At 25.3% G+C, this 57,671-nt stretch carries 58 protein-coding genes, 1 pseudogene, 1 CRISPR repeat array and 1 riboswitch (1 of these 61 cut by a window edge); of the genes and pseudogenes, 51 read left to right on the forward strand and 8 right to left on the reverse strand.

Annotation, left to right across the window (positions count from 1 at the left end; genetic code table 11):
* The first annotated feature begins 24 nt into the window (after nucleotides 1–24).
* A CRISPR array of direct repeats spans nucleotides 25–846; the repeat unit is 30 nt; unit sequence GTTATAGCTTTGATATATTGAAGTGTAAAG.
* A 251-nt stretch (nucleotides 847–1,097) separates the two neighbouring features.
* Nucleotides 1,098–1,787, forward strand: coding sequence for a hypothetical protein (locus QZ321_RS01095; protein ID WP_291749861.1), 690 nt, complete (start codon nucleotides 1,098–1,100; stop codon nucleotides 1,785–1,787).
* A gap of 45 nt (nucleotides 1,788–1,832) precedes the next feature.
* Here the strand turns inward: QZ321_RS01095 and QZ321_RS01100 are convergent, their stop codons facing one another.
* On the reverse strand, nucleotides 1,833–2,168 hold the full coding sequence (locus QZ321_RS01100; RefSeq protein WP_291749863.1) for a DUF1622 domain-containing protein: 336 nt from the start codon (nucleotides 2,166–2,168) through the stop codon (nucleotides 1,833–1,835).
* A 148-nt stretch (nucleotides 2,169–2,316) separates the two neighbouring features.
* On the opposite strand from QZ321_RS01100, the gene QZ321_RS01105 reads away from it, so the two are divergent.
* The 16 genes from QZ321_RS01105 to scpB all read left to right on the forward strand — a co-directional run bounded on the left by QZ321_RS01105 (nucleotide 2,317) and on the right by scpB (nucleotide 16,474).
* Nucleotides 2,317–2,985 carry an HD domain-containing protein gene (locus QZ321_RS01105; protein WP_291749866.1) on the forward strand — a complete coding sequence of 223 codons (669 nt, stop codon included), beginning with the start codon at nucleotides 2,317–2,319 and terminating at the stop codon, nucleotides 2,983–2,985.
* An 87-nt stretch (nucleotides 2,986–3,072) separates the two neighbouring features.
* Nucleotides 3,073–3,708, forward strand: a complete 636-nt coding sequence (gene spoIIM / locus QZ321_RS01110) for a stage II sporulation protein M (protein WP_291749868.1) — start codon at nucleotides 3,073–3,075, stop codon at nucleotides 3,706–3,708.
* 74 nt (nucleotides 3,709–3,782) lie between these two features.
* Nucleotides 3,783–4,661 (forward strand): tyrosine-type recombinase/integrase, encoded by an 879-nt coding sequence (locus tag QZ321_RS01115; RefSeq protein ID WP_291741432.1) that lies wholly within the window; start codon nucleotides 3,783–3,785, stop codon nucleotides 4,659–4,661.
* Between the two features lie 41 nt (nucleotides 4,662–4,702).
* Entirely contained in the window at nucleotides 4,703–5,875 is a 1,173-nt protein-coding gene (locus QZ321_RS01120; RefSeq protein WP_291749871.1) for a phosphopentomutase, read from the forward strand.
* Nucleotides 5,876–5,893: 18 nt separating this feature from the next.
* A complete protein-coding gene (locus tag QZ321_RS01125) occupies nucleotides 5,894–7,198 on the forward strand; it encodes a pyrimidine-nucleoside phosphorylase (protein WP_291741438.1) in 1,305 nt (434 codons plus the stop codon).
* A 91-nt stretch (nucleotides 7,199–7,289) separates the two neighbouring features.
* Nucleotides 7,290–8,501 (forward strand): D-alanyl-D-alanine carboxypeptidase family protein, encoded by a 1,212-nt coding sequence (locus tag QZ321_RS01130; protein ID WP_291741441.1) that lies wholly within the window; start codon nucleotides 7,290–7,292, stop codon nucleotides 8,499–8,501.
* Nucleotides 8,502–8,671: 170 nt separating this feature from the next.
* A complete protein-coding gene (locus QZ321_RS01135) occupies nucleotides 8,672–9,385 on the forward strand; it encodes a PspA/IM30 family protein (protein WP_291741444.1) in 714 nt (237 codons plus the stop codon).
* Nucleotides 9,386–9,422: 37 nt separating this feature from the next.
* On the forward strand, nucleotides 9,423–10,472 hold the full coding sequence (locus tag QZ321_RS01140) for an SPFH domain-containing protein (protein WP_291749874.1): 1,050 nt from the start codon (nucleotides 9,423–9,425) through the stop codon (nucleotides 10,470–10,472).
* Nucleotides 10,473–10,546: 74 nt separating this feature from the next.
* Nucleotides 10,547–11,158: a DNA-3-methyladenine glycosylase gene (locus QZ321_RS01145; RefSeq protein WP_291741449.1), complete on the forward strand. Its 612-nt coding sequence runs from the start codon at nucleotides 10,547–10,549 to the stop codon at nucleotides 11,156–11,158.
* A 35-nt stretch (nucleotides 11,159–11,193) separates the two neighbouring features.
* Nucleotides 11,194–11,559, forward strand: coding sequence for a methylglyoxal synthase (mgsA, locus tag QZ321_RS01150; protein ID WP_291741452.1), 366 nt, complete (start codon nucleotides 11,194–11,196; stop codon nucleotides 11,557–11,559).
* Nucleotides 11,560–11,758: 199 nt separating this feature from the next.
* Nucleotides 11,759–12,706 carry a GTP-binding protein gene (locus QZ321_RS01155; RefSeq protein WP_291749877.1) on the forward strand — a complete coding sequence of 316 codons (948 nt, stop codon included), beginning with the start codon at nucleotides 11,759–11,761 and terminating at the stop codon, nucleotides 12,704–12,706.
* A 12-nt stretch (nucleotides 12,707–12,718) separates the two neighbouring features.
* Nucleotides 12,719–13,354, forward strand: a complete 636-nt coding sequence (locus QZ321_RS01160; RefSeq protein ID WP_291749880.1) for a GTP-binding protein — start codon at nucleotides 12,719–12,721, stop codon at nucleotides 13,352–13,354.
* A 16-nt stretch (nucleotides 13,355–13,370) separates the two neighbouring features.
* Nucleotides 13,371–14,279, forward strand: coding sequence for a permease (locus tag QZ321_RS01165; RefSeq protein WP_291741459.1), 909 nt, complete (start codon nucleotides 13,371–13,373; stop codon nucleotides 14,277–14,279).
* Between the two features lie 13 nt (nucleotides 14,280–14,292).
* Entirely contained in the window at nucleotides 14,293–14,961 is a 669-nt protein-coding gene (locus tag QZ321_RS01170; RefSeq protein ID WP_291749884.1) for a hypothetical protein, read from the forward strand.
* Nucleotides 14,962–15,051: 90 nt separating this feature from the next.
* Nucleotides 15,052–15,804, forward strand: a complete 753-nt coding sequence (locus tag QZ321_RS01175) for a segregation/condensation protein A (RefSeq protein WP_291741462.1) — start codon at nucleotides 15,052–15,054, stop codon at nucleotides 15,802–15,804.
* A complete protein-coding gene (gene scpB, locus QZ321_RS01180; RefSeq protein WP_291741463.1) occupies nucleotides 15,797–16,474 on the forward strand; it encodes an SMC-Scp complex subunit ScpB in 678 nt (225 codons plus the stop codon). Before QZ321_RS01175 ends, scpB begins: the two co-directional genes overlap by 8 nt.
* 55 nt (nucleotides 16,475–16,529) lie before the next feature.
* Here scpB and ytfJ read toward each other — a convergent pair whose 3' ends face one another.
* A complete protein-coding gene (gene ytfJ / locus QZ321_RS01185; RefSeq protein WP_291749888.1) occupies nucleotides 16,530–16,955 on the reverse strand; it encodes a GerW family sporulation protein in 426 nt (141 codons plus the stop codon).
* 886 nt (nucleotides 16,956–17,841) lie between these two features.
* On the opposite strand from ytfJ, the gene QZ321_RS01190 reads away from it, so the two are divergent.
* The 19 genes and pseudogenes from QZ321_RS01190 (at nucleotide 17,842) to QZ321_RS01280 (ending at nucleotide 36,679) form a co-directional block, all read left to right on the forward strand.
* Nucleotides 17,842–18,861 carry a D-alanyl-D-alanine carboxypeptidase family protein gene (locus tag QZ321_RS01190; protein WP_291749912.1) on the forward strand — a complete coding sequence of 340 codons (1,020 nt, stop codon included), beginning with the start codon at nucleotides 17,842–17,844 and terminating at the stop codon, nucleotides 18,859–18,861.
* Between the two features lie 96 nt (nucleotides 18,862–18,957).
* Complete coding sequence (locus QZ321_RS01195; protein ID WP_291749894.1) at nucleotides 18,958–19,563, forward strand: NUDIX hydrolase; 606 nt, start codon at nucleotides 18,958–18,960, stop codon at nucleotides 19,561–19,563.
* Between the two features lie 252 nt (nucleotides 19,564–19,815).
* Complete coding sequence (locus QZ321_RS01200) at nucleotides 19,816–20,808, forward strand: sulfide/dihydroorotate dehydrogenase-like FAD/NAD-binding protein (RefSeq protein WP_291749896.1); 993 nt, start codon at nucleotides 19,816–19,818, stop codon at nucleotides 20,806–20,808.
* Nucleotides 20,805–22,082, forward strand: coding sequence for an FAD-dependent oxidoreductase (locus QZ321_RS01205; protein ID WP_291749899.1), 1,278 nt, complete (start codon nucleotides 20,805–20,807; stop codon nucleotides 22,080–22,082). The genes QZ321_RS01200 and QZ321_RS01205 overlap by 4 nt, the downstream gene beginning before the upstream one ends.
* Nucleotides 22,083–22,268: 186 nt before the next feature.
* The gene (locus QZ321_RS01210) at nucleotides 22,269–23,264 is read left to right on the forward strand and encodes an FUSC family protein (RefSeq protein WP_291749902.1); all 996 of its coding nucleotides are present in this window, start codon (nucleotides 22,269–22,271) and stop codon (nucleotides 23,262–23,264) included.
* Nucleotides 23,265–23,480: 216 nt separating this feature from the next.
* A complete protein-coding gene (locus tag QZ321_RS01215; RefSeq protein ID WP_291749905.1) occupies nucleotides 23,481–24,623 on the forward strand; it encodes an AI-2E family transporter in 1,143 nt (380 codons plus the stop codon).
* A gap of 157 nt (nucleotides 24,624–24,780) precedes the next feature.
* Nucleotides 24,781–25,263, forward strand: coding sequence for an LURP-one-related family protein (locus QZ321_RS01220; protein WP_291749909.1), 483 nt, complete (start codon nucleotides 24,781–24,783; stop codon nucleotides 25,261–25,263).
* Nucleotides 25,264–25,348: 85 nt separating this feature from the next.
* Nucleotides 25,349–26,110, forward strand: a complete 762-nt coding sequence (locus QZ321_RS01225) for a hypothetical protein (protein ID WP_294195998.1) — start codon at nucleotides 25,349–25,351, stop codon at nucleotides 26,108–26,110.
* A 132-nt stretch (nucleotides 26,111–26,242) separates the two neighbouring features.
* On the forward strand, nucleotides 26,243–27,547 hold the full coding sequence (locus QZ321_RS01230; RefSeq protein ID WP_291750377.1) for an MATE family efflux transporter: 1,305 nt from the start codon (nucleotides 26,243–26,245) through the stop codon (nucleotides 27,545–27,547).
* A gap of 20 nt (nucleotides 27,548–27,567) precedes the next feature.
* Entirely contained in the window at nucleotides 27,568–28,383 is an 816-nt protein-coding gene (locus QZ321_RS01235; protein WP_291750380.1) for a MerR family transcriptional regulator, read from the forward strand.
* Nucleotides 28,384–28,500: 117 nt separating this feature from the next.
* Nucleotides 28,501–28,545, forward strand: a riboswitch (PreQ1 riboswitch).
* Between the two features lie 185 nt (nucleotides 28,546–28,730).
* Entirely contained in the window at nucleotides 28,731–29,705 is a 975-nt protein-coding gene (locus tag QZ321_RS01240; protein WP_291750382.1) for a nucleoside hydrolase, read from the forward strand.
* 32 nt (nucleotides 29,706–29,737) lie between these two features.
* Complete coding sequence (locus QZ321_RS01245; protein WP_291750384.1) at nucleotides 29,738–30,292, forward strand: ECF transporter S component; 555 nt, start codon at nucleotides 29,738–29,740, stop codon at nucleotides 30,290–30,292.
* 176 nt (nucleotides 30,293–30,468) lie between these two features.
* Nucleotides 30,469–31,071, forward strand: a pseudogene (locus QZ321_RS01250) (flavodoxin family protein); the annotation flags it as partial.
* A 292-nt stretch (nucleotides 31,072–31,363) separates the two neighbouring features.
* Nucleotides 31,364–32,878 carry a DUF4118 domain-containing protein gene (locus tag QZ321_RS01255; RefSeq protein ID WP_294196000.1) on the forward strand — a complete coding sequence of 505 codons (1,515 nt, stop codon included), beginning with the start codon at nucleotides 31,364–31,366 and terminating at the stop codon, nucleotides 32,876–32,878.
* A gap of 1 nt (nucleotide 32,879) precedes the next feature.
* On the forward strand, nucleotides 32,880–33,572 hold the full coding sequence (locus QZ321_RS01260) for a response regulator transcription factor (RefSeq protein ID WP_291748869.1): 693 nt from the start codon (nucleotides 32,880–32,882) through the stop codon (nucleotides 33,570–33,572).
* A 144-nt stretch (nucleotides 33,573–33,716) separates the two neighbouring features.
* Nucleotides 33,717–34,055, forward strand: a complete 339-nt coding sequence (locus QZ321_RS01265; RefSeq protein WP_291748867.1) for a hypothetical protein — start codon at nucleotides 33,717–33,719, stop codon at nucleotides 34,053–34,055.
* A 43-nt stretch (nucleotides 34,056–34,098) separates the two neighbouring features.
* Nucleotides 34,099–34,524 carry an NAD-binding protein gene (locus tag QZ321_RS01270; protein ID WP_291748864.1) on the forward strand — a complete coding sequence of 142 codons (426 nt, stop codon included), beginning with the start codon at nucleotides 34,099–34,101 and terminating at the stop codon, nucleotides 34,522–34,524.
* A gap of 13 nt (nucleotides 34,525–34,537) precedes the next feature.
* Nucleotides 34,538–35,203, forward strand: a complete 666-nt coding sequence (locus tag QZ321_RS01275) for an NAD-binding protein (protein ID WP_291743505.1) — start codon at nucleotides 34,538–34,540, stop codon at nucleotides 35,201–35,203.
* 6 nt (nucleotides 35,204–35,209) lie between these two features.
* Nucleotides 35,210–36,679 (forward strand): TrkH family potassium uptake protein, encoded by a 1,470-nt coding sequence (locus QZ321_RS01280; protein WP_291748862.1) that lies wholly within the window; start codon nucleotides 35,210–35,212, stop codon nucleotides 36,677–36,679.
* A gap of 77 nt (nucleotides 36,680–36,756) precedes the next feature.
* Here the strand turns inward: QZ321_RS01280 and QZ321_RS01285 are convergent, their stop codons facing one another.
* The gene (locus QZ321_RS01285; RefSeq protein WP_291748860.1) at nucleotides 36,757–37,557 is read right to left on the reverse strand and encodes a biotin--[acetyl-CoA-carboxylase] ligase; all 801 of its coding nucleotides are present in this window, start codon (nucleotides 37,555–37,557) and stop codon (nucleotides 36,757–36,759) included.
* 228 nt (nucleotides 37,558–37,785) lie between these two features.
* Between QZ321_RS01285 and QZ321_RS01290 the strand changes: the two genes are divergently transcribed.
* The 6 genes from QZ321_RS01290 to hydF all read left to right on the forward strand — a co-directional run bounded on the left by QZ321_RS01290 (nucleotide 37,786) and on the right by hydF (nucleotide 46,305).
* Nucleotides 37,786–37,986 carry a hypothetical protein gene (locus tag QZ321_RS01290; protein WP_291748857.1) on the forward strand — a complete coding sequence of 67 codons (201 nt, stop codon included), beginning with the start codon at nucleotides 37,786–37,788 and terminating at the stop codon, nucleotides 37,984–37,986.
* A gap of 225 nt (nucleotides 37,987–38,211) precedes the next feature.
* Nucleotides 38,212–38,529, forward strand: a complete 318-nt coding sequence (locus tag QZ321_RS01295) for a nucleotide pyrophosphohydrolase (RefSeq protein ID WP_291748854.1) — start codon at nucleotides 38,212–38,214, stop codon at nucleotides 38,527–38,529.
* A gap of 61 nt (nucleotides 38,530–38,590) precedes the next feature.
* Nucleotides 38,591–42,250, forward strand: a complete 3,660-nt coding sequence (gene metH, locus QZ321_RS01300; protein WP_291748850.1) for a methionine synthase — start codon at nucleotides 38,591–38,593, stop codon at nucleotides 42,248–42,250.
* 333 nt (nucleotides 42,251–42,583) lie between these two features.
* On the forward strand, nucleotides 42,584–43,624 hold the full coding sequence (hydE, locus tag QZ321_RS01305; protein ID WP_291748848.1) for a [FeFe] hydrogenase H-cluster radical SAM maturase HydE: 1,041 nt from the start codon (nucleotides 42,584–42,586) through the stop codon (nucleotides 43,622–43,624).
* Between the two features lie 53 nt (nucleotides 43,625–43,677).
* A complete protein-coding gene (gene hydG, locus QZ321_RS01310; protein WP_291748875.1) occupies nucleotides 43,678–45,093 on the forward strand; it encodes a [FeFe] hydrogenase H-cluster radical SAM maturase HydG in 1,416 nt (471 codons plus the stop codon).
* 9 nt (nucleotides 45,094–45,102) lie between these two features.
* A complete protein-coding gene (hydF, locus tag QZ321_RS01315) occupies nucleotides 45,103–46,305 on the forward strand; it encodes a [FeFe] hydrogenase H-cluster maturation GTPase HydF (RefSeq protein ID WP_291748845.1) in 1,203 nt (400 codons plus the stop codon).
* Nucleotides 46,306–46,377: 72 nt separating this feature from the next.
* On the opposite strand, the gene QZ321_RS01320 is transcribed toward hydF, so the two are convergent.
* Nucleotides 46,378–46,998 carry a hypothetical protein gene (locus QZ321_RS01320; protein WP_291748842.1) on the reverse strand — a complete coding sequence of 207 codons (621 nt, stop codon included), beginning with the start codon at nucleotides 46,996–46,998 and terminating at the stop codon, nucleotides 46,378–46,380.
* A gap of 207 nt (nucleotides 46,999–47,205) precedes the next feature.
* Here QZ321_RS01320 and QZ321_RS01325 point away from each other — a divergent pair, with 207 nt between their 5' ends.
* A complete protein-coding gene (locus QZ321_RS01325) occupies nucleotides 47,206–47,445 on the forward strand; it encodes a hypothetical protein (RefSeq protein WP_291748839.1) in 240 nt (79 codons plus the stop codon).
* 70 nt (nucleotides 47,446–47,515) lie between these two features.
* Here QZ321_RS01325 and QZ321_RS01330 read toward each other — a convergent pair whose 3' ends face one another.
* Nucleotides 47,516–48,241 (reverse strand): gamma-glutamyl-gamma-aminobutyrate hydrolase family protein, encoded by a 726-nt coding sequence (locus tag QZ321_RS01330; protein WP_291748837.1) that lies wholly within the window; start codon nucleotides 48,239–48,241, stop codon nucleotides 47,516–47,518.
* 160 nt (nucleotides 48,242–48,401) lie between these two features.
* On the opposite strand from QZ321_RS01330, the gene QZ321_RS01335 reads away from it, so the two are divergent.
* The gene (locus tag QZ321_RS01335) at nucleotides 48,402–49,358 is read left to right on the forward strand and encodes a M14 family metallocarboxypeptidase (protein ID WP_291748834.1); all 957 of its coding nucleotides are present in this window, start codon (nucleotides 48,402–48,404) and stop codon (nucleotides 49,356–49,358) included.
* Nucleotides 49,359–49,472: 114 nt separating this feature from the next.
* Here the strand turns inward: QZ321_RS01335 and QZ321_RS01340 are convergent, their stop codons facing one another.
* Nucleotides 49,473–49,922, reverse strand: coding sequence for a GNAT family N-acetyltransferase (locus QZ321_RS01340; RefSeq protein WP_291748832.1), 450 nt, complete (start codon nucleotides 49,920–49,922; stop codon nucleotides 49,473–49,475).
* 214 nt (nucleotides 49,923–50,136) lie between these two features.
* Here QZ321_RS01340 and QZ321_RS01345 point away from each other — a divergent pair, with 214 nt between their 5' ends.
* The 3 genes from QZ321_RS01345 to QZ321_RS01355 are packed head-to-tail and all read left to right on the forward strand — an operon-like array spanning nucleotide 50,137 to nucleotide 53,010.
* A complete protein-coding gene (locus QZ321_RS01345; protein WP_291748830.1) occupies nucleotides 50,137–50,970 on the forward strand; it encodes an aldo/keto reductase in 834 nt (277 codons plus the stop codon).
* 53 nt (nucleotides 50,971–51,023) lie between these two features.
* Entirely contained in the window at nucleotides 51,024–51,581 is a 558-nt protein-coding gene (locus QZ321_RS01350) for a hypothetical protein (protein WP_291748827.1), read from the forward strand.
* 34 nt (nucleotides 51,582–51,615) lie between these two features.
* Nucleotides 51,616–53,010, forward strand: a complete 1,395-nt coding sequence (locus QZ321_RS01355) for an MATE family efflux transporter (protein ID WP_291748825.1) — start codon at nucleotides 51,616–51,618, stop codon at nucleotides 53,008–53,010.
* Nucleotides 53,011–53,081: 71 nt separating this feature from the next.
* On the opposite strand, the gene greA is transcribed toward QZ321_RS01355, so the two are convergent.
* Together greA and QZ321_RS01365 are read right to left on the reverse strand one after the other, a co-directional pair.
* Nucleotides 53,082–53,546: a transcription elongation factor GreA gene (gene greA, locus QZ321_RS01360; RefSeq protein ID WP_291744325.1), complete on the reverse strand. Its 465-nt coding sequence runs from the start codon at nucleotides 53,544–53,546 to the stop codon at nucleotides 53,082–53,084.
* A 131-nt stretch (nucleotides 53,547–53,677) separates the two neighbouring features.
* Complete coding sequence (locus tag QZ321_RS01365) at nucleotides 53,678–54,721, reverse strand: nitronate monooxygenase family protein (RefSeq protein ID WP_291748823.1); 1,044 nt, start codon at nucleotides 54,719–54,721, stop codon at nucleotides 53,678–53,680.
* A 336-nt stretch (nucleotides 54,722–55,057) separates the two neighbouring features.
* Here QZ321_RS01365 and QZ321_RS01370 point away from each other — a divergent pair, with 336 nt between their 5' ends.
* The 4 genes in view from QZ321_RS01370 to fabD are tightly spaced (at most 58 nt apart) and all read left to right on the forward strand, a layout consistent with a single transcriptional unit that may run on beyond the window.
* Complete coding sequence (locus QZ321_RS01370) at nucleotides 55,058–56,035, forward strand: beta-ketoacyl-ACP synthase III (RefSeq protein WP_291748872.1); 978 nt, start codon at nucleotides 55,058–55,060, stop codon at nucleotides 56,033–56,035.
* A 58-nt stretch (nucleotides 56,036–56,093) separates the two neighbouring features.
* Nucleotides 56,094–56,321, forward strand: a complete 228-nt coding sequence (gene acpP / locus QZ321_RS01375; RefSeq protein WP_291748820.1) for an acyl carrier protein — start codon at nucleotides 56,094–56,096, stop codon at nucleotides 56,319–56,321.
* 16 nt (nucleotides 56,322–56,337) lie between these two features.
* On the forward strand, nucleotides 56,338–57,264 hold the full coding sequence (gene fabK, locus QZ321_RS01380) for an enoyl-[acyl-carrier-protein] reductase FabK (RefSeq protein ID WP_291748817.1): 927 nt from the start codon (nucleotides 56,338–56,340) through the stop codon (nucleotides 57,262–57,264).
* Nucleotides 57,265–57,285: 21 nt separating this feature from the next.
* Nucleotides 57,286–57,671 carry the start of an ACP S-malonyltransferase gene (gene fabD / locus QZ321_RS01385; protein WP_291748814.1) on the forward strand. It continues 565 nt past the right edge of the window, so the window shows 386 of its 951 coding nt (coding positions 1–386); it begins with the start codon at nucleotides 57,286–57,288; the stop codon falls past the right edge of the window.

Below are 57,671 nucleotides of genomic sequence, written 5' to 3' on the forward strand. Positions count from 1 at the left end.
AATGTATTTCGACTACATTTAAAGGTTATAGCTTTGATATATTGAAGTGTAAAGGAAATAGGTTACTTTTTTTATTGGAATTTTTAAATGTTATAGCTTTGATATATTGAAGTGTAAAGCTTGTACAGTCAAAATGTATTTCGACTACATTTAAAGGTTATAGCTTTGATATATTGAAGTGTAAAGGGGTTAGCTCAAAAGATCAGAATATTGATAGACAAGTTATAGCTTTGATATATTGAAGTGTAAAGTAAAAAAGGGAGGCTAAATTATGGAAACTAAAAAAGGGTTATAGCTTTGATATATTGAAGTGTAAAGTTCATTAACATTAAAATCTATTGTTTCAATGTCCTTCGTTATAGCTTTGATATATTGAAGTGTAAAGCCATCCGAATTAAAGAAATAATACCATCTTTCTTCGTTATAGCTTTGATATATTGAAGTGTAAAGACTTAAAATTGCTCCTTAACCATTCCAATACTCTTGGTTATAGCTTTGATATATTGAAGTGTAAAGTCAGTATGGATTGGTGTAGATTATTTTAGTTTTGAGTTATAGCTTTGATATATTGAAGTGTAAAGATAATTTCAATGGCAAGTTTAAATTCAAATTTAAATGTTATAGCTTTGATATATTGAAGTGTAAAGAAATATGAAGATTATATTGATGTTACTTATGCTGGAGTTATAGCTTTGATATATTGAAGTGTAAATAAATGAAATGGTTAAATTAAGTGGAGTTTGTAAAAGTGTTATAGCTTTGATATATTGAAGTGTAAATTTTTTTATTTAATATTGATTAAAATACACATTATTGGTTATAGCTTTGATATTTGCAACTATTAGTTAGTCATATCTACATAATAACAAAACTTAGATATAAAAAAGAAGTTTCACTTAGGAACTTCTTTTTTATATTAATTTTAAAAGAGTTATTTAATAAGCAAATTTAAATAATACTTTTAATTAAAATACTCGTAAATGATGTATATTTTTTTAAATAAATATATTATTCTAAACAAATTTCAACAAAATATGACAAATAAAATGTGTATAATATTTAAGAATGAATATATTATAAAAACGGGGAACAATAAAATGAATAAGCAAAAGATATTAAGCTTTATAAAAAACAAAATATTTATAGGAGTTGTATGTTTTATAATTGGGGGTGCTGTTATGTCTGATTCAAACGCTATTACTGAATTAAATGCTTCAATAGAAACGTTAAATCAGGAAATAACAGAAAAAGATTCTACAATTAAAGAGTTACAAAATAAGGTAGAGGAGGCAAAGCCTTGGTTTGAGATGAAAGATGAAGAACGTAAGGCTGAAGAAGAAAGAATTGCTAAGGAGAAGGCTGAAAGAGAAGCAGCAGAAGAAATAGCTAAAAGAGAAGCTGAAGCAAAACAGCAAAGCAAGATTGGTGAAAAAATTATATTTACATATGGATCAAAGGGAGAATTTGCATTAACTATAGATAGTGTAAATTTAACTAGTGAGAGAAATAGATTTGCTGATCCAGTAAAAAATGTAGTTGAAATATCATATACAGTAGAAAATATAAGTATGGATGAATTAGATTTCTTTATGGACAATCAAGCCGAATTTTACGATGCTGACGGTTTTAAATGTAATTCTTACCCTAATTCTAGTGGAGCTGGTACATATGATATAGCAAAAGGTAAAAAAGCTAGTGGTAAGGAGTTTGTAGGAATAACAAATAGTAATGAGGCATATTTAGAAATGAATCTAGGTGGCACTGAGTATAAGTGGTTATTGAAATAAATTTTAAAGAATAGATATTATAAAAAAGACACTAAATCTTAATTATTAAGATTTAGTGTCTTTTTTACCTTCTTCTATTTTCATTTCTTTTTCTAATACAAATGTCATAATTATTCTTATAATAAATACAGAAGCTAATATTATAAGTTCATCTATATTTTTTATAATTACAGTTTTTAATATTTCTGCAGCTAGTTTAAAATCTAAGGTTGTAGTCATTACATCAGCAAATTCATATTTAATATTAACATTCCTTTTAAAAAATCTTTTTTGGATATAATGATAAAAAGCTGTAAAAACACCTACAGTTAGTATTAAAATTCCCATTAATTCAAATAAATGAATAAGTATAGGTAAATATTTATTAAATAATTCTTCCAAATTAATCACACCTTAGTCAAATAATATATTTAATTTTCCCTAAAATCTTAGATATTATTATAAATTAATAATAAAAATTAATTGTTTTAAAAATATAGAATATAGGAAAACTAAGCTTGAAATAAAAAAATAAAAAAAAGGAGGAAAAGTGAGTAAAAATATATTAAAAGAAATCCAAGCAAATTTACTTATTTATGATAAGCCATCTATTTATTTAGAAAAAATAAAGCCTTCTTTAAAAAATACTAAATTAGAACCTTTAATATATTTAGAAAGTATAGAACAAAATAAAAAGTATCACCCTGAAGGAAATGTATGGAATCATGTGAAGGAAGTTATAGATATTGCAGCAAAAATAAAAGAATTTGCAAATGATAAAAAAACTTTTATGTTAGGAGCTTTGTTGCATGATTTGGGCAAAGGAACGACCACTAAATTAAATAAGAAAGGAAAATTAACTTCTTATAACCATGATGTGGAAGGAGAAAAAATAGCAAGTAAAATATTAACTTTTTATGATTATAAAAATGATGAAAAAGAAAGAATTTTAAATTTAGTAAAATATCATATGCATCATCTTTATATAATTAAAAATTTGCCTTTTGCTAGGACTTCAGAGTTAATAAAAAATGTAGATTTAAATGATATGATTTTAATATTTGTAAGTGATAGATTAGGCAGGGGACAAAGTAAAAGAGAAGAAAAGTTAGAGGAAATTAAGGATATTTTACAAGTTATAAAGATTTTAGAAGAAAATTATAGCTTAGATTTAAATAAAATAAGAGAAAAAATTGAAAAAATCAAAAAAATTATTTAAAAATTATAATTTACATATATTCAATTATGAATATAATTTAAAATTCCAACATAGTATTAATATATAACAATGTGGGGGTGTTTTAAGTTGGAGATAATAAGTAAATTAAATTTAAATAAAAAGGAAAATAAGTTTCTTTATTTTATGGTTTTTATATTTTTTTGTGTAGGAATAGCATTAGGTACATATATAGTTAAATATATGAATTTAAATGATGCAAATGATCTTACAAGTTATTTTTCTACATTTACAGCAAGTATAGCTAAAGATTCCGTAAATAGTGGAGCTTTATTAATGAGTGTACTTAAGAAAAATTTGATACTTATTGCAATAATAGTGATATTGTCATTTACTGTGTTTGGGAGTCCTGTAATTTTACTTGTAGATCTTATTAAGGGCTTTACATTAGGATATACTTTTAGTTTTTTAATTTCAACTTTTGAAGGAAAGGGTTTATGGCTTGCATTAGCTTCTACAATACCACAAAATATTATTTATATACCTTGTTTTATAGCATTAAGTATAGTTGGAATCGAATTTTCTTCAATAAAACTTAAAGATAGGTTCTTTAATAAAGGTAAAGTAAATACAATAGTAGAGAGGGAACTAATTTTAAAGATAGGGGTATTTGCATGTGTATTTATTATCGGTACTTTTATTGAAGCATATATTTGTCCAAGTATCATTAAATTCATAGTAACAAATGTTTATAAAGTTGTTTAATAAATAGATAATTATTAAAGGAAATTAAAGCTTAGTGTCGAATAATAATAAATAAGGTGGGAATGGGGAGAGTTATGAAAGAGATAGTAAATGAATATAGAGAGTCATTGCTTGAAAGTCATAAAAGTGATAATACTGTTTATGCTTATGTAACTGATGTTAATTTATATATTAAATATTTAAATAGTAAAGATATATATTTAGATGAAACTGACAATGAAACGGTTAAGAATTATATAGATTATCTTTTAGAAGAAGGAAAATCTGAAAGGTCTATAAGTAGAATTGTTATTAGTTTAAGAAGTTTTTATAATTATTTAAAAGATCAAAAAATAATTAGAGATATACCAAAAATATATTATAAAAGTACTGATCAATCTAAAAAGCTTCCAGAGATATTAACTGTAGAAGAAGTAGATAAGATAATTAAGATAGTTGATAAGGATTGTAATAAGGGCATAAGAGACAATGCTTTATTAGAGTTAATGTATGCAACGGGTATGAAGGTTTCAGAAATTATTAATTTATCTGTTGAAGATGTAAATCTTGATTTACTTTATGTTAGATGTCATGATAATAAAAATTATGAAAGACTTATACCAATAGGTAGAAGTGCTGAGTCTGCATTGAAGGATTACTTAGCCATAAGAGACATAATTGCTTCTGCTGGAGTACCAAATTTGTTTGTAAATTTAAATGGTAATCAATTAACTAGACAAGGTGTTTGGAGAATAGTAAAAGAGTATTCTCATAAAGCAGGAATAAATAAGGATGTTAATTTAAATACATTTAGGCATTCTTTTGCTGTGCATTTACTACAAAATGGAGCAAATGTAAGAGCAGTACAAAAACTTTTAGGAAATCAAGTATTAACTTATATGGATACTTACTATGAGATAATAAATAATGATAAAATAAACTTAGTTTATAAAAACTCCCATCCAAGAGCATAAATGCTTTTAAAAGGGATTTGTATACGAAAGGAGAAAACAATATGAAAAGAGCTATATTGGTAGTATTAGATAGTGTTGGAGTTGGAGAATTAAAAGATGCAAAGGTTTATGGTGATGAGGGAAGTCATACTTTAGACAATGTGTATAAATCATGTAAAGGTCTTAAAATAGATGAATTAGAAAAGCTTGGGATAGGTAATATAGAAGGGGTAACTGCTCCTAAAAAATGTGATAATCCAATAGGCGCATTTGGTAGATGTGAAGAAGCATCAAAAGGAAAGGATACAGTTACAGGACATTGGGAAATAAGTGGAGTTATATTAAAAGAACCTTTAAATACTTATCCACAAGGATTTTCAGAGGATATAATAAATGAATTTAAGAAAAGGGCAAATGTTGAAGGTATATTAGGAAATGTAGTAGCTTCAGGAACTCAAATAATTGAAGATTTAGGAGAAGAGCATGTTAAAACTGGATATCCTATAATATATACTTCTGCAGATAGTGTATTTCAAATTGCAGCACATGAAGAGGTTATTTCTGTTGAAAGATTATATGAAATGTGTGAGATAGCAAGAAATATGCTTGTTGATAAATGGGCAGTAGGAAGAGTTATTGCAAGACCTTTTATTGGAGAAGCTCCAAACTTTAAAAGAACTTCTAACAGAAGGGATTATGCCTTAGACCCATTTGATAAAACTATGCTTGAATATTTAAAAGATGCAAATTATGAAGTTGCAGCTGTTGGTAAAATAGAAGATATTTATAATAAAAAGGGTATTACAAAGGCAGTTCATACTAAAAGCAATATGGATGGTGTAGATAAGACTTTAGAATATATGGATAATGTAAAAGAAGGACTTATCTTTACAAATTTAGTTGATTTTGATATGTTGTATGGACATAGAAATGATCCAGCTGGATATGGAAAGGCACTTGAGGATTTTGATAATAGATTAAATGAAATTTATAGTAAAATGAGTGATGATGATATTCTTATAATAACAGCAGATCATGGTTGTGATCCAACTACTAGCAGTACAGATCATTCAAGAGAGCATATACCAGTTCTTGTATATGGTAAAAATGTTAAACCAGGAGTTAATATTGGTACAAGAGAAACCTTTGCAGATATAGGAAAAACTATATTAGATTTCTTTAATGTAGAAAATGAGTTAGTAGGTAAAAGTTTCTTAGATGATATAGCAAAGTAGCTAGTGGAGGATAGACTTATGAGAATGTATGATCTAATTATGAAGAAAAGAAAAGGCGAAGAATTAAATACTGAAGAAATAAATTTTTTTGTTGATGGATTTACTAAAGGGGAAATACCAGATTATCAAGCATCAGCAATGCTTATGGCAATTTTCTTCAATAAGATGAATAAGAGAGAAACAGCAGATTTAACTAATGCTATGGTTGAGTCAGGAGATAAAATAGATTTAAGTAATATAAAAGGTATTAAGGTAGATAAACATTCTACAGGTGGAGTGGGAGATAAAACTTCCATTTGTTTAACTCCTTTAGTAGCATCACTTGGAATCCCAGTAGCTAAGATGTCAGGGAGGGGTCTTGGGCATACAGGAGGAACAATTGATAAGCTAGAAACCTTTAAAGGATTTTCTGTTGAATTAACAGAAAATCAATTTATGGAAAATGTTAATAAAATAAATATTGCTATAATGGGGCAAAGTGGAAACTTAGTTCCAGCAGATAAAAAATTATATGCTTTAAGAGATGTTACAGCAACAGTTGATAATATGTCTTTAATTGCATCTAGTATAATGAGTAAAAAATTAGCTTCAGGTGCAGATGCAATAGTTTTAGATGTTAAAGTTGGTGATGGTGCATTTATGAAAACACCAGAAGCAGCTAAAGAATTAGCACAAGAAATGGTTGATATAGGAAAGCATTTAGGAAGAGAAACTATTGGAGTTATTTCTGATATGGATCAACCATTAGGATATGCTATTGGAAATAGCCTAGAAGTTATAGAGGCTATAGAGCTATTAAAAGGGAATGGGCCTAAGGATCTTTTAGAACTAACACTTACAATTGGTTCAAATATGTTACTTTGTGCTAAAGTTGCACAAAGTGAAGAGGAAGCAAGAAAAATGCTTATTGAAAATATAGAAAATGGAAAAGGATTAGAAAAGCTTAAGGATTTTGTTAAGTCTCAAGGTGGGGATATTAGTCCAATTGATGATTATAGCAAATTCCCTCAAGCTAAATATATAGAAAAGGTTATTTCACCAGTAGATGGATTTATAACAAAAATTCATGCAGAAGCTTTTGGTCTTATAGCAATGGAATTAGGTGCAGGTCGTGCAACTAAAGAAAGTGAGATTGATTTAGCTGTAGGAATTGTTTTAAATAAAAAAAGAGGCGAAAAGGTTAATAAGGGAGATGTTTTAGCATACATACATTCAAATAGTTATGAAAAGATTGAAAAAGCTAAAAAGAGCATCTTAGAAAATATAGTTATTGAAAATAGCTATAATTTAAATATACCATTAATATATGATATAGTAAGATAATTTCAAAAAATATGATAAATAGAATTTAATATTCTATTTATCATATTTTTAATTTTTTTAGGAAATAATAAGCTTAAAAGGAGGAAAACAAATGAAAGAGAAAATATTTAACAAAATTTCTATTATTCTTTTATGTTTATTATGTTTAAATACAATTGTTCCAATTGCTGCAATTAAAGAAGAGGTAGAAGAAAATCCAAGCGAAGTTTATACTTCTTGTTTAGAAGAAGGAATGAGTGTAGATGCAAGATCAGCATTACTTATTGAGCCTATAAGTGGAGCGGTATTATATGAAAAAAATCCTGATGAAAAATTTGCACCAGCATCTGTTACAAAGATAATGACAATGCTTCTTGCAATGGAAGCTGTAGATAGTGGAAAAATAACTTTAAATGATAAAGTTATTTGTAGTGAAAATGCAAAAAAAATGGGTGGAAGCACTATGCTTCTTGATGTTGGAGAAGTAAGAACAGTAGAGGAAATATTAAAGGGCATAGCAATTGCTTCAGGAAATGATGCAGCTGTTGCTATGGCAGAATTTTTAGCAGGTTCTACAGATGAATTTGTAAAGATGATGAATGAACGTGCAAAAGAATTAGGTATGACAAATACAACTTTTAAAAATTGTAATGGATTACCAGAAGAAGGACATGTAACAACTGCTAGAGATATTTCTATAATGTCATTAGAACTATTAAAGCATCCAACAATATTAAAATATAGTGGTACATATATGGAAACTATATCTGAAGGAAGAAAAAGTCCTATAGAATTAGTAAACCATAATAAATTAGTGCGCTTTTTTGATGGATGTGATGGATTAAAAACAGGATTTACACAAGAAGCAAAATATTGTATAAGTGCAACAGCCGTTAGAAATAATGTTAGAATGCTTGCAGTAATAATGGGTGCTCCAACATTTAAAGTTAGAAATCGTGATGCAAGCATGTTAATGAATTACGGATTTACTAAATATGAAGGTAAGAAATTATTTAATAAAGATGATGATGTAGAAACTGTTTATTTAGGAAAGAGTAAAGATAGGTTCTTTGTAGCTAAAGCAAAAGATGATTTAATTATTGTTACTTTAAAAGGTAGTGATGGAGAACCAATAAATAAGATAGTATTAGATGAAATGAAAGATAGTTATACAGCAGGTGAAACTGTAGGAAAATGTGAAGTTTATATTGGAGACCAAAAAGTTGGAGAAGTTGTTTTATATTGTGATAGAGATGTTGAAAAGGGTGGATTCTTAGATAACCTAAAAGACAATATGAAAAATTTATTTAAAAAGGGTGTCTAAATAAATGTAATATGTTAAAGAGATTAAAACATTTATATAATGTATTAATCTCTTTTTTCTTAAAATAATGTAAAAATTCTATAAAACAAAAATAATGGATTTTGTTTTGAAATAAATAATGATAGAATATATTTATATAAATAATGGCAATAAATTTAGGAGGGATATATATGTCAATATTAAAAAGATTTACTGATATAATGTCATCTAACATTAATGCATTATTAGATAAAGCTGAAAATCCGGTTAAAATGATAGATCAATTGATGAGAAATTTAAATGATGATTTAAATAAGGTTAAAGCAGAAACAGCATCAATTATGGCAGAAGAAACTAGAGCTAAAAGAGAGTTAGATGAATGTCAAAGTAATGTAAATAAAATGTTAGATTATGCTAAAAGAGCTGTAGATGCAGGAAATGATAATGATGCAAGACAGTTTTTGGCTAAAAAAGCAACATTAACAGAAAGGTTAACAATACTTAATACTAAGTATGAAGGGGCAAGAGCTAATTCTGAAAAAATGAAGCAAATGTATAATAAATTAAGTTTGCAAATAGAAGAGCTTAATGAAAGAAGAAGTACGATTAAGGCAAAAATGGCAACAGCAAAAATGCAAGAAAGAATTAACAAGATGGGTTCTTCAATTAATAATTCAACATCAAGTATAGATTCTTTTAATAGAATGGAAGAAAAGGCTAATAGAATGTTAGATGAAGCTAATGCAATGGCAGAATTAAATTCAAAGACAAATGATAGTATAGAAGACTTAATGGGCAAATATGATAATAAAAATTCTTCAGTAGAAGATGAATTAGAAGCTTTGAAAAATTCAAGTAATAAGTCAATTGAAGATGAGTTAAATAAATTAAAAGAAAATAAATAATAAAAAGATTCTAATATAAATATTAGGAGGACTTTAAATGGGTTTATTCGGGAGTCAATTTTTAGATGTCATTGAATGGAATGAAACACGAGATGACGTTATTTTTTGGAAGTGGAAAAATAATGAGATTAAAAAAAATAGTAGATTGATTATAAGACCAGGTCAAGATGCTATATTTATGCATAATGGAAGAGTTGAAGGAATATTTACTGAAGAAGGTAATTATGAAATAGAAACAGATATTATTCCTTTTTTATCAACATTAAAGGGATTTAAATTTGGATTTAAAACTGGTCTTAAAGCAGAAGTTTTATTTATAAATACTAAAGAATTTTTAGTTAAATGGGGAACTAAAAATCCAATTAATATTAAAGCACCAGGAATGCCAGGAGGAATGCCAATAAGAGCATTTGGTTCATTTAATGTTAAGATAAATGACTATATGGTTCTAATTGATAAAATTGCAGGAATTAAAAGTCAATTTACTGTAGATGATGTAAAGCAAAGAGCTTTAGCTGTAGTTGATCAGCTTTTAATGAAGTGGATTGTTAGAGAAGGAAAGGATATGTTTAATTTACAAGCAAATTCTTTCGAAATAGCAAATGGAATAAAAGTAGATTTAGACATGGAAATGATAAAAATAGGATTAACTGTAACAACTTTGAATATTGAAAACTTTAGTTACCCTGATTCTGTACAAAATATGATTAATAAAAATGCTGCATATGGAATGGTGGGGAATATTGGTCATTATCAAAATGTTTCTATGACTGAAGCTATGGAGAAAAATTCTAATAGTAGTATGGCAAATATGGCTCAAGCAGGAATGGGTATACAAATGGGAATTCATATGATGAATGAAATCAAGAAAAATATTGAACAAGGACAAGAATTAAATAATAAAAAAAATATTTGCAAAAATTGTGGAGAAATTTTAAGCGAAGGAGCAAAGTTTTGCAGTAGTTGTGGAACAAAGGTTTCTCAAGATGAAAATATGAAAAGTAAAAATAAGTTTTGCAGTGAATGTGGAGCAATAATTAAAAATGATTCGAAGTTTTGTAGTGAATGTGGTTCAAAGGTTAAATAAGGAAGTATTTTAATAACTATTATAAGAAATAATAGTTATTAGAACATATATTTATTTAAGCTTAGGAGATACAAATGATTATTAATAAAGAATTTTATGACAGAGGAGCTTTAGAGATTTCAAAGGATTTACTTGGAAAAGTATTAGTTAGAGAAGTTGATGGAAAAGTTTTAAAAGGAAAAATTGTTGAAACTGAAGCATATGTCGGAGCCATAGATAAAGCTTGTCATGCATATAATGGACGTAGAACTAAACGCACTGAAATATTATATGGGGAGTCAGGAGTTTCATATATTTATTTTATCTATGGATTGTATCATTGTTTTAATGTTGTTACTAATAAAAAAGATATAGCTGAGGCTGTTTTAATTAGAGCTATTGAACCACTTAATGAATTTGATTATATTTCTAAAGTTAGATATAATAAAGGTTTTGATGAACTTACAAAAGTTCAAGTAAAAAATTTAACTAATGGACCTTCAAAGTTATGTTTAGCTTATTTATTAGATAGAACATTAAATGGAGTAAAGCTTTATGAAAAAGGTCAGGTATATATAACTGATGAATATAGTGAAGATTTTGAAGTTGTTGAGACTAAAAGAATAGGAATAGATTATGCTGAAGAGGCAAAAGATTTTTTATGGAGATTTTATATAAAAGATAATGTTTATGTTTCTAAAAAATAATTTTTTAATTTTAATATTATAGGGAGAGAATACGGATGAGAGTAGCATTAATTGCACATGATAAGAAAAAGAATGACATGGTTAATTTTACAAAGCTAAATGAGGAGAGATTATCGAAACTTGAACTTTTTGCAACTGGAACTACTGGACTTAAAATAATGGAAAATACTAATTTGGAAATTCATAGATTAAAAAGTGGTCCCCTTGGTGGAGATCAACAAATAGGTGCATTAGTTTCTGAGCAAAAATTAGATTTAGTTATATTTTTAAGAGATCCACTAACATCACAACCACATGAACCTGATATTAATGCATTATTAAGATTGTGTGATGTATATGCAATACCACTTGCAACAAATGTTTCTACAGCTCAATTAGTTTTAGATTCACTACACAAATAAATATTATTAAAAAGGAGTTGCTTATTTAGCAACTCCTTTTTATTGTATAACGTTCACAATTTAGTGATACATTTACAATATTATTATATGTATAAAATTAAAATAATATTCAAAAATGATTATAAAATAAACTTTGCATAAATATTATTTATAAATCATAGAATTTTTTGAGAACAATAATAAGGGAAAGTAATAAATTATGGTTAAAGTAGATATTTTTTCTGGATTTCTTGGAGCTGGAAAAACACAATTAATTAAAAAACTTATAGAAGAAGATTATTATAAAGAAAAAATTGCTATTATTGAAAATGAATTTGGGGAAGTAAGTATTGATGGTGCAGTTTTGAAAAAAACAAATACTCTAGTTAAGGAAATAAATGCTGGGTGTATTTGCTGTCAAGTTACGGGAGATTTTAAAGATTCAATAATAGATGTAGTAGAAAATTGTAATGTTGATAGACTTTTAGTTGAGCCAACAGGAGTTGCAAAGTTAAGTGATATAAAAAAAGTATTTAATGAAAAGGAATTAAAGGATATAGCAAAAGTTGAAAGGTCCATAACTGTAGTAGATTCAGAAAAGTTTGATTTGTACTTAGCTAATTTTAAGGTTTTTTTTGTTAATCAAATAAAAAATGCAGATATTGTTGTTTTAAGTAGAACCCAAAATATTAAAAATGAGGAATTAAAAAGATTAAATAATGAAATCAGTAAATTAAATTCTAAAGCAATAATAGTTGGAAGAGAGTGGAGTGCTTCAAATCCAAATGAATTAATTCCAAGAGTATTTTTACCTAGAAATATGGAACCTTCAAAAGGAAAAATTAGTTTTAAAAAGGGCAGTTTAAATAATGGAAATATAAAAATGGAAAAGGATGAAGCAAATTTATTTGAAAGCTTTGCTTTGAAAATAGATAGGAATGTATCTAAAGAAGAGCTTTTAAGTAAGTTTAATTTTATAAAAAATAGTTTTGAATTTGGGGAAATAATTAGAGCTAAAGGCATTGTTAATACTAAAAATGGTAAGGAACAATTTGACTATACTTTATCTGAAATAAGTATGCAAAAAATAATATATAAGGGAGATACAATTATTTCTTTTATTGGAACTAACTTAAATAGGGAAAAAATTAAGAAATTTTTTAGTTAAGAAGGTGTATATATGAAGGTTGGCGTTGAAGTAATTACTGGATTTTTAGGGGCTGGTAAGTCAGCCTTTATTAATTCATTAATAAATAAAACTATTGCAATTAAAGAAAGAATAGTTGTTATTACATGTGAAAATGGAAATACTCAAATAAATGAATTTATTGAAAATGGACAAAGTTTAAAACATATTAATTTTATTGGAGAAAGCTTAAAGTTAAATGATTGTATATATAGTGTAGTGAAAAAATATAAACCCCATAGAATAATTATAGAATATAATGGCACAGATACATTAGAACATTTATATAAGTGTGTGTTTGATAATAAAACAGGGAAGTTAATAAAACTTTCTACAATTTATTTTATTTGTGATGGAAGAAATATTGAGTTTTATATTAAAAATATGGGAGAAATATTATTACCTTTTATACAAAATAGTGATGTAATTGTAATTAATAATTTTAATATAGAAAAAAGATTAGAATTAGAAAAGGGTATTAAATTATTAGAAGGTTTAAATCATAAAGCTCAAATATTAATAGCTGAAAATAATGATGGTTTTAATTTAGCATTAGAAAATAGTAACTTATTAGAAGATAAGTTAGTAAGAGATATGAGAGTAAAGTTAATAGATTATATTAGAAAGTAAGATAGCAGGTGAGAAAGTGAGTATAGTTAAATTGGAATCATGGATGTGGAGTTACTTAGGAATTATAGTTGAAGCTTTACCGTTTCTATTAATAGGAGCTGTATTATCAGCATTAATTCAAATTTATGTATCAGACGATTTAATAAAGAGAGTTATTCCTAAAAATAGCATAATAGGATATTTTATAGCTGCTATATCAGGTGTACTTTTTCCAGTATGTGAATGTGCAATAGTTCCAATTACAAGAAGTTTAATAAAAAAGGGGTTACCAGTTGGAGTTGGAATAACTTTTATGCTAGCAGTTCCTATAGTTAATCCAATTGTAATTATGTCTACATATTATGCGTTTCCAAGTGATATAAGTATTGTTATATATAGAACAATAGGTGGGATAATAGGTGCTTTAATGGTTGGTATGATTATTGGTTTTATTTATGACAAAAAGAAAAGTTCAGATATTTTAAAAGAAGAAGCAGCAGCCTTGTATTGTGATTGTTGTACTTTTAGTAATAATTATTATATTTCGTTAAGAGGAAAAATTAAAAATTTAGTATTAAATGCTTCTAATGAATTTTTAAATATTAGTATTTATTTTATTTTTGGAGCATTTCTTTCAAGTATTTTTGTTGTATTCCTTCAAGATACATTGATTAATGATATTACATCAGGAAGAGTACTAGGAATTGCAATAATGATGTTATTGGGGTTTTTATTATCATTATGTTCAGAAGCAGATGCTTTTGTTGCAAAAGGATTTATTGATAATTTTGGATTATCAGGAGTTATAGCATTTTTAATACTAGGACCAATGATGGATTTGAAAAATTTAATATTATCCTTTGGATTTTTTAAAAAGAGCTTTGTATTAAAATTAATTTTAATAATTTGCATAGTTGTATTTGGAATATGTTTAGTAGTGGTTTAAGTAAGAGGTGTATATGAAGAGATTTAATGTTGATGAGTTAATATGGTTTATTATATTAATATTACTAGACTTATCTGTATTTTTATTAATAAAAAATGGAATTATAACTAACTTTGTAAGTAGTAATATGATTATTTATTTTTATTTTAGTATAGTGATATTAAGTATTTTTGTACTTTTTCAATTTAGTAGAATTTTTACAATAAAAAGAAGAATAGAAACTACGAATAAATTTATTCCATTAACATTTACATTATGTATTGGAGTAGTGTTATTGTATGTTTTTCCGTTATTAAAGGGTAGTGAAAATATAGATGATAATTTATTAATTAAAAACCATCCTGACGCAATAGTTATAGATGAAAGTAATTATAATATATTAAGTGAAGTTATGAAATATAAAAATGAATATAATGGACAGAGTATATTGTTTTTAGGATATATTGATAAAAAGAAAGAAAATTCTGATTTTGTAATTATATCTAGAGAAATGGTGAGGTGCTGTCAAGCAGATAAAGAAAAGATACAAATAAAGGCAAAAGGAATAAATGAAGTTTTAGAAGAAGGACAATGGATTAATATTTATGGTAAAATATGTTTTGATAATGGTTTTTATATTTTAGTAGAGGAATATAAATTACAAAATGAACCTAGTGATAGATATTTTCATGAACACCTTTAAGCCTTGTTCTTTTAAAGGAAAGTTGTTATTATATAAGTTATAAAAGAGTTAAAATAAGCATGATAAAAACAAAAAAGGCGGGATGAGTTAATGGAATTGCCAAAGATAAAAGTGGCAGATTTTGAAGGACCTTTTGATTTATTATTGCATCTTATAAAGAAAAATAAGATGGATATATATAATATAGAAATATATAAAGTTACAAATCAATATTTAGAGTATCTTAATACAAGAAAGGTTATGGATCTTGAAATAACATCAGAATTTATAGTTGTTGCAGCTACATTAATAGAAATAAAGTCAAAAAATCTTCTTCCTAAAATAAAGATAGAAGCTGAAGAAAATGAAGAGGATATTGAAAAAAGATTAATGGAAAGATTAATTGAGTATAAAAAGATAAAAGCAGTATCTGAATTTTTTAAAGAGCGATATATAAACCAAGGTGAGGTTTATAGTAAGAAACCAGAAACAATTGAAGAAGTTAAAAGTGAAGTAATTAATAATAGTGACATATTTAAAAATATAACACTATTAGATTTATATAATATTTATAATAAGATATTAGAAAATTTTAGAGAAAAGCAAAATAATTTTAATATTGTACAAAAGAAAATATATGTAGATAAATATAAAGTTGAAGATAAAATGAATGAAATTTTAAATAAAGTCACTTCAAATAATATAATAAAATTTGAGAATTTAATGAAGGAAAGTTCTTGTAAGCTTGAAACTGTAGTTATATTTTTAGCTTTACTTGAACTTATAAAGATTAGAACTATTAATGTTTATCAGGATGAAAGTTTTGGGAATATACTTATTAAGAGGAGGAGAGATAGTGAGTAATATTGATGTTAAACAGTATGAATTTAAAGAGTTATCTAGGAAATCTAATATAAAATCAGTTATAGAATCAATGTTATTTGTAAGCGGTGAACCTTTATCATTAAGGGAACTAAGCAATAATTTAGAAATTAAAGATAAAGTTATTGAAGAAGTAATTAAAGAAATGATGAATGAATATGAAGAAAAAAGTAGAGGTATTAAATTAATAAGTATAGATGGTGCTTATCAATTAGTTACTAAAAGTGAAAATTCAGATTATATTCAAAAGTTGTTAAAGAAAAATAAAAAGCATTCACTTTCTCAGGCATCTATAGAAAGCTTAGCTATAATTGCTTATAAGCAACCAATTACACGTATTGATATAGATGAAATAAGAGGAGTTAAATCAGAATCTGCAATTCAAAAGCTTGTGGAAAGAGGGTTAATAAAAGATATAGGAAGATTAGAAGTTCCAGGAAGACCTATACTTTATGGAACAACTGATGAGTTTTTAAGACAATTTGGACTTAAAACTATAAAAGAGTTGCCATCGCTTGATTTATATAGTGATAAAGAAACTCAAAGTTCTATGAAAGTATTAAATAAGGCTCTTTATGATATTAATTCTGATAGTGTAAGTAATGAAACAAATAAGGATATTTTAGAAGTTGCTTCAGATGAAGAAATTTAAAGTTTTAATAAAAAACATATAGCTACTGAAAAATTCAGTAGCTATATGTTTTTTATTAATCATCGTTAAAGTCAATATTAGTAACTTTTTTATCAGCTTTTTTATCAATAAAAAAATCTTTTACCATTTCAATAACTTGAGGAATAGAGTCAACAACTCTGTCAATAGTATTATCATAATCTACAGGTTGTAATTTTACTATTCCATCTTTTATTATTAAAAATGCTATTGGTTTAACACTAACACCAGCACCAGAGCCTCCACCAAAAGGATACTTTTCTTCATTTTTTCTTAAAGTTGTATGGTTACCAAATTCACTTCCACCAGATGCAAACCCAAAAGATACTTTAGATATTGGAACAATTGAAGTACCATCACTAGTTTCAACAACATCTCCAATTACAGTATTAACATCTATCATATCACGTAAATTTTCCATAGTGCTTCTCATTAAATTTTCTAATTCATGTTTATCAGTCATAATAATCCCTATATTTAGGGAATCACCTCCTACTTCTTATAATAGATTTATAAATAATATGAAATATATAAATAATTTGAGCTAAATTAAAGGTAATTATACTACTTATTGTAAATTCTAATAATAGTTCATCTTTAAATATTGGCTTAAAATTATTTTTAAATATTTTAACTTTAAATAATATAGAAAAAATATAAAATAAAATTGGATTAGTATTATAAAGTAATCCTAAATATATAGCCGTTTTACTTGAATCTTTTAAAGAATAAGTAGTATCAGCAGAAAATTTCATTGAGGGTTTAAATTTATTTGTTTTTAAATTTTGATAAAGAATTTTTATGAAGAATTTTAAATTAATTTTTCTTTTTTTAGGTTCAATTTTAATATCATATTTAGTTTTTTTGTTTTTAGTTTTCTTTTCTTTCTTCTTTTTGGAATTCTTTTTATTTAAAAACTTTTTTAAAACACCATCATGATTAGAGATTATATTGATATTATAAAATTTTATGTAATACCTATCTTTAGAGTAATAAATTTTTAACTTTATGGGGATAGGTATAAATAAAATTAATATTAAAACAACAATAATTATAAAAAAAAGCATAATTAACCTCCCATAACTTTTTATAGTATTACCACAAAAATAAAATATAAATCATAAAAATTTATTATTTAGGTTTAAAATTTTTATAAATGAAAATACTACATGTGTAAAGAGAAAATAGGAGTGATACTAATGATGAAATTTAAAATCATAGGAATAACTTTGAGCTTATTTTTGATGATTTCTCAATTATTAAGTAATTGTGTATATGCTCAATGTTTTGAAGATGAAGATGAAAATGATATAGCAATAATTGAAGATTATAAAATAGATGATGTAGACATGAGTAATGTAATGAGCAATATTAAGGTTTCAGCTAGAAATGCAATAGCCTTAGATAGTAAGACAAAGCAGGTTTTGTTTGAACAAAATGCAAATGAAATTGTACCAATGGCTAGTACTACAAAGATACTTACAGCTTTGGTTGCAATAACTCATGGAAATTTAGACAGAGAAGTTACTATAAGTAAAAATGCAGCATCTATTAGAGGATCAAAGGTTGGATATGTAGCTGGAGAAAAGATAAGATTAAGAGAATTGTTATATGGATTAATGTATAAATCAGGAAATGATGCAGCTATAGCAATTGCTGAAGATATAGGGGGAAGCATAGAGGGGTTTGCAAAGATAATGAATGATTATGCTATTAGTTTAGGATTAATAAATTCACATTTTGAAAGTCCACATGGATTAGATAGTCCTAAGCATTATACTTGTGCATATGATTTAGCTCTTTTAACTACAAAGGCAATGGAAAATGATTTATTTTGCCAAATTTGTGGAACAAAAACTATAACTAGAGATACTTCTAATTTTACGAGAGATTATAATAATATAAATAAAATTTTATATAGAATTCCTCAAGCTAATGGAGTTAAAACTGGTTATACAGGCCAAGCAGGAAAGTGTTTAGTATCTTCAGTAAAACATGAAGGAAGAAATATAATTATAGTTGTTTTAAATTGTAGTGATAGATGGAATGTTACAGAAAAAATATATAAATATGTTGCAGATAATTATTGCTTTAAAAGTGATAATATAAAAGATATTACAAAATCATCAGAGTTTATTAGTTTAGGAAGTGTTATTGAAGAATGTGATTTTGAATATGGATTTAAAGGCGAAGGAGCTATAGAACTAGAAGTTTTTAACACAATAAATAAAAACTCTGGAGATATAATAGGTAAAGTAGCATTGAATAGTAATGGAGAAGAGTTGTTAAAAAAGAAATTAATTTGTAAAAAAGATATATCTCAAAATGAATTTGATGAAATTGTTAATGGAGAAAGCACTAATAATTAGTGCTTTTTTCTTTTAATGTATAAATTTATGTTATAAAATATAATATATAAGTTTTTATTTAAATAATTATAAGATTATATGGAGGGAAATATTAAAATGAAAAATAAGGTACAAAGTTTAGAAACATTAGCACAAACTAAGTTTTTAAGTCTTTATAATGCAAATTATATAAATAAGGGTGGAAATAATAAAACATGGACTATTGCTACTAGAAAAAGTAAGGAAGAATTAGAAGATCAATTTTTTGATGGAAAAGAAGATAAGGTTGATGCAGTTGTTATATTAGCATATCATAAGGATGAAAAGAAATTAGTTGCAATTAGACAATTTAGAATCCCTTTAAATAATTATGTTTATGAATTGCCAGCAGGTTTAATAGATAATAATGATGATATTATATCTACAGTAAAAAGAGAATTAAAAGAGGAAACAGGATTGGATTTAGAAGAAGTTATAGAAAGTAAAATTGGTCAAAAGTTATATTTATCACCAGGAATGACAGATGAATCAGTTTCTTTAATTTATTGCACATGTTCTGGAAAGGTATCAGATGAAAACTTAGAAGAGGATGAAGATATAGAAACTATATTATTATCTAAAGATGATGCTATTAAAATATTAAATAGTGGGGAAAGATGTGATATTAAATTTTTTATGGCCTTACAAGGTTTTATTCAAATGGGTGAAGATATTTTTAAATAAAATTAGTTTTTAAGTTATAAAATAAAATTTAATATTTATAAAGTCGCAATATATAAAGTCGCAATATATAATGTAGAAATTTACTTTATTTATTGCGACTTTTTATTTAAATATAGCACTATTAGCATAATTTTTAAGTATAAGTAAAACTATTAATAGATATAATAGTATTTTATGAATTATAATTTATAGTAACAAAAATACATTTTTTAAATAATCTATATAGTATATAGTATTACTTTAGGAGTCTAAATGTTTAAGGAGACAATTGATTGTATAGATGCAGGAAGTGAGTTTTGCCCATGTCATTTAGCTGAAAGTGGAGAATGTATTCTTTGTTCACAATTGCAAGGAAACCATTTTTGTGATTGTTTAAACTGGAAGGGAGTATGTATATACCAAGAATTTCATGATAATGGAAACAAGGCAAAAGAACAAAGGAAAACTTATACTTGCAAGGTATCTGAAAAAATATTATATCCGGATGATATATTACTAATTAAATTTGAAGCACCACATAAGCTTGTGATAGATTTAGCAAGACCTGGTAGCTTTATTTTTGTTAGAAGCGAAGAAAATGTATATTTTGATGTTCCTATTTCAATTTTAGAATCAGACATTGAAACTAATATAATTTCAATAATGATAGAAGTAAGGGGTATTAAAACTAAACAATTATTAAATATAAAAGCAGGAGGAAATATAACAATAAGAGGACCTTATTGGAATGGAGTATTTGGTTTAAAAAACATAGGAAAACAGAAAAATAATGATACTTTAGTAATAGCTAGGGGAATAGGTATGGCTCCTATGATGCCTGTAATTGAGAAGTTAATTGAAAATGGTAATTCTGTAACACTTTTGTTAGATAAACAACCTTTTAAAGATATTTATGTATCAGAGTGGTTAGATAAATTGAATATAGTTCCTCAAGAAATGAATTTGATAGAAAAGGGACAATTATCACCTGAAGGAAAAGTTGCTATAAAATCTATTGTTAAATATAATAATATATCTTTAATTCATATAGCTGGAGCTGATATCTTGACTTATAGCATTATTGATTTTTTAGATTCATTAGAAAGACAAGACATAGATTTATCATGTTGTAATAATTTTAAAATGTGTTGTGGTGAGGGTGTATGTGGAAGTTGTACAGCTAGATTTTCAGGTCATAGGGTAAAAAGATTTTGTAAGGTACAAGCTAGTCCAAGAGGAATTTTTGAAGGGAGGAGATTAATATGAAGGTAGTAGTTGTAGGTGGAGGTTGGTCAGGTTGTGCTGCTGCTATAACAGCAAAAAAAGCTGGAGCTGATGTTCATATTTATGAAAAAACAGATCTTTTACTTGGACTTGGTAATGTTGGTGGTATAATGAGAAATAATGGTCGTTATACAGCTTCAGAAGAGCTTATAGCTTTAGGTGGAGGAGATTTAATAAAATTAACAGATGATTGTGCAAGACATGCTAATATAGAATTTCCTGGTCATAAACATGCAATTCTTTATGATGTGAATATTATTGAAGGTGTAGTTAAAGATTATTTAAAATCATTGGGAATACATCTTCATATGGAGAGTCGTGTTAAAGATGTTGATGTTGAAAATAAAAAAATAAAGGGAATCTTATTAAGTAATGATACCTATGTTAAAGGTGATGTATTCATTGAAACAACAGGATCAACAGGACCAATGGGTAATTGTTTGAGATACGGTAATGGATGTTCTATGTGTATTTTGCGTTGTCCTGCTTTTGGTCCAAGATTAAGTATAAGTGCAAGATGTGGAGTTTCTGACATTCAAGGAGAAAGAAATGGAGATGCACTTGGAGCATTTTCTGGTTCTTGTAAACTTGCAAAAGAAAGTTTATCTAAAGATATTAAAGACAAGTTAGATAAGACAGGGGTAGTTGTTTTAAAAGTTCCTGCTGAAGATGTTAATTATGGTAAACTTAGCACAAAAGTATGTCAACAATATGCTCTTAAAGAATTTGCTGAAAATATAGTTTTGCTTGATACTGGTCATGCTAAGCTTATGACAACTTATTATCCACTTGAAAAGCTTAGAAAGATACCTGGTCTTGAATATGCTAAATATGTTGATCCTTATGCAGGAAGCAAGGGTAATTCTATAAGGTATTTGTCTGTTGCTCCAAGAACTAATGATATGAAAGTTATTGGAGTAGATAATCTTTTGTGTGCAGGAGAAAAAGCAGGACTTTTTGTTGGTCATACTGAAGCTATATGTACTGGTAGCTTAGCTGGACATAATGCTGTAAGGCTTATTATGGGAATGCCGTTATTAATTTTACCTTCTTCTATAGCTATAGGTGATTTAATTGCTTTTGCAAATGAAAAAGCTGAAACTAGAGAAGGAAGAAAAGATAGATATACTTTTGCTGGAGCTAGTTACTTTAAGAGAATGCAGGAATTAGGACTTTATACAATTGATAAGGATGAAATTAATAATAGAGTTAAGAAAGTAAATTTAGATAATATATTTGATCAAAAATTAGTATAAATTTAATAAATCTCTATAGATTATTTTTAATTTATAGAGATTTATTTTAGTTTATCTCTATATTTTAAATTAAAGTTATATAAATATTTACATATATTAGAGCTTTTCTATGTTGAATTTATTGGCTTTTTATGATAATATTGTTCGTTGTTTAAAATAATTTATAAGATAAGAGAGGAAAATATGATGAAAAATAAAATTGTAGCAAATACTATAAATTATTTAGCAATTTTATTATTTGTTAATGTATTTGCACTTATATTTGGAAGAGGTAATACACTAATTGGAGTTACAATAGTAGTAGCTATATCTATATTAAGATTAGAAGATATGACTAAAAATTTCTATAGTAATTTGTTTAGGTTACTTTTTATTAATTTAATTTCTGGAGTTTTTGCACATTTAGCAAGCCATAATATCTATTTAGGATTAATATTAAATTTTAGTATATTATTAGTAATGGGATATACTTTAACTTCTAAGTTAAATAAAGTAAAACTTCTTCCTTTTGGATTACAATATTTATTTATGTTGTATGCTCCTGTAAGTGGTAATGATTTTGTAAAAAGATTATTAGGACTAGCCACTGGAGCATTTTTAGTAATGTTGGTTCAACTTATAACTTATAGGAAAAGTAAAAAGCTTGAAGAACCTAAGTGTCAAAGTAATACTATAAAGAAAGAGAATGAGTATATTTTATTATTTAATAAGTTTAATATTCATAATGTAAGAGGAGCTTATGCATTTAGAGTAGCTTTAATTATTACTATATCAGTATTTTTAGTAGACTTCTTTAAACTAGCTCAAGGACGTTGGATAATATATACAGTATTTGCATTAACAGAATTATATTCTGAAAATTGTAGAATAAGATCAAAGCAACGTTTTCAAGGTACTGTTGTTGGTGTAATCATAATGATGATACTATTTATATTTATTAAAGATAATTCTATCAGAGGATTAATGGCTCTAATTCCAGGTTATTTAGGATCATATGCTACTAATTATAGAGATAATATTCTATGTGTAACAATGTCTGTAGTTGCATCAGTTTCATTAACAAATGGTACATTTACAACAGGGATAGAAAGAGTTGCATATATATGTATTGGAATTGTAATAGCTATAATAGCAGATAAGATAATACTAAACAAAAAAATAGAATGTGTAAATAATGCATGATAAATTAAAAGAACTACTTTTTAGTAAGGTAGTTCTTTTAATTTAAAAAGATATTAATAACATCTTATATAATATACTCGTAAATGATAATTATTAAACAAAATAAAATCTTAAGTATAACTTAAAAATTAAATTTTAAATAGATTATTTAATTAACATAAAAAATAGTGTATAATATCCATTAATTAGAATTATTAATTGGAGGAGAATAAAAACTTGAAAAATATTTTAGGAGATAAATTTAAAGAGTATTGGGGTATAGTTACATATGTAGTAGTTTTGGTTTATGCGATATTTAACTTTAGTAATCTTATATCAGGTGTTAAGAGTATAATAGGAATTATTTCACCATTTATAGTAGGAATAGCAATAGCATTTGTTTTAAATTTAGTTATGAAAATTTTCGAAGAAAAGATATTTAACTTTTTAAGTGATAAAAAATATAAAAAGTATTTAAAATTTAAGAGACCATTATCAGTTTTTTTTACTTTCATTACTGTATTTTTAATAATATTATCATTAATAAGTTTTATAATTCCACAACTTATTGATAGTATATCCAAATTAACTAATGCGGTTCCGTCATATATGAAATCATTTGAAATATTTATAAGCAAGTATGTTACTCATACTGAAATATTAAATACTGTTTGGAATAATTTTTTATCTGCATGGAAAGAAGTTATTCAGTTTACTGGTCAAGTTTTAGCATCATCTTTAACCAGTGTAGTAAATATTACAGTAGGTTTTACTAGTGGGTTATTTAATTTTATTCTTTCTATAATTTTTTCAATATATATGTTGTTAAATAAAGAAGATTTACAGCTTGGAATGAAAAAAGTTTTATATTCATTTATTAGAAAAAGTTTTGCTGATAGAGTAATACGTTTAGGAAAAATATCGAATGAAGTTTTTTCTAGTTATATTGGAGGTCAATTTATAGAAGCTATTATTATAGGTGTTTTATGTTTTATAGGGATGATTATACTTAGAATGCCTTATTCACTTCTTATAAGTGTTTTAATAGCAGTAACAGCTTTAATACCTATTTTTGGTGCATTTATAGGAACTATTCCTTCTGCTTTTATAATTTTAATAATTGATCCAATGAAGGCTATTTGGTTTATAATATTTATAATTGTTCTTCAGCAAGTAGAAGGTAATTTAATTTACCCTAAGGTTGTAGGAGGATCAATAGGACTACCACCAATATGGGTAATGTTAGCAATGATTATTGGGGGGAATGCCTTTGGATTTATAGGTATATTACTTGGAATACCTATATTTTCTGTAGTATATAAAGTTTTTAAAGAAATCGTAGATAAAAGGTTAAAAAAGTTAGAATTATATAATAAATAAAGTATATAAATTAAAAGGAAAGCTATTTATAGCTTTCCTTTTAATTTATATTTAGTTTTTTGATTAAAATTTTTAAAGTATTTATATGTTATAATATTATTAATGATAGTTTAAATAAGAATTAGTAGTGAGGTATTAGGTATTAGGAGGAATTTAAATGAAATATTATATTAAATCGAGGTGGTTTAAAATTAAAGAAGATTTTTGGGTTAAAAATGATACAGGAAAAGATTGTTATTTTATAGATAAGGAGTTTTTTAGTTTTGGATTACAATTTAGTGTAATAGAAAATAATAATGAAATATATAAAGTTAGAGAAAAGATGTTTAAATTTATGCCTAGTTATGAAATATATGATATTAATAATAGTTTAGTTGGAAGAGTAAAGAAACAATTTACATTTTTTAAAGATAATATATTTGTTGAAAGTAATTATGGCAATTTTGAAATTCAAGGAGACTTTTGGCATCATAGTTATATAATTAATCATAATGGAAGAAATATTGCAGTTATTGATAAGGAGTTTTTATCATTTACGGATAATTATTATGTTGATATAAATTATGAGAATCATCCATTTATAATAGCTTTAGTTATAATAATAGATGATATAATAGATAAATGTAATAATAAAAAATAATTTAATAATATAGATAATAATTTTTAAAAATAGTAAAATAATATTAATAAACTTAAGTATTTTTAATATAAAGTAGGTGAGTATTTTGAATAAATCAATTAAAGAATTTTTAGGATGGATTCTAAAATACTTAGTAATTATTTTAACTACTATAGCTTTAGTTCTAGGAGGAAATTTATTATTTATTGAAAGTCATAATTTAATTTCTCAAAAAAAATCATTTATTCTTTATACTATATCATCTGAATGTATGGCAGCTATTATGGTACTTATTGCATCTTTAATAGGTATAATAATATTTAAAATTAATAGAAATTTTTTAACTAAGAAAATCTCATCTAAGAGTAAAGATAAGTTAATATATGACGATATTAATTCTTATAATTCTTTAGTTAAATGGACTATAAGAATTGATAAGAGAATAAATGATTTTGCAAAAAGTAATTTAATAAAAGTATTATATATTATTTTTATAGTTGGAATTATTATATTTAGTTATACTAATTATACTGCTATTACAACTAATGAAATAATTCATAAAACAGTATTGTCTGATAAAGTATATAATTATGATGATGTTGAAAAGTTAGAATTAGGATTTACTAAAGGAAAAGAAAGTAATGTATATTATGATTTAGTAATGAATGATGGTAATAAAATAAGTTTAATTGGTGGATCTATTGAAGCAGTTAATGAAAATTATGAAGATGTAATATACGAAATAGATAATAAATTACAAAGTTTAGGTAAGGAAAAAGTTATCGACACATTTTACTTGGAAGATTTTAAAAACAAAGGTTATAGTCAAGATTATGTTGAAAGAGTACTAAGATTATTTAAAAAATAACAAAAAATATCTCATTTTATAAAATGAGATATTTTTTGTTTAATAAATTAATTTATATAAAATATCCATTGACTCTATAGTTACTATATACTTTATTATTATTAAAAAAAAATAGATATGGAGGATATATTAATGATAAGAAAATTTTTAAAGTATGCACTTCCTTCTGCTTTAGCCATGTTTGTTTCATCTTTATATACAATAATTGATGGAATTTTTGTTGGGCGTGGTGTTGGAGATTCAGCCTTAGCAGCTGTTAATATAGTTATGCCTTTTACTATAATGTTATTTGGTATTGCAACTATGTTTGCAGTTGGGGGTGGGGATCTTGTATCTAAAAATATAGGAAGTAATAATAGTGTTAATGCGATAAAAATATTTAGACAAGTATTTAAGTTTTTATTAATTTTAAGTATAGGTATAAGTGGAATTGCTATAATATTTTCAAAAGAAATTGTAAAAATATTAGGAGCTACAGATACATTAATTCCTATTGCTTCGACTTATCTAAGATATTATAGTTTATTTTGTATTCCAAATTTAATAGGAATTGCTTTAAATAGTTTTGTTAGAAATGATGGTAGACCAAAACTTGCAATGGTATCAACTTTATTAGGTGCAGTAACTAATATTATTTTAGATTATATATTTATATTTCCATTAGGACTTGGTGTAAGAGGAGCAGCTATTGCAACAGGGCTTGGTCAAGTGGTTACTATACTTATATTAATACCACATTTTATAAGTAATAAGGGCGTTTTAAAGTTTGGAAATATTAAATTAGAAAAGGGGGTAATAAAGGAATTTATTAATATAGGTTTTCCTTCCTTTTTTGCAGAGGTTAGTTTTTCTATAATAATATTCTTTACGAATTTAGCATTAGTTAATTATGGGGGAGAAATATATTTATCATCCTTTGCAATAATTAATTATATAACAACTAATATTTATATGGTATTATTAGGTGTAGCATTTGGAGTACAGCCTTTATTAAGTTATAATTATGGAACTAAAAAACCTGAAATAATGTTAAAGTATTATTTTATAACAATAAAAACTACAATTGTTATAAATATAATATTTATAATTGTATGTTTTTTATTTGGTAAAAATATGATATCAATTTTTACTTCTGATATTGTAATTATTAATATTGCATATATTGGATTAAACTTAACTAATATTGCATTTATAATAATAGGTTTTAATTTAATAAGTACAGTTTATTATCAATCATTAAACATGCCTAATATTTCAAATGTATTCTGTGCCTTTAGAAGTATTATATTACTTCCTATAATATTATTTATTTTATCAAAATTATTTAATATTAATGGAGTCTGGATCAGTTTATTTATTTCTGAATTACTAACTTTTATTATATTAAGTTATTGTATTAACATAAAGTTATATACTAAAAAAGCAATTAGAAATTAGAACAATAATGGGAGGTTGCTATGGAAACTTATTTTTTAATTGGGGAAATTTCTAAGCTAACTAATGTTCCAATTCAAACATTGAGATATTATGATAAAATGGGACTTCTTAAACCATCTTATATAAATAAGCAAAATAATTATAGATATTACTCGCTAAATCAATTTATAAAAATCGATTTACTTAAGCAATGTAAACTTATGGGATTGTCATTAAAGGAAATAGAAGAACTATTAAAAGATGAAATATCAGTAGATTCTATGATAGTATTAATGGATAAACAAAGAAAAATATTAAATGCTAAAATTGCAGAGCTTGAAAATGTTAAATCTTATATAAATTTTTTAGATTATAGATTAAAGGAAACTAAGCAAATTGAAGAAAATAAGATTTTTGTTAAGTATAATGATGAAAGAATAGTTAAGAAGAATGTATGTATATTAAATAATCAAGAAGATATAGAGTTAAATTTACGGAAGTTTTTGCTTGATTCCGAAAAGGATAATTGGATGTTAAATTCTGAATTAGTATTTGAATCATCTTTAGATATGTTAAAAAATGAAAATAAAATAGTATATACTGCTATAATGCTTTATAATCATAAAAATATAAAGAAAAGTACTGAAGATGTGGTTTTATCTAAAGGTAAATATCTTACTATGTATTATGATGATAGCTATAAAAATAATTTTAAATATTATAAAATGATGCTTGATTATATTAAGAAGAATAATATAGAAACTTTAAGCAATTTTAATGAATTTTCTATATTATCTAGAATAAGCTCTAATGAAGAGGAAAAATCTATAATCCAACTTGAAATAATGATTAAATGAAATTAGAGTAGAATTATATTTAATAAGAATTAATTTATAAAAATAAAATTTATTATTGATAAATTAAAAGGAAAGGTATATACTAAAATAGGTAAAATTTATATACTCAGAATAATTCTGAGAGAGGTTCGTAACCATCCCTCTATAAAAAACTAGGAACCCTAACGTAGATTAAAGATGTTAGGAAAATTTTGTTGTAAAAATTTCAATAAAATAATACTAGATTTGAATATAAGAGGAAGCTATTTATTAATAGCTCCTTTTATTTTGTGGTGGAATGAACTTTATGTTTGTTCCATTTTTTGTTTAATGTAAATTTTATATTTATTTAGTAAAGGAGATTATAAATGAAAAAGAAAGTAATAATTGATTGTGATCCTGGAATTGATGATTCATTAGCATTAATTTTAGCATTAAATTCTCCAGAACTTGATGTTATAGGAATTACTACTGTTTCTGGTAATGTTAAGTCTGATCAAGGAGCAAGAAATGCATTAAAGGTGTTAAGGCTTATGGGGAGAGAGGATATACCAGTTTATATTGGGGAAGAAATTCCATTAGAAAGAGAACTTGTTACTGCTCAAGATACCCATGGAGAAGATGGACTTGGAGAAACTGATTATAAGGAGGCTGATGTAGAAATTAATTATGGTGGTGTTGATTTTATTTTAAATAGTGCTAGAAATGAATCTATAAGTATAATTGCTTTAGGACCATTAACTAATTTAGCTAAAGCAATAGAAAAAGATAATGATGGATTTAATATGATAAATGAAATTATTTCTATGGGTGGAGCTTTTAAATCTCATGGAAATTGTTCACAGGTTGCTGAATTTAATTATTGGGTTGATCCTCATAGTGTTAGGGAAGTATTTGAAAAAAGCACAGTACCTTTTTCGATGGTTGGATTAGATGTAACTAGGGAAATAGTCTTAACACCTAATATTATAGAACTTATTAATCAAATAGGTGGAGATTTAGCTAATTTTATTGTTGATATTACTAGATTTTATGTTGATTTTCATTGGAAGCAAGAAAGAACTTTAGGATGTGTAATAAATGATCCTTTAGCTGTAGGATATTTTATAGATAGAAGTCTTTGTGATGGATTTACTTCTTATTTAGATATAGTTACAGATGGAATAGCAGTAGGACAAACTCTTGTTGATGTAGGAGAATTCTATAGAAAACCTCATAATGGATTTATTTTAACTAAGGTTAATTCTAAAAAGTTTATGAAAATGTTTCTTGAAAGATTATTTCCAGATAATAAAAGAGATATTGAAATAGTGCTTAATAATCCTAAATATGGATTTAATTAAATTTAAAATTGTAATGAATAGGGGGATACTTTATGAAAAAAACTAATACTTTTAAAATTACAATTATGGCTTTTGCAGTAGTAATAAATATTATTGGTGCATTTATTGCTATATTATTAAAATTACCAATATTTATTGATACTATAGGAACATTTTTATCTGCGTTTTTATTTGGTCCTGTTGGAGGTGTATTAACAGGTATTGTAACATCATTAATTAATGGATTAACATTTGATCCATATTCATTATATTTTTTCCCTGTTCAATTAGTTATAGGTTTAATAGCAGGTATTTGTTATAAAAAAAATCTATTCAACGGTAAATTTATAATTTTTGCTATAATAATAACAACTATAATTGGATCACTTTTATCATCATTAATTTCCGCTTTTGTTTTTGGTGGAATAACTTCTTCTGGAACTTCTTTTATAGTAATGTATTTAAAAGAAGCCGGAGTAAATATAATAACAAGTATATTTTCTACTCAAATATTATTTGATTTATTGGACAAGACAGTTACAATTTTAATTGTATTATCTATATTAAAATCATTACCTAAAAACATAAAAATTTCAATTGGAATCTAATATTAAACAAGATAAGTGATATTTCATCTGCCTTTTTAGTATGTATTGAAATATTATTTTTATTTTAATATAATTATGGTAAAGGAATTTACAAAGATTAGTATGTATAAATTAAATTAAGCTTATATATAATTTTTATATAAATTTGTTATAAGGGAGTTTAAAATGAAGGTAAACTTAATGGAAGTCCAAAATCTAAAGGATGCACATATACAGCACTAAAAATAATTGAAAATGAATTAATTAATGAAGGAATAGAAGTTAAATTTTATGAAGTTGGAAATAAGCCAGTAATAGGGTGCATTGGATGTAATGCATGTAGAAAGCTTGGACAATGTATTCATGATGATTTGGTTAATGAAGTAAGTAAGGAAATGGAAAGTTCAGATGGTTTCATTGTAGGTTCACCAGTTCATTATGCATCAGCAAGCGGTGCAGCTACTTCTTTTTTAGATAGGTTATTTTATTCAACAGATAAAAGTGTTTTAAGGCATATGTTTGGAGCCAGTATAGTGTCATGTCGTAGGGGTGGAGCTAGTGCTGCTTTTGATCAATTAAATAAATATTTTACAATAAATGAAATGCCTATAGTGTCATCAGTTTATTGGAATCAAATACATGGAAATACTCCAGATGAGGTTATACAAGATTTAGAAGGTGTTAGAACAATGAAGGTATTAGCTAGAAATATGGCTTATTTAATTAAATGTAAAGAAGCTGCTAAAAATGTTCCACTTCCAAAATTAGTTCCAGTTGAAAGAACAAATTTTATAAGATAAATATACATTAAGTAAAAGTATATATTTAAATAATATGATGTTTTTTATTTTACTCTGAAATATTTTATATTTCAGAGTTTTTATGTTTTAAAAAAACTTAAGTTTTTATTATTTATTAATAAATAATAAGTTAATTATAGAAAAATGGTTAAGTAAATTTATTATATAAAATATTGCTATTGATTTAGATATTATTGTGAATTAATATCTAAATAGGAGATATTAGTTGGTTATTAAAATTTATCTAAATTAATTTATTTTTAAATATTATTAATAGAAATAAGGTGAATAAATGACAAGAAAGAAAAAATATATAAATGAAAATATTAAATCAATTTTTTTATTATTTTTGTTTTTAATATTTGCATCTTTAATAGGATATTTTTTTAAGGTATTAGGTTTTTCAGAAACTAATATTGTTATAGTATATATATTATTTGTTTTATTAATTTCTAGATTAACATATGGATATATTTATGGAATAATTTCATCTATAATATCAACATTTATTTATAATTATTTTTTTACTGCACCTCATTATACATTTGATGTTTATGATTCAAGTTATATTATTACTTTTATAATTATGACAATAACTTCGATAATTACTAGTGCACTAACTTCTAGAATAAAAGAAAATGCTATTGATGCAGATAGAAGGGAAGTAGAAACTAAAACTTTATATAAACTAACTAATAAATTAATAGAAGCTGATGAAATAAATGATATTACAAATATTTCTCTTGAAGCAATTTGTGAAGTTATTTCTTATAAAATAGGATGTTTATGGTTTGATGAAGAGGGAAGTTCAAATAAAGTATTTATACAAAAAATTAATAATGATAAACAAATTTATAGGAAGGTTAATAATATTATTGAAATTAAAAATAATGTGGAAAACTTAAAGGAAAATTATTATTTAGGAGAAGAGTTTTGTGACTGGCCTATATATGGTAGAGAATCAATCTTAGGAATTTTAAGGGTTCCTAAAGAAATATCTTTTAATTTATCTAAATCACAAGCAAAGCTACTTCTTACAATGTTAGATAGCATAGCTTTATCTGTAGAGAGGTTAAAAGAATCTAGGGCTCGTATTAAATCTAATGAAGAAATGATTCAAGAAAGATATAGAAGTAATTTGCTAAGAGCAATTTCACATGATTTAAGAACACCACTATCAGGAATAATGGGTACTACTGAAATTTTAATGGATATGACTGAAGCAAATCAAGAGGTTTTTCAGTTGGTTTTAGGAATATATAAAGATGCAGATTGGTTACATTCTTTGGTAGAAAATATTTTAAGTCTAACAAAGTTACAAGAAGGAAGATTAGTTTTAAATAAAGAATTTGAAGTTTTGGATGAAATTATCGGAAGTGCTATTAATCACTTTTCACGAAGAGCATCAAAGTTTGAAATTTTAGTTAATGTGCCTGATGAAATAATATTAATCCCTGTAGATGCTAAATTAATTATACAAGTTCTTATAAATCTATTAGATAATGCAATGAAGCATTCACATACAAGTAATAAAATTACTATTAGTGCAAGATTATTAAATGATTATAAAAAGATAGAAATAGCTGTTATAGATAATGGAAGTGGAATTTCAAAAAAAGATTTACCAAATATATTTAAAATGTTTTATACTTCTAATAATGGTATTACTGATGGACAACATGGAATTGGCTTAGGACTAAATATATGTCAAGCAATTATTAGTGCCCACGGGGGAGATATTATAGCTGAAAATAGAGAAGATACAAATGGAGCAATTTTTAAATTTACACTTCCAATGGAGGAATAAGATGAATAATTATAATGAAAGAATATTAGTTGTAGAAGATGATTGTCAAATAAGAAATTTTATTAAGTATATAATTGAAAAAGAAGGTTATAAATTATTTAATGCATGTAATGGTGAAAGTGCATTAAGCATAATTGTCAGTGAAAAAATAGATTTAATTATATTAGATTTAGGACTACCTGATTTTGATGGTATTAAAATTATAGAAAAAATTAGGGAATGGTCAGAAGTACCAATTATAGTAGTGTCAGCTAGGGATCAAGATAAAGTTCTTGCATTAGATACAGGAGCAGATGATTATATAACTAAACCTTTTTCAGCATCAGAATTATTAGCTCGTATTAGAGTTGCAATTAGACATTTAAATAAACATAATATGAATACTATACAAACTTCATTTTCTGTAGGAGATTTAGTTATAGATTTTGAAAAGAGAGTTGTTTCTATTAAAGATGAAAAGGTACATTTAACTCCAAATGAATATAGTTTGATAACTTTACTTGCAAAGAATGCGGGAAAAGTTATTACAACCTCAATAATTTTAAAAGAAATTTGGGGATTAAATTATGGTTCAGATACACAAGCTCTTAGGGCATTAATGGCTGGACTTAGAAGAAAAATTGAAGATGTTCCTGCAAAACCTAGATATATAATTACAGAAATAGGTGTTGGATATAGATTAGTGGATGAGTAAAGATTGATTTTTAATAAATCAATCTTTTTTTGTTAAAAAGGCATATAAAAATCTCACAGAATTTTCACATTAAAAAATAAATAATCACACTGTTTTAACAACTAATGACTTAAAATATATTTGTAGCTAAGGGAGGTGTCTATAATGAGACAAGAAATAATTTATAAAAGAAGTTTAAGTAATCAAGTAAGACAATTAATTAATAGCGGAGAATATGAAGTTTGTTATGACTTAATTATAGAAGAAATGGTGAGATCACCACATTCTCCTGAACCTCATAATCTTTTAGGAATATTATTAGAAAAACGTAGGAATCATTTGTTAGCTATGAAACATTTTAGAGTAGCATCAGATTTAGACCCAACATATTTGCCTGCAATACATAATCTTAATATATATGGCAGTTTTTATCCAAGTGGGAAAGTTGCATTTGATGAAAGTGATTTTAAATTTTCAAAAGATAAAAATTTATATAAATTATAATATGATAAAAATAATATTTGATATGTTTTAAGGAGAAGAAAAAATGAAAATTAAAAATATTAAATTAAATAAAAATGTGTTAATTATAGGATGCGGTAGGCTAGGTGCAAGTATTGCAAATACTTTTTCAGATAAAAATATGAGTGTAACTATTATTGATATACAAAAGGATTCTTTTAGAAAATTATCACCATCTTTTTTGGGATTGTTAATGGAGGGAGATGGTATGGATATGGATATTTTAGAAGAAGCAAATATAAGAAAAGCAGATGTAGTAATTGTAGTTACTGATAATGATAATATTAATATTTTAGTTTCACAAATTGCAAAAAATATTTTCGAAGTTCAAGAAGTTATTATTAGATTATATGATCACGAAAAAGAATGTGTATGTAGGGACAGTAATATAAATACTATTTTCCCAGCATTATTATCTTCTAGTGAAGTTGATAAAATTTTAATGGTATAGGAGGAGTATTATTATGAAAAATAAGATATTATTAGTTGGCGGATTTAATAAAACAAATGCTTTAGCAAATTCTCTTATAAGTAAAGGATATTCAGTAACAATTATTAATGAAAATTATATGAATTGTATGAAGCTAGCTGAAAATAATAATTTAAAAGTTATTCATGGGGATGGGACAAAGCCATATGTATTGCAAGATGCAGAAGCATATGATAATCAAATAGCTATAGCTTTAACACAATATGATGAGCAAAATTTAGTTATTTGTCAATTATGTAAGAAAAAGTTTGGAATAAAAAAAACTGTTGCTTTAGTAAATGACCCTAAAAAAACTGAATTTTTCTATAAAATGGGTATAGATTCAGTAGTGTGTGCTATAAATACAATTACTGGAATTATTGAGCAACAAGCATTTATTAATGAAATTGATACAGTATTACCATTAACACAAGAAAATATTAGTATTTCAGAAGTTTCGATTTTAGCATCATCTCCAAGTGTTAATAAGAAAATATGGGAAATAGACTTACCTAAAGAAGTAATTATTGGATGTATATTAAGAGGTGAGAATAGTATGATTCCAAAAGGAGATACTAAATTACTTGCAGGAGATATTATTATAATAATATCATCTAAGAAAAATCAATCATTAGCAATTAAAGAGTTAACAGGTAGGTAAATAGTTATGAAAAATGTATTTATAAATTCTAGTAGCTTAGGTAAGTTAATGTTAATTGTAAGTATGCTTGTTATTGTACCGATATTTTTATTACCTATTTATCCAGAAGATATAAAATATCTTCCTGCTTTTGTTGGCACTGCATTAATTTCTATAATATTATCTATAATAGTTTCTATGTTAACTATAAAAAATAATAATGAAGAACCTTTTACTATTAGAAGTGGAAGCATTATAGTTTTATTTGTTTGGTTATATAGTTTTTTTATAGGAGCATTACCTTTTGTATTTGGAAATCAATTAACTTTTGTACAAGCTTTATTTGAATCAGTTAGTGGATGGACAACAACAGGATTATCTGTTATGGATGTAAGAGAAGTACCTAAAATATACTTGTTTTATAGAAGTTTTATGCAGTATTGTGGAGGACTTGGATTTGTAATGTTAATGGTTATGTTGGTTCAAGGTAAGCAATCTATGAGTTTATATAGTGCAGAGGGGCACCCTGACCAATTAACTCCTAATTTAGGTAAAACTGCAAGAACAATATTTATAATGTATTTTGGATATTTCTTAATTGGAACTATTGCTTATAAATGTTTTGGAATGTCACTTTTTGATTCAGTTAATCATGCAATGTGTGCATTATCAACAGGAGGATTCTCTACTAAATTTGATAGTATTGGAGCTTATAATAGTATTGGTATTGAAGCAGTTACAATTTTTCTAATGATTATTGGTACAACTAATTTTGCAGTATTATTATTACTTTCAAATAGAAAGTTTAAACAATTTTCTAAAGTAAGTGAAATGAGATTTTTATTTTTACTTCTTATAATTACAGTACCTATGATTGCAGCATCATTATCTTATAAACTATATATAAGTTCTGGTGAATCTTTTAGAGTTTCTCTATTTAATGTAATATCAGCTTTATCTACAAGTGGATTTTCTACTATGAGCTATTCAGAATGGCCAACCTTTAGTATAGGAGTAATGATATTATTAATGATTATTGGTGGTGGAATAGGTTCTACTGCTGGTGGAATGAAGCTTACTAGAGCATATTTAATGTGTCGTATAGTAAAAGAAAATATAAAGAAGAGAATATCTCCTTCAAGAGCAATTAGTAACCCATATTTTAATAGGGCACAAGGTAAAACTTATATTGATAAAGGAATGGAATCTGAGGTAGTAGGATTTATTTTTTGTTATTTATTTATTTTTATAATAGGATCTTTACTTATTACTTTAACGGCAGATTGTTCATTAAGTGATGCTATGTTTGAGTTTGCATCGTCATTAGGAACAGTAGGATTATCTATAGGTATAACAGGACCAACTACTAATGATTTTACTTTAATTGTTGAAATAATAGGTATGATACTTGGAAGATTAGAAATTTTTATTGTAATTATAGGTATTCACTTAAGTTTTAAAAAGATTATAACTTGTTTTAAAAAATATAGAAATTAAAAAATGGCACCATAGGAATTATCCTATGATGCCATTTTTTTATATTATAATTATTAATATTTTTTATGGATTTTTATTTAATTAAGCATCCTGATAGTTATTTCACTTGAATTTAAAGTCTTTATAGAACCATCATTATGTTTTACTATTAAATAACCATCTTTATTTATATCAATCGCTTTACCTTTATATTTAATGTTATTAATTATATATAATATTTCTTTATTTAAAATTAAACTTCGTTTTTTATACTCTAAAATAAAATCATAATTGTTGATTTTAGGAATAATATTTAAAATATTATTTATTATTTCTGAACAAAGCTTATTTTTACTTACTTCTGTATTATTATCTTGATAAATAGCTCCTGCAATTTCTTTAAGTTCAGTTGGAAAATTAAATTTAGGTTTATTAAAATTAATTCCTATTCCTATAATTAAGTAATTCATATTTTTATTTTTAAAATCTATGGATGTTTCAGCTAAAATTCCGCCTACTTTTTTCTTATTTATATAAATATCATTTATCCATTTTATTTGACATTCTATACCTGTAACTTTATATATTGCATCACATATTGCTACACAAGATGAGGTTGTAATTAAAACAGGATTTAATGCTGATAAATTTTCACGTAATATAATGCTCATATAAATACCAGTATTAGGAGGGGAGTAAAAACTTTTTCCCATTCTACCTTTGCCTGATGTTTGTTCTTCGGCAATTATAACTGTACCATGTTTAGCTTCATTTAAAACCAGTTGTTTTGCTATTTCATTGGTAGAAGGGATTGTTTTATAAGTATATATATTTATATTTGAAAATTCTTTATTTAAATTTATATATATTTTTTCTTTTAATGATTGATTTTTTATCATAATAATTTACCTCCAAAAAAATTATATTTAAATACAAATATTTTGTCAATCAAAATAATTAAAATATTCCTTATTAAAATAATAAATTATTTTAATAAGAGTCACGATATATTAAAAAGCAAATATAATAACTGTGTACTGATATTAATAGGCGTTTTAAAAATTATGTATATATAATTTTTAAATATAAATTAAATATAGGTATTAAAACAATAAGAGGTGTAAAAAGTGTTTAAGAAATTAAATTTATCAGAAAAGGATTATGAATATTTAACAAAAGGTTTATCAAGTGGGGTATTATTAGGAATAATAATTGGGACTTTAGTAAAAGATATTTTGTTTTTCTTTGCACTTGGAGGAATTTTAGGAATTATTTGTGCTTTTATATTTTCATATTATAAAAAATTTAAGTTACATCATAAAATTTAAATAGGTGTTTTTATGCAAGAAAAAACAGATTATATTAGTAATCTGTTTTATTTTTTATAATTAAAGTATTTTAAATTCATTTATAGTTTATATGATAATAAAATAAATATAATTTTGTTAAGAATAAGTAAGCCTAATATTATATAGAATAATTTATAAATATAATATAAATTTAGTTTTAATATAATAAATATTAGATTATTTTAAAATTTAAGGAGTTGTGTAATGGAAAATACAATAAATAGAATAAGAAAGTTTAGAAATGATAGGGATTGGAATAAGTTTCATTCTCCCTCAAATTTAGCAAAGGCAATTTCTATAGAAGCAGCAGAACTATTAGAAGAGTTTTTATGGGATAATGAAAATTATAATAAACAAAATGTTGAGGAAGAGTTAGCTGATGTTATGGTTTATTGTTTACATATGGCAGATGCTTTAGATGTTGATATAAATGAGATTATAAATAGTAAGATGAATAAAAATGAAAAGAAGTATCCCATAGAAAAATCTAAAGGAAATAGTAAGAAGTATACAGAATTATAATAATTATATGTAATTTAATATTATAGTTATTTATAATTTTATAAGGTAAATTGGAGGATAAATGAGGAAATATAATTTAATTGATGTTTTAAAAAATAAAATTTTAGTTTTAGATGGAGCTATGGGAACTAGTATACAAAATTTTAAGTTAAGTGAAGAAGATTATAGAGGAAAACTTCTTAAAAATTTTGATAAAGAACAAAAGGGAAATAATGATTTATTATCTATAACAAAACCTGAAGTTATAAAAGAAATACATAGGAGGTTTTTAGAAGTTGGATCAGATATGATTGAAACAAATACATTTAACTCTAATAGTATTTCACAATCAGATTACGGATTAGTTAATTTAGTGTATGATTTAAATTATACCTCAGCAAAAATTGCTAGAGAAATTGCTGATGAATTCACTTTTAAAAATCCAAATAAACCAAGGTTTGTAGCTGGTTCTGTAGGACCTACTAATAAGACGTTATCAGTATCTGTGGACGTAGAAAATCCTGCATATAGAGAAATAACTTTTGATGAGCTTGTAAAATGTTATAGTGAGCAAATATCAGCTCTTATTGATGGTGGAGTAGATTGTATATTAATAGAAACAGTTTTTGATTCTTTAAATTGTAGGGCAGCTATAATTGCAGCTAATAATGTTTATGAAATTAAGGGCATAACTCTTCCTATAATGATTTCTGGAACTTTAACTGATAAATCAGGAAGGCTTTTATCTGGTCAAAAACTTGATGCTTTTGCAGAATCTGTTAAAAATGAAAATGTTATTTCTATAGGACTTAATTGCTCTTTTGGTGGCAAAGATATAGTATCTTTTATAAAAGAACTAGCTAATACTCAAGATATGTTTATATCAGTTTATCCAAATGCGGGACTACCTAATATTTTAGGTGAATATGATGAGTTACCAAGCATAACAGCTGAATTTATAAAAGAGTTAGCTAAAGAAAGAAAAGTGAATATAGTTGGCGGATGTTGTGGTACTACTGCAAGCCATATAAAGGCAATAGTTGATGCTATAGATGGATTAAAACCAAGAGAGATTCCTAAAATTAAAAAAGAAAGTACTTATTGTGGTCTTGAAGTAGTAATAAGTAATAAAGAAAATAATTTTATAAATATAGGGGAAAGAACTAATGTATCTGGTTCCGCTAAATTTGCAAGGCTTATTAGAGAGAAAAAATATGAAGAAGCTTTGTATATAGCAAAAGAACAAGTTGAAAATGGAGCTCAAATAATAGATATTAATTTTGATGATGGATTATTAGATAGTTGCAAAGAAATGGAGCATTTTTTAAAATTATTAGCATCTGATCCAGAGATATCTTCTAAGCCTATAATGATAGATTCTTCTAGATGGGATGTTATTGAAACAGGACTTAAAAGTATTCAAGGAAAACCAATCGTGAATTCTATTTCTTTAAAAAATGGAGAAATAGAATTTTTAAATCATGCTAAGATTATTAAAGATTTTGGAGCTGCAGTAGTTGTTATGGCTTTTGATGAAAAAGGACAGGCAGATACATTTGAAAGAAAAAAAGAAATATGTTCTAGAGCATATGATTTATTAGTTAATAAATTAAATTTTCCTCCACAAGATATTATATTTGATCCTAATATTTTAGCAATTGGAACTGGAATTGAAGAACATGACAATTATGCTATTGATTTTATAAATGCTACTAAGTGGATAAAAGAAAATCTTCCATACGCTAAAGTTTCGGGTGGAATTTCAAATTTATCATTTTCGTTTAGAGGAAATAATATTATAAGAGAAGCTATGCATTCTGTATTTTTATATCATGCTATTAATGCAGGTATGGATATGGGGATTTTAAATCCAGGAATGATACAAATTTATGATGATATTCCGAAGGACTTATTGGAATTAATTGAAGATTTAGTTTTAAATAGGCGTAAGGATGCAGCTGAAAGATTATTAGATAAAGCAGAATATTATAAAAATGGAACTATTATAACTAAAAATAATAAAAATGAGTGGAGAAAATATAATTTAGATAGTAGGTTAAGCTATTCACTAGTTAAAGGAATAACTGAATATATTGAAGAGGATTTAAAAGAGGCTATTAATAAATATCCTAAGGTACTTAATATTATAGAAAAGCCATTAATGGATGGCATGACTAAAGTTGGAGACTTATTTGGTAGTGGAAAAATGTTTTTGCCTCAAGTAGTTAAATCGGCAAGAGTTATGAAAAAAGCTGTATCTTTTTTATTACCTTATATAGAAAGTGAAAAAGAAAAAGGTAAAAAATCTAAAGCAGGCAAGATACTTTTAGCAACAGTAAAAGGTGATGTACATGATATTGGTAAAAATATTGTTAGTGTAGTTCTTGCTTGTAATAATTTTGAAATAGTAGATTTAGGAGTAATGGTTTCATGTGAAGATATAATAGAAACTGCTATTAAAGAAGATGTTGATGTGATTGGATTAAGTGGACTTATTACACCATCTTTAGATGAAATGTCTCATGTAGCAATTGAAATGGAAAAAAGGAATATAAATATACCAATAATAGTTGGTGGTGCTGCAACATCAAAGCCTCATACTGCATTAAAAATAGCTCCTAATTATAGTGGAGTAATTATTTATGGTTCTGATGCTTCAAAAACAGTTGAAATATGTAAAAAGCTTTTAAGTGAGGATAAAGATGAATATATAAAGTCTATTAAATTAGAATATCAAAATATAAGAAATAATTATAATAAATATGAAAAGAAAATGATAACATTAAAAGAAGCTAGAAATAAAAACTTTAAAATAGATTGGAATACTAGAAATATTTTCAAGCCTAATTTTATTGGAATAAAAGAAATAACTGATTATAAGATATCTGATTTAGTACCATATATTGATTGGACTTTTTTCTTTGTAGCATGGGAAATGAAGAAATTATATCCGGATATTTTAGAAGATTCTAATTATGGAGAGGAAGCTAAAAGGATATTTAATGATGCTAATAAAATGTTAAATTTTATAGCGGAAAATAATATTATAAATTTAAAAGGTGTTTTTGGAATTTTTAAAGCAAATTCCATTGGAGATAATATTGAAATTTATAATGAAGATAATAGTTTATTAACTACTTTTAATCTCTTTAGGGAACAAAGAAGTAAAAGTTGTGGTGAATATTTATGTTTATCTGATTTTATTGCACCTAAGAACTTACACAAGGAAGATTATATTGGTGGCTTTATTATAACAACAGGGATTGGAGCTAATGAATATGCAAAGAAGTTAGAAGAAGAGGGGGATAATTATAGCTCAATTCTTTTAAAACTTGTTTGTGATAGATTAGCTGAAGCATTTTCTGAAAAATTACATGAGGATATAAGAAAAATTTATTGGGGATATGCACAGGATGAAAATTTAAGTATTAAAGATATATTTAAAGGAAAATATAGAGGAATACGACCAGCTTTTGGATATCCATCACTTATTGATCAAAGTCAAATAAAAAAATTATTTGATATCTTAGATGGTGAAAATATAACAGGAATAAAATTAACTGAAAGTTATATGATGAATCCAGCAGCTTCAATATGTGGATTGTATTTTGCTTCTGAAGATTCAAGATATTTTAATTCTAATTTAATAGATAAAGATCAAGCTGAAGATTATGCAGAAAGATGTGGTATTACTAAAGAGAAATTAGAAAAATTTTTACCAAATATATTAGCATATAAATAAAATATATAAGTATTCTTAGTTAGATAATTTAAGAAATTATTGACAATTATTTCAAATAGATATATGATTATTTTATATTTTATTTACAGGAATTAAATTTAAAGTAAATTTTTGTTGTTAGGATATTAAGAAAAAATTAATTATGATCTTAAAGAAAGTAATTAATAAATTAACTTAAAGTATATAAAGGTTATATATTTTATTTAGCTAGCTTTCTTTTTGAAAGCTAGCTTTTTGTATTTTAAAATTAAATTTTGATAATCTATATAAATTTTTACTTTGAATAAATAGTAATATTAAATAAATGCGTTTATTGTTAAAAGGGAGATTTTAATGAAAGTAATAGATATTATAGACAAGCTATATAATACAACTAATGCTTCAAGAGAAGAAATTTTATTTCTTTTAGAGAATTTATCTAGTGAAGATAAAAAGTATTTAATAAAAAAATCTCATGAAATTGCTATAAAAAACTATGGAAATAATGTTTATATAAGAGGACTTATTGAATTTACAAATTATTGTGTAAGAGATTGTAAGTATTGTGGTATAAGAAAGTCTAATTTAAAAGTTGATAGGTACAGGCTTACTAAGGAAGATATTTTAGAATGTGTAAAGTTAGGAGATAAATTAGGATATAAAACATATGTATTGCAAGGAGGAGAAGATCCATACTTTACTGATGATATAATGGTGGATATTATAAAGAATATAAAAGAAAAGTATCCTAATAATGCAATAACTTTATCTTTAGGTGAACGTTCTTACAAATCTTACGAAAAAATGTTTAAAGCAGGTGCTGATAGATATTTATTAAGACATGAAACTGCTAATAAACATTTGTATGAATCATTGCATCCAAAAGGAAGTTTTGAAAATAGGATGCAATGTCTTAAAAATTTAAAAGAAATAGGATACCAAGTAGGGGCTGGATTCATGGTTGGTTTACCTAATCAAAGTAATTATAACTTAGTTGAAGATTTAATGTTTTTAAAAGAATTAAATCCACATATGTGTGGAATTGGTCCATTTATTCCACATAAGGATACTCCTCTTGGTAAGAAGCAAGGTGGAACTTTAGAAAAAACTATAACTATGTTAGCTTTAGTTAGACTAATGTTTCCAAAAATTTTACTTCCATCAACAACAGCACTTGGAAGTATAGATCCACTAGGAAGAGAAAAAGGACTTAAGGCTGGTGGAAATGTTGTAATGCCAAATCTTTCTCCTATTAATGTTAGGGATAAGTATTCATTATATGATGGTAAAATATGTACTGGTGATGAAGCAGCAGAATGCAGAATATGCATTGAAAGAAGAATTAATGCAGCAGGTTTTAATTTAGAAATTACACGTGGAGATAGTTTAGTTTAAATTATATAAAATAAGTTTTTGATAATAAAATTAATATTATTTAATTTAATAATATTTATTTAAATAAATTAAAGAGGAAGTGTAGAGAATTTATGAATATTAATCATGAAGAAATATATGAATTATTAGAGGAAGGTAAAAGAGCAACTAAAGAAGAAATATTAAATATTTTAGAAAAGGCAAAGGAAAAAAAGGGTATATCTCATAAAGATATTGCCGCATTACTTCAATTAGAAGATAAAGAATTAGAAAATGAAATGTTTAAGGTTGCTGGAGAAATAAAAAAATCTATATATGGTAAAAGAGTAGTTTTATTTGCTCCTTTATATATTAGTGATTATTGTGTTAATAATTGTGTTTATTGTGGATATAAAAGATGTAATAGTTTTAAAAGAAGAAAGTTAACTCAAAGTGAAATAAGAGAAGAAGTTAAAATATTAGAAAAAATGGGACATAAAAGATTAGCTTTAGAGCTTGGCGAAGATCCGGTGAATGCACCAATAGATTATGTATTAGAAAGTTTAGATACAATTTATAAAACTCAAAATGAAAATGGAAATATAAGAAGAATTAATGTAAATATTGCTGCAACTACAATTGAAAATTATGAAAAGCTTAAAAATGCAAATATAGGTACTTATATTTTATTTCAAGAAACATATCATAAACCAACTTATGATATAATGCATCCAAAGTCTTTAAAATCTAATTATGAGTATCATTTAAATGCTTTTGATAGAGCTATGAAAGCTGGAATTGAAGATGTTGGTGGTGGAGTATTATTTGGTTTATCAGATCCAAAATTTGAAGTTTTATCATTAATGATGCATAATGAACATCTTGAAAAGGAATTTGGGGTTGGATTTCATACTATATCAGTTCCAAGGCTTAAAGAAGCTGAAGGTGTTAGCTTGGATAATTTTCCTAATATTTTAAGTGATGAAATGTTTAAAAGGATAGTTGCTATAATTAGGATTGCTGTTCCTTATACAGGGATAATTATGTCTACAAGAGAAGATGAAAAAATGAGAAGAGATGCCCTTAAATTTGGAGTAACTCAAGTAAGTTCAGGTTCTTCAACCGGAGTAGGTGGATATAAAAGAAGAGATGAGGGAAAAAGTGTTGAGCAATTTAAAACATCAGATGAAAGAACTCCAATGGAAGTTTTAAATTGGTTATTAGATGAAGGATATATACCTAGCTATTGTACAGCATGTTATAGGAAGGGAAGAACTGGTGAAACATTTATGGGGCTTGCAAAAACAGGTGAAATTCAAAATATGTGTGAGCCAAATGCATTAATGACTTTAATGGAATATGCTTTAGATTATGGTGATGAAAATACTTGCAAAAAAGTAGAAAGTTTAATAATTAAAGAAACTAAAAATATAAAAAATGATGCTATGAAGAAATTTATTAATGATGGAATAATTAAATTAAAATCTGGTCAGAGAGACATTTATATTTAGGGGGACTAAATGAATATTACACCAAATGCTAATAGAAAGCACATATCTATATTTGGAAAAACAAATGTAGGAAAATCATCATTAATCAACAGTATTTGTGGACAAGATGTTGCTGTTGTATCTAATATTTCTGGAACTACTACAGATCCAGTTTCAAAAGCCATGGAACTTATTCCAGTAGGACCAGTTTTATTTATAGACACAGCTGGTCTTGATGATACAACGGAGCTAGGACAATCTAGAATGAAAAAGACTATGGATATTATGAAGAGAACTGATTTTGCTTTATTTGTAATTGATATAAATAAGATAGATAGTAGTGATTATGAAAAAATTAAATTAGAGTTTAAAAAATATAATATACCACACTTATTAGTTATAAATAAGATAGACACTATAGAAAAAGATAAATTAAAAGACATTAAGGAAAAATATAAAGATGCAATTTTAATTTCAACTTATACTTTAGAAGGAATAGATAAGTTGAAAAATACTATAATTAATAAGCTACAAAGTTTTGAAAGTGAACCATCTATAATAGGAAATTTAGTTCCTTATGGTGGTAAAGTTGTGTTAGTAGTTCCTATAGATTCAGAAGCACCAAAGGGGCGATTAATACTTCCACAGGTTCAATGTATAAGAGATTGTTTAGATAATGGAATTAAAACATATATTGTTAGGGATACAGAATTAGCTTCTGCTTTAGAGGATATTAAAGATATAGATTTAGTAATTACAGATTCTCAAGCTTTTAAAAAGATTGATAAAATAGTGCCTAATAGTATTAACTTAACTGGTTTTTCCATACTTTTTGCTAATCACAAAGGTAATTTAACTTCATTTGTTAATGGTGCAAAAAAAATAAAGTCATTAAATAAAGAATCTAAAATTTTAATAGCCGAAAGTTGTAGTCATAATGTTTCGCATGAAGATATAGGCAGAGTAAAGATACCAAAACTTTTAAATAACTATGTAGGTGCAGAGCTTAAATATGATTTTATAGTTGGATATGACTTTCCCTTAGATATAAAAGATTATGATTTAATTATACATTGTGGTGGATGTATGATTAATAGAAAAACAATATTAAATAGGATTGATTTTTGTAAAAATGAAGATGTTGCTATTACAAATTATGGAATAGTATTAGCTTTTTTAAGTGGAATACTTGATAGAAGTTTAGAGGTATTTAGAGATAATAATATAATATAATAAAATAAAAATAAATAATAAGATTGCTATAATTACATTAGGCAATCTTATTATTTATTTTTATATTTTTTATTATAATGTTTTTATTATATTTTTATTAATAGTTTCACTTAAAAATATATCTAAACAATTATTAAGAAAAGTGTTATAGTCATGTTCATTTAGAATTATTGGGTATTTTATATTGAAATTTTTATTTAAACATTTATATTTAAAGTCATTAAATATACTTATTGATTTGTTTATGTTTATTGGAAGAAAATCATTAAATGCTTGATTTTCTATATTTATTTTAGTTATAAACTCTAATAATTGTTTTACATCATAATTTTTTATATTTTCATTTAATATAACTGATTTAAACGATTTAAGATTGCAATTTTTGAAAAAGGCCTTTTTCATATTTTCATCAAAATAATTATCTAACCAAAGATGAATATAATATCCAGTTGCAAATGATTTTTCAAGATAATTTAAATTTAAATTAAATATATTTAAATTAAATTTATTTAAATCACATTTATCATTTATATTATTTTTAAAATGAGAAAGGCACTCTTTATTAATATCATTGAAAATAACATAATAATTAGGTGCAATACTACCTAATGTTAAAAAATTAATATCAAAATCATTAAAATGTTTATTTATTAAAATCCGTATAAAATTAATATGAGTAGATATATTGGGCATAAAAATTCCTCCAAATGCTTTTATTGATTTATATGAAGAAATTTATAAAAATATTTATTAAAATTAACCATTATAAAATTATATTAAGTATATTATTTAATTATTAAAAAAGTTTAGCTTTATAGATATATATTTTATTTATTATATAAACATATAATTAAAATTAAATACATAAATTATTTTATAATAATTAAATATGGGGGATATATGAAAAGAATAATAATGATTAAACCATTATTATATGGAATTTTTATTTTATTTGCATATCATATCGTATTTAAAACTGAACTGATTTTTACAAATAAAGAAGTTGAAACATTTGTTAATTATATGGAGCAAAGAAATGATTTTTTAGGTGCAACTAATTTTATGATATGGTTAGTAATAATTTCTGCATTAGTAATAACTGCTTTAAATAGAATAGATAAAGTAAAAAAGAATTCTTAAAAATTGTTAAATTAAAAAGTTTAGACCTAAAATAATTTTTAGCTTATATTTATTTTAGGTCTAAACTTTTTTAATATCTACAATAATAAATGAATTTTTTAAATAAATTTAGTGCTTTTTCATCATAAGAGGTCATCATTTCAGGATGCCATTGCACTCCAATTACAAATGGTTTATTGATCATTTCAATAGATTCAATAATTCCATCAGGAGATATAGAAGTTATTTTTAAATCTTGTGGCATTTCTTTTATAGATTGATGATGGCCACTATTTACAATATAGTTATCTCCAAATATTTCATATATAATGCTATTTCTTTTTATATAAATAGGATGGCATTTTTCAGAAAGATGGCTTTTTTGTTTATGGAGCAATGGTGAATCAGTAGCATATGAGATATCTTGATGTAATGTTCCACCCAAAGCAACATTAATAATTTGACATCCTCTGCATATTCCTAATATAGGCATATTTAATTCAAGGGCTTTTTGGGTTAAGTTAATGTTATACCAATCGAGTAAATCGTTACAATCACCTAAAAGAGGCTTTGGAAGTTCTTTATATGATAATGGATTAATATCAATTCCGCCGGGAAGTAATAATCCGTTACATATAGATAATAGATTAGTTAAAATCTCTATATCTTTTATTAATGGTAGAATAATAGGAATTCCACCAGCATCTATAATTGATTTAGGATAATTATTATTTATTTTAGTGAAATATTCACCAGCAAATTCTATCCTAAAATCTTTAACTATTCCACCTGCTATAGCAATAAGTGGCTTTTTCATTTTATCCCCTCCTTGAAATAAATTCTCACTATATATTATATGAAAAAAATTAAATGGTTTAAACTTTTGAAAGTAAAATAAAAATATTATTTTATATATAAGAACTAAATTTAAGATAATTTATAAGATGTATTGTAAGAATTTATAAGGGTAATGTTAAATGATAGATATACTAAAATCAACTTATACTTATGATAAAATGACTCAAGATTTACAAGAGTTAAAACAAATTTATAAGAATGATATTATTATAAATAGTATTGGTAAATCTCTTGATAATAGGGATATTTATGAAATAATATTAGGAAAAATTAATAATAAGAATCATGTATTAGTACATGCGGGAATTCATGGAAGAGAGTATTTAACATCATTATTAATTATTAAACAAATAGAATATTATTTAAATAATTATGAAAGCGGAGAGTATTGCAATGTTAATTATAAGGATTTATTCGATTCTGTTACATTTCATCTAATTCCAATGGCTAATCCAGATGGAATTACAATAAGTCAATTAGGTATAAATACTATACAAAGTGAAAATTTAAGGAATATCATTTATGAATGTTATTACAATGATTTAAATTCTAGACATACTTGTGACAGGTTTAAAAATTATTTAAAAAAGTGGAAGGCAAATGCTAGAGGGGTTGATTTAAATAGAAATTTTGATGCTGGATGGGATGAAATAAATCAAAGAAAAAAGCCTTCTTTTCAAAATTATAAAGGGGTAAGTTGTAATTCTGAACCTGAAACTAAAGCTCTTGTTAATTTAGTCAATAAATATAATTTTGCTTATACAATTAGTTATCATTCATCAGGAAATTTGATTTATTGGGATTATAGAGATAGCTTGGTTAAAAATGAAAGTAGTAAGCTAGCAGATATTATTTCATATGTAACAGGATATGAAAAAGAAAAAAGTGACAGTGAATATGAAGAAGTTGTTCCAGGTGGATTTAAAGATTGGGCTTCTTCTAAATCTAACAACCCAATTCCTAGTATAACTATTGAAGTTGGTATTGGAAATTGTCCTTTAAAAAACTCAGAATTTAAATCTATTTGGAATGCTAATTGTAATGTATTAGCAGCTATTGCGTATATGTTAGAATAACTTAAGTTAATTTAATGAAAATGTTATTTTTATAAAGTTTTAAAATAATTATGAAATATAACCATTAAAAATAATAATTATAAAAATATTTGATGGTTATATTTTATTAATTTATTATAGTTCCTTTTTCATTCTTATACGACTTTCTTCTAATTTATCAGACTTAAATTTCATTCTTAAATAAAGTTTATATGCACGAATATTAGATTTTTCTACATGAAGGCGTATTTCTGATATATTATTATTTTTGGCATATCGCTCTACAATTTTTATTAACTCTGTACCAATACCAAGTCCTCTATAATTTTTACTTACACTAAAATCATCAATGTATAAATATGATAAGTGTTCATTGTATTCTTCAATAGAAATAAATGCAATAACTTTACCGTTTGTTTCAACAACATAAATACGATTTTTTGAATTATTAAAAAATTTATTTAAATAATCATTTTCGTAACCAGTCACATCTTTTTTTTGATATATAGTTTGTAACATTTCAATATATAGTTTTTCAATACAATATTTATCTTTTAAAACTGCCTTTCGAAAAATAAATTTCATTTTATTCCTCCTTATATATTATTTATATTAATCTATTATATTATATTTTAAATAGTATTTGGAATATAATTTTATTTATATATTATAAATAGCTTTCTTAATTATTGAAGTTATTTCTAAATTATAGTAATATATAGACAAAATATGATTTTATATAAATTTTATTGAGAAAAAATATGAAAAAGTTAGTATATATTAAGGAGTAGATTATACTATGAGTGAAAATTTTAGGATATTAAGAAATGGAATTAAAATGCCTTCTATTGGATTTGGAACATATAAATCAGGAAATGATGAAGAAACTTCTAAAATTATAAAATATGCTTTAAATATTGGATATAGACAAATTGATACAGCTTCTTTTTATGGTAATGAAATTGGTATTGGAAATGGAATAAAAGAAAGTAAAGTAAAGAGAGAAGATATTTTTATTGTTACAAAGCTTTGGAATGACAATCATGGATTTAATAATACTATAAAATCTTTTAATGAATCTTTAGAAAAATTACAAGTAGATTATATAGATTTATATCTTATACATTGGCCAAATGAATTAAATTCAGAAACATGGAAAGCTTTTGAATATCTTTATAAGATGGGTAAAGTAAAATCTATTGGAGTTTGTAATTTTAAAATTGGACATTTAGAAGAACTTAAAAAAACTGCTGAAATACTTCCTATGGTAAATCAAGTTGAAATGCATCCCCAAAGCTCTAAAAATGATATGTTAAGATATTGTGAAGAAAACAATATTCAACTTGTTGCATGGAGTCCTATAATGAGGGGAAGATTATTTTCAAACGAATTGATGTTAAAGTTATCTGAAAAATATAAAAGAACAATAGCTCAAATAATATTAAGATGGCATGTTCAAAAAGGAGTAATTCCTATACCAAAATCATCAAATGAAGAAAGAATAAAAGAAAATTTTAATATTTTTGATTTTGAGATTTCTGATAACGATATTGATATTATTGATTCATTAAATGAAGGTGATAATATATCAGTAAGCGGAGTGCCTAAAAATACAACATATCTTAAGTTTTAATATTTTAATTTTTTTAAATAATGTTAAATTAATATAAAATAAGGAGGTAAAATTTGGATAAAATAATATTATTAGTTTTAGTTATTTTATTAAATTTGTTTTCTATTGGATGTGCAGAGGAAAATATTTATTTAACTAAAAGTCATGAAGATTTAATAAGTATTAATAAAGAGGAGTTAGGAAGTATAGTTGATGAATATAGCTCTTATATTATAGATGAAATTTATGTTGATGACTCAAAGATAGTAGGATTTTCAAGCAATACTACACAAGGTGTTTTTGTTTATGAAAAAGATAGTAATGGAAATTATTTATTAAATCAAATAAATAAATTGGACATAGATCCAAATGATTTAGGTATATCAAATTATAGAATAATTTATAAAAACTATAATGATATAACAAATGCTAAGTATGGTTATATTATAATATCTAATGGAAAAAAAGTTTCTAGAGTTGAAATTACAATAAATGATGCTTACAAATACAGTACTAACTTAGAAGTTGGAAAAGCATCTATGGTTTTAATAAAAGAAAATCTAAATCCAGAGGATAGTTCTGGAATCCGCTTAGAAGTAAAATATTTTGATGAAAATAATAATGAATTATAGTTATCATAATTTTTATTAGAAGGAGAATAGTATAATGAAACAAAATCAGACAGAAGAGTTAGGAAGTTGTGGTGTAGGAAAATTACTTTTAAAATTATCTGTTCCTGCAATTGCAGCACAAATTATCAATTTACTATATAATTTAGTAGACCGTATGTATATTGGACATATAAATAAAGTAGGTAAACTAGCCCTTACTGGAGTTGGAGTGTGTTTACCACTTATTATGCTTATTTCTGCATTTGCTGCACTTGTAAGTATGGGAGCTGCTCCAAGGGCTTCAATTTTTTTAGGAAAAGGTGAGCATGATAATGCAGAAAAAACGTTAGGAAATTCATTTTCATTATTAATAATATTATCGCTTACTATTACAATAATATTCTTTTTCTTTTCAAAAGACTTACTATTATTATTTGGAGCAAGTGAAAATACAATAGAATATGCAGTAAGTTATATGAAAATATATAGTTTAGGTACTATATTTGTCCAATTAACTCTTGGACTTAATGCATTTATAAGTGCTCAAGGTTTTGCTACTGTTAGTATGCTTACAGTTTTAATAGGAGCTATAAGCAATATAATTCTTGATCCTATATTTATATTTGGATTTAATATGGGTGTATCAGGAGCAGCTTTAGCTACGATAATATCTCAATCGTTTTCTATGATTTGGATATTATTCTTTTTAACAGGTAAAAAATCAACTTTAAAGCTAAAAAGAAGAAACTTTATTTTATCAAAAGAAATTATTATGCCATCAATTGTATTAGGATTATCACCATTTATAATGCAAGCCACGGAAAGCTTAATTGCAGTATGTTTTAATTCTTCGTTATTAAAATATGGAGGAGATATTGCAGTAGGTGCAATGACAATTCTTACAAGTGTAATGCAATTTTCAATGCTTCCACTTACAGGATTAACTCAAGGTGGCCAGCCAATAATAAGTTATAATTATGGTGCTAAAAATCCAAAACGTGTAAAAAAAGCATTTAAAATATTACTTATTTCTTGTATAACATATTCATTTATATTATGGGCATTAGCAATGATAACGCCAAAAACATTTGTATTAATTTTTAATAATGATCCATCTTTAGTTTCTTTTACGAGTCATGCACTTAGAATATATATGGCTGTTTCTTGTGTATTTGGAATACAAATTGCATGCCAACAATCTTTTATTGCATTAGGTAATGCAAAAGCATCATTATTTTTAGCCTTATTAAGAAAAATAATATTACTAATACCTTTAATTTATATTATTCCAATGTTTATGGAGGATAAAACAACAGCAGTATTTATGGCAGAACCTATAGCAGATTTTTTAGCTGTTTCTACTACTGCAATATTATTTTCAATACAGTTTAAAAAAGCAATGAAAGAAATTTCTGATCCTATAATAAAACAAAATAAAATAAAAGCTTAAAATTAAAAAAACACCTATTTTAATAGGTGTTTTTTTAGTAAAAGAAAAAGAATTAGTATAGTTTTATTAGATTAAAGGATTTCTAAAATTTTTACAGAATAATTTTCTCCAGGGGCTTCCACCTCAACAATATCGCCAACCTTTTTACCTGCTAATGCTTTTCCAAGTCCTGATTCAATACTTATTAACATTTCTTCTGGCTTTGCATCTAGAGTTGTTACTAGTGTAACAATATCTTCAAAACCATCATCAATAAACTCAATTTTAGCCTTGGTATTTATACCTAAAATGTTTTTATCGATATTTTCATCTTCTATAACTGTAGCAGTAGTTATAAGTGTTAGTAAATATTGAATTCTATTATCATTTTCTCTATATTCTTCACAAGCAGCTTTATATTCTGCATTTTCTGATCTATCTCCATGTGCTGCTGCAATTAATTTTTCTTTAGCTATTTCAGCTCTTTTTACAGTCATCCTGTAATCTAATTCTTCTTGTAATTTTTTAATATTAGATTCTGTTAGTATTTTGTTCATAAAATAAAAATCTCCCTATAATATATTATGATAATATTATAAGTACTTATCGATTAAAAATAAAGGTGACTTTTACATATAAAATAAAAAAGCAAGTATACTATTTTTAAATACATACTTGCTTTTTTATTTTATTTAGTTAATTCATCTAATAGTTCTTTAACAGAAATTATTTTATTAATTTTATACGCATTAGAGCCACAAAATATCAATCCATTATCAATATCACCTCGTGCTGCATTTATTAAGGCTTCACTTATACAATAAGGGGTAGTAGATGGATTGCATGGAATCAAACAATTATAACATTTAGTTATCTTGTTATTATCATTATTAATTTTATTTAAAAATTTATTACTTATTGCTCTTCCTGGCATACCAACTGGACTTTTAACTATTTTAATATCATTTTTATGACAGTTTAAATATGCTTCTTTAAATTTTATATTAGCATCACATTCAACTGTTGCAACAAACCTAGTACCAATTTGAACAGCATTAGCTCCTAGGTTAATATATTTTTTTATATCGTCAGAATCAAAAACACCACCTGCAACAATTACAGGTATTTTTTTATTGTATTCTTTTTCAAACTCTTTAATTGTTTCTAATATATTGTTAACATTGGTTTCAAATTCATTTATATCATTTTCTATATTATTATCTTTAAAACCTAAATGTCCTCCAGCTTCTGGTCCTTCTATAATAATACCGTCAGCAATTTTATTATAGTGCTTTTTCCAATAAGATAATATTAATTTTACAGCTTTTGATGATGAAACAATTGGTATTATTTTAATTTCACTATTTTGGGTATATTGAGGTAACTTTAGTGGTAATCCAGCACCAGATATTATTAAATCAGCTCCTCCCTCAATACTAGCTTGAACGAGCTCTTTGTAATTTTTCATTGCTACCATTATATTTACACCGATTATTCCATTATTACTTATTTGTTTTGCTTTTTTTATATGTTTTTTTAATGCTCTTAAATTTGCTTGTAATGTATTAATTTCAAAGTCATTTTCAAGATAACCAGGATGTGCTGCAGAAATTACACCTATTGCTCCATATTTTGCAACATTTCCAGCTAAATTTGAAAGTGAAACACCAACTCCCATGCCTCCTTGTATAATTGGTATTTTTGCTATTAAATTTCCTATTTTTAATTCCATAACATTCTCCTTTCAAAACAAATATTTTGATAATCAAAATATAATTTAAAGTATAATATAGATATCAAAATTTTGTCAATATGGAAAAAGGTGTTGACAAAATTTTGATATAGTATTATTATTAAATTGTTTGATGATCAAATTATTTTGGGTGGTGATAAAGTATAAGTGGGGTTAGTGATTAAATTAATTTATAACTTTATAAATTAATTACATTAGAAATTATTTTATTTATTTTATATTATTAATGGGAAATATTAATTTTTAATATTTCATATTTTTTAATAATATTATTTGATTATCAAATAATTATATTTAAAAAACAAGGGTGTTAAAATTAGTATGGTAAAAATAGTAGGAGTTGGACATTATTGTCCAGAAAATACTGTTAGTAATGATAAATTATCAACTTTGGTTGATACGTCACATGAATGGATAGTTAAAAGAACTGGAATATATGAAAGAAAAATTTCAAAAGGTGAGTCTACAGTAGATTTAGCTGTTAAAGCATCAATCAATGCTATGAATATGGCAAATTGTAAACCAAAAGATATTGATTTAATAATAGTTGCTACAACTTCACCAGATAGGATTATGCCATCTACTGCATGTAGTGTTCAAAATCTATTAGGATGTAATAATGCTACTGCTTTTGATGTAACTGCTGCTTGTTCAGGATTTTTATATGCAACAATAATTGCTAATTCATTAATAAAAGGTGGAGAAGGTAGTAAGGCTTTAGTTATTGGTAGTGAAGTTCTTTCAAGAATAGTTAATTGGAATGATAGAAATACTTGCGTATTATTTGGAGATGGTGCTGGTGCTGCTATTTTAGAAATAAGTACAGATAATAGTAAAATAATAAGTACTTATTTTGGTTCTGATGGAAAAACAGGTACTAAAGCATTAATGGCTAATCAGTTTCCAATTAATACACCATTTACAAATGGAAATTTAACTAGAGAAAAATATATACAAATGGATGGTAAAGAAGTTTTTAAATTTGCTATATCAATAATTCCTACGGTAGTAAATAAATTGCTAAATAATTCTGGAGAAGATATAGCAAACATTAAATATATTATTCCACATCAGGCAAATAGTAGAATAATAGAAGATGCTGCTAAAAAATTAAATATAGATAAAAATAAATTTTATATTAATTTAGAGTCTTACGGAAATACTTCGTCAGCTAGTGTACCTATAGCTTTAAGTGAGGCTATAAATAAAAAGCTAATTACCAAAGGTGATAAAATTATTTTGGTTGCTTTTGGTGGTGGTTTAACTTGGGCTGGAGTATTGCTTGAATTTTAGAAGTATTAATAATTATTAAATTATAAATTAAAAGGTTAATATTTAGGAGGAAATAAAAATGATATTTGAAAAAATTAAGGAAATAATAGTTGATCAATTAGGTGTTAATGAAGAGGATATTAAGTTAGAAACAAGATTTATAGAAGACTTAGAAGCTGACTCATTAGATTTATTTCAAGTAATAATGGAACTTGAAGATGCTTTTGATGTAAAGGTTGAAGATGTTGAAAATATAAAAACAGTTTCAGATGCCGTAAATTTTATTGAAAAAGCAACAGTAAAGTAGTTTTGGAGGTAAATATATGAAAAAGGATATATGTAATATTTTAGGTATAAAGTATCCTATTTTTCAAGGTGGAATGGCTTGGGTTTCTGATAGTAAACTTGCTGCAGCGGTTTCTAACGCTGGAGGATTAGGAATTATAGCAGGAGCTAATGCTCCTGCTAGCTATATAAGAAATGAAATAAAAGAAACTAAAAAGCTTACCGATAAACCTTTCGGGCTTAACATAATGCTTTTGTCTGATAATGCAGATGAATTGGCTGATATTGCAATTGAAGAAGGAGTTAAGGTAATAACTACTGGTGCTGGAAATCCGGGTAAATTTATGGAGAGATGGAAACAAGCTGGTATAATTGTTATTCCAGTTGTGGCATCTGTTGCTTTAGCTAAAAGAATGGAACGTTGTGGAGCTGATGCTGTTATAGCTGAAGGGTGTGAAGCTGGAGGTCATATTGGTAAATTGACTACAATGGTATTATTACCTCAAGTAGTTGATGCTGTAAATATTCCTGTTATAGGAGCTGGTGGGATAGCTGATGGAAGAGGAATTGCAGCTGCATTTGCACTTGGAGCAAGTGGTATTCAAGTTGGAACTAGATTTTTAGTATCGGAAGAGTGTCAAATACATGATAATTATAAAAATGCTGTAATAAAATCAAAGGATATAGATACTGTAGTTACTGGCAGATGTACAGGACACCCCGTTCAAGTATTAAAAAATAAACTTGCAAAAGAATATTTAAAATTAGAAAAGAATAATGTTAGTTTTGATAAATTAGAGGAACTAGGTAGAGGAGCTTTGAAAAAAGCGGTAGTAGATGGTGATATTGAAAATGGATCATTAATGGCAGGTCAAATATCTGGAATGTTAAAAAAAGTTCAAACCTCTAAGGAAATAATAGAAGAAATGTTTAATAAATATGAAGAAATAAAGAAAAATCTATAATTATAGGTTAACGGAGGCAATATGAAAGTAGCATTTATTTTCTCAGGTCAAGGTTCCCAATATATAGGTATGGGAAAGGAATTGTATGAAAATATTCCTAGCTGTAAAAAGATATATGATAAAGCAAATAAAGCTTTGGGATTTGATTTGAAAGAATTAATATTTAATGGATCTAAAAACGAATTGGATATAACTGAAAATACCCAGCCTGCAATATTAACTACATCTATCGCAATTCTTCAAGCTATAAGTGATAAAGGTATTAATCCAGATATAGTTGCAGGATTAAGTTTAGGAGAATATTCAGCATTAGTTTCTAGTGAAGCTTTAGATTTTGAAACTGCAGTTTCTTTAGTGAAAAAAAGGGGGCAATTTATGCAAGAAGCAGTTCCTAATGGTTTTGGATC

Origin of the sequence: uncultured Clostridium sp. (assembly GCF_910588715.1) — a bacterium.
Classification (GTDB): domain Bacteria; phylum Bacillota; class Clostridia; order Clostridiales; family Clostridiaceae; genus Clostridium.

What these genes read in the sequence shown, in the direction of transcription:
- QZ321_RS01095 (WP_291749861.1), top strand. Translation starts at nt 1,098, where the DNA reads ATGAATAAGCAAAAGATATTAAGCTTTATAAAAAACAAAATATTTATA.
- QZ321_RS01115 (WP_291741432.1), top strand. Translation starts at nt 3,783, where the DNA reads ATGAAAGAGATAGTAAATGAATATAGAGAGTCATTGCTTGAAAGTCAT.
- QZ321_RS01120 (WP_291749871.1), top strand. Translation starts at nt 4,703, where the DNA reads ATGAAAAGAGCTATATTGGTAGTATTAGATAGTGTTGGAGTTGGAGAA.
- QZ321_RS01125 (WP_291741438.1), top strand. Translation starts at nt 5,894, where the DNA reads ATGAGAATGTATGATCTAATTATGAAGAAAAGAAAAGGCGAAGAATTA.
- QZ321_RS01130 (WP_291741441.1), top strand. Translation starts at nt 7,290, where the DNA reads ATGAAAGAGAAAATATTTAACAAAATTTCTATTATTCTTTTATGTTTA.
- QZ321_RS01135 (WP_291741444.1), top strand. Translation starts at nt 8,672, where the DNA reads ATGTCAATATTAAAAAGATTTACTGATATAATGTCATCTAACATTAAT.
- QZ321_RS01140 (WP_291749874.1), top strand. Translation starts at nt 9,423, where the DNA reads ATGGGTTTATTCGGGAGTCAATTTTTAGATGTCATTGAATGGAATGAA.
- QZ321_RS01145 (WP_291741449.1), top strand. Translation starts at nt 10,547, where the DNA reads ATGATTATTAATAAAGAATTTTATGACAGAGGAGCTTTAGAGATTTCA.
- mgsA (WP_291741452.1), top strand. Translation starts at nt 11,194, where the DNA reads ATGAGAGTAGCATTAATTGCACATGATAAGAAAAAGAATGACATGGTT.
- QZ321_RS01155 (WP_291749877.1), top strand. Translation starts at nt 11,759, where the DNA reads ATGGTTAAAGTAGATATTTTTTCTGGATTTCTTGGAGCTGGAAAAACA.
- QZ321_RS01160 (WP_291749880.1), top strand. Translation starts at nt 12,719, where the DNA reads ATGAAGGTTGGCGTTGAAGTAATTACTGGATTTTTAGGGGCTGGTAAG.
- QZ321_RS01170 (WP_291749884.1), top strand. Translation starts at nt 14,293, where the DNA reads ATGAAGAGATTTAATGTTGATGAGTTAATATGGTTTATTATATTAATA.
- QZ321_RS01175 (WP_291741462.1), top strand. Translation starts at nt 15,052, where the DNA reads ATGGAATTGCCAAAGATAAAAGTGGCAGATTTTGAAGGACCTTTTGAT.
- ytfJ (WP_291749888.1), bottom strand. Translation starts at nt 16,955, where the DNA reads ATGACTGATAAACATGAATTAGAAAATTTAATGAGAAGCACTATGGAA.
- QZ321_RS01190 (WP_291749912.1), top strand. Translation starts at nt 17,842, where the DNA reads ATGAGTAATGTAATGAGCAATATTAAGGTTTCAGCTAGAAATGCAATA.
- QZ321_RS01195 (WP_291749894.1), top strand. Translation starts at nt 18,958, where the DNA reads ATGAAAAATAAGGTACAAAGTTTAGAAACATTAGCACAAACTAAGTTT.
- QZ321_RS01200 (WP_291749896.1), top strand. Translation starts at nt 19,816, where the DNA reads ATGTTTAAGGAGACAATTGATTGTATAGATGCAGGAAGTGAGTTTTGC.
- QZ321_RS01205 (WP_291749899.1), top strand. Translation starts at nt 20,805, where the DNA reads ATGAAGGTAGTAGTTGTAGGTGGAGGTTGGTCAGGTTGTGCTGCTGCT.
- QZ321_RS01210 (WP_291749902.1), top strand. Translation starts at nt 22,269, where the DNA reads ATGAAAAATAAAATTGTAGCAAATACTATAAATTATTTAGCAATTTTA.
- QZ321_RS01220 (WP_291749909.1), top strand. Translation starts at nt 24,781, where the DNA reads ATGAAATATTATATTAAATCGAGGTGGTTTAAAATTAAAGAAGATTTT.
- QZ321_RS01230 (WP_291750377.1), top strand. Translation starts at nt 26,243, where the DNA reads ATGATAAGAAAATTTTTAAAGTATGCACTTCCTTCTGCTTTAGCCATG.
- QZ321_RS01235 (WP_291750380.1), top strand. Translation starts at nt 27,568, where the DNA reads ATGGAAACTTATTTTTTAATTGGGGAAATTTCTAAGCTAACTAATGTT.
- QZ321_RS01240 (WP_291750382.1), top strand. Translation starts at nt 28,731, where the DNA reads ATGAAAAAGAAAGTAATAATTGATTGTGATCCTGGAATTGATGATTCA.
- QZ321_RS01245 (WP_291750384.1), top strand. Translation starts at nt 29,738, where the DNA reads ATGAAAAAAACTAATACTTTTAAAATTACAATTATGGCTTTTGCAGTA.
- QZ321_RS01255 (WP_294196000.1), top strand. Translation starts at nt 31,364, where the DNA reads ATGACAAGAAAGAAAAAATATATAAATGAAAATATTAAATCAATTTTT.
- QZ321_RS01260 (WP_291748869.1), top strand. Translation starts at nt 32,880, where the DNA reads ATGAATAATTATAATGAAAGAATATTAGTTGTAGAAGATGATTGTCAA.
- QZ321_RS01265 (WP_291748867.1), top strand. Translation starts at nt 33,717, where the DNA reads ATGAGACAAGAAATAATTTATAAAAGAAGTTTAAGTAATCAAGTAAGA.
- QZ321_RS01270 (WP_291748864.1), top strand. Translation starts at nt 34,099, where the DNA reads ATGAAAATTAAAAATATTAAATTAAATAAAAATGTGTTAATTATAGGA.
- QZ321_RS01275 (WP_291743505.1), top strand. Translation starts at nt 34,538, where the DNA reads ATGAAAAATAAGATATTATTAGTTGGCGGATTTAATAAAACAAATGCT.
- QZ321_RS01280 (WP_291748862.1), top strand. Translation starts at nt 35,210, where the DNA reads ATGAAAAATGTATTTATAAATTCTAGTAGCTTAGGTAAGTTAATGTTA.
- QZ321_RS01285 (WP_291748860.1), bottom strand. Translation starts at nt 37,557, where the DNA reads ATGATAAAAAATCAATCATTAAAAGAAAAAATATATATAAATTTAAAT.
- QZ321_RS01295 (WP_291748854.1), top strand. Translation starts at nt 38,212, where the DNA reads ATGGAAAATACAATAAATAGAATAAGAAAGTTTAGAAATGATAGGGAT.
- metH (WP_291748850.1), top strand. Translation starts at nt 38,591, where the DNA reads ATGAGGAAATATAATTTAATTGATGTTTTAAAAAATAAAATTTTAGTT.
- hydE (WP_291748848.1), top strand. Translation starts at nt 42,584, where the DNA reads ATGAAAGTAATAGATATTATAGACAAGCTATATAATACAACTAATGCT.
- hydF (WP_291748845.1), top strand. Translation starts at nt 45,103, where the DNA reads ATGAATATTACACCAAATGCTAATAGAAAGCACATATCTATATTTGGA.
- QZ321_RS01320 (WP_291748842.1), bottom strand. Translation starts at nt 46,998, where the DNA reads ATGCCCAATATATCTACTCATATTAATTTTATACGGATTTTAATAAAT.
- QZ321_RS01325 (WP_291748839.1), top strand. Translation starts at nt 47,206, where the DNA reads ATGAAAAGAATAATAATGATTAAACCATTATTATATGGAATTTTTATT.
- QZ321_RS01330 (WP_291748837.1), bottom strand. Translation starts at nt 48,241, where the DNA reads ATGAAAAAGCCACTTATTGCTATAGCAGGTGGAATAGTTAAAGATTTT.
- QZ321_RS01335 (WP_291748834.1), top strand. Translation starts at nt 48,402, where the DNA reads ATGATAGATATACTAAAATCAACTTATACTTATGATAAAATGACTCAA.
- QZ321_RS01340 (WP_291748832.1), bottom strand. Translation starts at nt 49,922, where the DNA reads ATGAAATTTATTTTTCGAAAGGCAGTTTTAAAAGATAAATATTGTATT.
- QZ321_RS01345 (WP_291748830.1), top strand. Translation starts at nt 50,137, where the DNA reads ATGAGTGAAAATTTTAGGATATTAAGAAATGGAATTAAAATGCCTTCT.
- QZ321_RS01355 (WP_291748825.1), top strand. Translation starts at nt 51,616, where the DNA reads ATGAAACAAAATCAGACAGAAGAGTTAGGAAGTTGTGGTGTAGGAAAA.
- greA (WP_291744325.1), bottom strand. Translation starts at nt 53,546, where the DNA reads ATGAACAAAATACTAACAGAATCTAATATTAAAAAATTACAAGAAGAA.
- QZ321_RS01365 (WP_291748823.1), bottom strand. Translation starts at nt 54,721, where the DNA reads ATGGAATTAAAAATAGGAAATTTAATAGCAAAAATACCAATTATACAA.
- acpP (WP_291748820.1), top strand. Translation starts at nt 56,094, where the DNA reads ATGATATTTGAAAAAATTAAGGAAATAATAGTTGATCAATTAGGTGTT.
- fabK (WP_291748817.1), top strand. Translation starts at nt 56,338, where the DNA reads ATGAAAAAGGATATATGTAATATTTTAGGTATAAAGTATCCTATTTTT.